Annotated in this window: 55 protein-coding genes and 1 pseudogene (1 of these 56 running past the window's edge); 11 read left to right on the forward strand and 45 right to left on the reverse strand. The window is 67.3% G+C overall.

Going from position 1 to position 57,221, the window contains the following annotated elements; genetic code table 11:
- Positions 1 to 40: 40 nt before the first annotated feature.
- The 5 genes from metK to mihF form a co-directional block, all read right to left on the reverse strand.
- Positions 41 to 1,240 (reverse strand): methionine adenosyltransferase, encoded by a 1,200-nt coding sequence (gene metK, locus ACRCUN_RS27570; protein ID WP_462144806.1) that lies wholly within the window; start codon positions 1,238 to 1,240, stop codon positions 41 to 43.
- A gap of 140 nt (positions 1,241 to 1,380) precedes the next feature.
- Positions 1,381 to 2,625 (reverse strand): bifunctional phosphopantothenoylcysteine decarboxylase/phosphopantothenate--cysteine ligase CoaBC, encoded by a 1,245-nt coding sequence (gene coaBC / locus ACRCUN_RS27575; protein ID WP_462144807.1) that lies wholly within the window; start codon positions 2,623 to 2,625, stop codon positions 1,381 to 1,383.
- Positions 2,626 to 2,643: 18 nt separating this feature from the next.
- On the reverse strand, positions 2,644 to 2,940 hold the full coding sequence (gene rpoZ, locus ACRCUN_RS27580; RefSeq protein WP_267312655.1) for a DNA-directed RNA polymerase subunit omega: 297 nt from the start codon (positions 2,938 to 2,940) through the stop codon (positions 2,644 to 2,646).
- Between the two features lie 118 nt (positions 2,941 to 3,058).
- On the reverse strand, positions 3,059 to 3,667 hold the full coding sequence (gene gmk, locus ACRCUN_RS27585) for a guanylate kinase (RefSeq protein ID WP_462144808.1): 609 nt from the start codon (positions 3,665 to 3,667) through the stop codon (positions 3,059 to 3,061).
- A gap of 10 nt (positions 3,668 to 3,677) precedes the next feature.
- Complete coding sequence (gene mihF, locus ACRCUN_RS27590) at positions 3,678 to 3,995, reverse strand: integration host factor, actinobacterial type (protein WP_003894434.1); 318 nt, start codon at positions 3,993 to 3,995, stop codon at positions 3,678 to 3,680.
- Positions 3,996 to 4,493: 498 nt separating this feature from the next.
- Between mihF and ACRCUN_RS27595 the strand changes: the two genes are divergently transcribed.
- Positions 4,494 to 4,940: a hypothetical protein gene (locus ACRCUN_RS27595; protein WP_462144809.1), complete on the forward strand. Its 447-nt coding sequence runs from the start codon at positions 4,494 to 4,496 to the stop codon at positions 4,938 to 4,940.
- A gap of 115 nt (positions 4,941 to 5,055) precedes the next feature.
- Positions 5,056 to 6,120: a DUF2330 domain-containing protein gene (locus ACRCUN_RS27600; RefSeq protein WP_462144810.1), complete on the forward strand. Its 1,065-nt coding sequence runs from the start codon at positions 5,056 to 5,058 to the stop codon at positions 6,118 to 6,120.
- Here the strand turns inward: ACRCUN_RS27600 and pyrF are convergent.
- From pyrF to pyrR, 7 genes are all read right to left on the reverse strand, one after another.
- Positions 6,108 to 6,920 carry an orotidine-5'-phosphate decarboxylase gene (pyrF, locus tag ACRCUN_RS27605; protein WP_462144811.1) on the reverse strand — a complete coding sequence of 271 codons (813 nt, stop codon included), beginning with the start codon at positions 6,918 to 6,920 and terminating at the stop codon, positions 6,108 to 6,110. The two genes, ACRCUN_RS27600 and pyrF, sit on opposite strands and share 13 nt — an antisense overlap.
- 2 nt (positions 6,921 to 6,922) lie before the next feature.
- Positions 6,923 to 10,264: a carbamoyl-phosphate synthase large subunit gene (gene carB / locus ACRCUN_RS27610; RefSeq protein ID WP_462144812.1), complete on the reverse strand. Its 3,342-nt coding sequence runs from the start codon at positions 10,262 to 10,264 to the stop codon at positions 6,923 to 6,925.
- 88 nt (positions 10,265 to 10,352) lie between these two features.
- Positions 10,353 to 11,480, reverse strand: coding sequence for a glutamine-hydrolyzing carbamoyl-phosphate synthase small subunit (gene carA, locus ACRCUN_RS27615; RefSeq protein ID WP_462144813.1), 1,128 nt, complete (start codon positions 11,478 to 11,480; stop codon positions 10,353 to 10,355).
- Positions 11,477 to 11,977 (reverse strand): PH-like domain-containing protein, encoded by a 501-nt coding sequence (locus ACRCUN_RS27620; protein WP_462144814.1) that lies wholly within the window; start codon positions 11,975 to 11,977, stop codon positions 11,477 to 11,479. The genes carA and ACRCUN_RS27620 overlap by 4 nt, the downstream gene beginning before the upstream one ends.
- Positions 11,974 to 13,290: a dihydroorotase gene (locus tag ACRCUN_RS27625; protein WP_462144815.1), complete on the reverse strand. Its 1,317-nt coding sequence runs from the start codon at positions 13,288 to 13,290 to the stop codon at positions 11,974 to 11,976. Before ACRCUN_RS27625 ends, ACRCUN_RS27620 begins: the two co-directional genes overlap by 4 nt.
- Complete coding sequence (locus ACRCUN_RS27630) at positions 13,287 to 14,243, reverse strand: aspartate carbamoyltransferase catalytic subunit (RefSeq protein ID WP_462144816.1); 957 nt, start codon at positions 14,241 to 14,243, stop codon at positions 13,287 to 13,289. The genes ACRCUN_RS27625 and ACRCUN_RS27630 overlap by 4 nt, the downstream gene beginning before the upstream one ends.
- Positions 14,240 to 14,797 (reverse strand): bifunctional pyr operon transcriptional regulator/uracil phosphoribosyltransferase PyrR, encoded by a 558-nt coding sequence (pyrR, locus tag ACRCUN_RS27635; RefSeq protein ID WP_462144817.1) that lies wholly within the window; start codon positions 14,795 to 14,797, stop codon positions 14,240 to 14,242. Before pyrR ends, ACRCUN_RS27630 begins: the two co-directional genes overlap by 4 nt.
- 97 nt (positions 14,798 to 14,894) lie before the next feature.
- Between pyrR and ACRCUN_RS27640 the strand changes: the two genes are divergently transcribed.
- Positions 14,895 to 15,533, forward strand: coding sequence for a class I SAM-dependent methyltransferase (locus tag ACRCUN_RS27640; protein ID WP_462144818.1), 639 nt, complete (start codon positions 14,895 to 14,897; stop codon positions 15,531 to 15,533).
- Here the strand turns inward: ACRCUN_RS27640 and ACRCUN_RS27645 are convergent, their stop codons facing one another.
- Genes ACRCUN_RS27645 through ACRCUN_RS27660 form a run of 4 tightly spaced genes read right to left on the reverse strand, consistent with a single transcriptional unit; the run spans position 15,534 to position 20,692 of the window.
- The gene (locus tag ACRCUN_RS27645) at positions 15,534 to 17,141 is read right to left on the reverse strand and encodes a flavin-containing monooxygenase (RefSeq protein ID WP_462144819.1); all 1,608 of its coding nucleotides are present in this window, start codon (positions 17,139 to 17,141) and stop codon (positions 15,534 to 15,536) included.
- Positions 17,142 to 17,144: 3 nt separating this feature from the next.
- Positions 17,145 to 18,110: an alpha/beta hydrolase gene (locus ACRCUN_RS27650; protein WP_462144820.1), complete on the reverse strand. Its 966-nt coding sequence runs from the start codon at positions 18,108 to 18,110 to the stop codon at positions 17,145 to 17,147.
- Between the two features lie 24 nt (positions 18,111 to 18,134).
- The gene (locus ACRCUN_RS27655; RefSeq protein ID WP_462144821.1) at positions 18,135 to 19,547 is read right to left on the reverse strand and encodes an aldehyde dehydrogenase family protein; all 1,413 of its coding nucleotides are present in this window, start codon (positions 19,545 to 19,547) and stop codon (positions 18,135 to 18,137) included.
- Between the two features lie 17 nt (positions 19,548 to 19,564).
- Positions 19,565 to 20,692 carry an NDMA-dependent alcohol dehydrogenase gene (locus ACRCUN_RS27660; RefSeq protein ID WP_462144822.1) on the reverse strand — a complete coding sequence of 376 codons (1,128 nt, stop codon included), beginning with the start codon at positions 20,690 to 20,692 and terminating at the stop codon, positions 19,565 to 19,567.
- A gap of 187 nt (positions 20,693 to 20,879) precedes the next feature.
- Between ACRCUN_RS27660 and ACRCUN_RS27665 the strand changes: the two genes are divergently transcribed.
- Complete coding sequence (locus ACRCUN_RS27665) at positions 20,880 to 21,986, forward strand: AraC family transcriptional regulator (RefSeq protein ID WP_462144823.1); 1,107 nt, start codon at positions 20,880 to 20,882, stop codon at positions 21,984 to 21,986.
- Between the two features lie 43 nt (positions 21,987 to 22,029).
- Complete coding sequence (locus ACRCUN_RS27670) at positions 22,030 to 23,235, forward strand: serine hydrolase domain-containing protein (protein WP_462144824.1); 1,206 nt, start codon at positions 22,030 to 22,032, stop codon at positions 23,233 to 23,235.
- Positions 23,236 to 23,323: 88 nt separating this feature from the next.
- Here ACRCUN_RS27670 and ACRCUN_RS27675 read toward each other — a convergent pair whose 3' ends face one another.
- The 9 genes from ACRCUN_RS27675 to ACRCUN_RS27715 all read right to left on the reverse strand — a co-directional run bounded on the left by ACRCUN_RS27675 (position 23,324) and on the right by ACRCUN_RS27715 (position 34,509).
- Entirely contained in the window at positions 23,324 to 23,536 is a 213-nt protein-coding gene (locus ACRCUN_RS27675) for a hypothetical protein (protein WP_462144825.1), read from the reverse strand.
- A gap of 54 nt (positions 23,537 to 23,590) precedes the next feature.
- A complete protein-coding gene (locus tag ACRCUN_RS27680; RefSeq protein ID WP_462144826.1) occupies positions 23,591 to 26,203 on the reverse strand; it encodes a LuxR C-terminal-related transcriptional regulator in 2,613 nt (870 codons plus the stop codon).
- A gap of 72 nt (positions 26,204 to 26,275) precedes the next feature.
- Complete coding sequence (locus ACRCUN_RS27685; protein WP_462144827.1) at positions 26,276 to 28,966, reverse strand: fumarate reductase/succinate dehydrogenase flavoprotein subunit; 2,691 nt, start codon at positions 28,964 to 28,966, stop codon at positions 26,276 to 26,278.
- Positions 28,959 to 29,720: an ABC transporter ATP-binding protein gene (locus ACRCUN_RS27690; RefSeq protein WP_462144828.1), complete on the reverse strand. Its 762-nt coding sequence runs from the start codon at positions 29,718 to 29,720 to the stop codon at positions 28,959 to 28,961. The genes ACRCUN_RS27685 and ACRCUN_RS27690 overlap by 8 nt, the downstream gene beginning before the upstream one ends.
- Positions 29,717 to 30,577, reverse strand: a complete 861-nt coding sequence (locus tag ACRCUN_RS27695) for an ABC transporter permease (protein WP_462144829.1) — start codon at positions 30,575 to 30,577, stop codon at positions 29,717 to 29,719. Before ACRCUN_RS27695 ends, ACRCUN_RS27690 begins: the two co-directional genes overlap by 4 nt.
- Entirely contained in the window at positions 30,574 to 31,992 is a 1,419-nt protein-coding gene (locus ACRCUN_RS27700; RefSeq protein ID WP_462144830.1) for an ABC transporter substrate-binding protein, read from the reverse strand. The genes ACRCUN_RS27695 and ACRCUN_RS27700 overlap by 4 nt, the downstream gene beginning before the upstream one ends.
- Before the next feature lie 7 nt (positions 31,993 to 31,999).
- The gene (locus ACRCUN_RS27705) at positions 32,000 to 32,227 is read right to left on the reverse strand and encodes a 4Fe-4S dicluster domain-containing protein (protein ID WP_067845118.1); all 228 of its coding nucleotides are present in this window, start codon (positions 32,225 to 32,227) and stop codon (positions 32,000 to 32,002) included.
- A complete protein-coding gene (locus ACRCUN_RS27710) occupies positions 32,224 to 32,979 on the reverse strand; it encodes a GntR family transcriptional regulator (protein ID WP_462144831.1) in 756 nt (251 codons plus the stop codon). Before ACRCUN_RS27710 ends, ACRCUN_RS27705 begins: the two co-directional genes overlap by 4 nt.
- A 210-nt stretch (positions 32,980 to 33,189) precedes the next feature.
- Positions 33,190 to 34,509, reverse strand: a complete 1,320-nt coding sequence (locus ACRCUN_RS27715; RefSeq protein ID WP_462144832.1) for a lactonase family protein — start codon at positions 34,507 to 34,509, stop codon at positions 33,190 to 33,192.
- Between the two features lie 77 nt (positions 34,510 to 34,586).
- Between ACRCUN_RS27715 and ACRCUN_RS27720 the strand changes: the two genes are divergently transcribed.
- The gene (locus ACRCUN_RS27720) at positions 34,587 to 35,474 is read left to right on the forward strand and encodes a LysR substrate-binding domain-containing protein (protein ID WP_462144833.1); all 888 of its coding nucleotides are present in this window, start codon (positions 34,587 to 34,589) and stop codon (positions 35,472 to 35,474) included.
- Here ACRCUN_RS27720 and ACRCUN_RS27725 read toward each other — a convergent pair.
- Genes ACRCUN_RS27725 through ACRCUN_RS27740 form a run of 4 tightly spaced genes read right to left on the reverse strand, consistent with a single transcriptional unit; the run spans position 35,468 to position 38,932 of the window.
- Positions 35,468 to 36,706 carry a M23 family metallopeptidase gene (locus tag ACRCUN_RS27725; RefSeq protein ID WP_462144834.1) on the reverse strand — a complete coding sequence of 413 codons (1,239 nt, stop codon included), beginning with the start codon at positions 36,704 to 36,706 and terminating at the stop codon, positions 35,468 to 35,470. The genes ACRCUN_RS27720 and ACRCUN_RS27725 overlap by 7 nt on opposite strands.
- A gap of 3 nt (positions 36,707 to 36,709) precedes the next feature.
- On the reverse strand, positions 36,710 to 37,192 hold the full coding sequence (gene nusB / locus ACRCUN_RS27730) for a transcription antitermination factor NusB (RefSeq protein ID WP_462144835.1): 483 nt from the start codon (positions 37,190 to 37,192) through the stop codon (positions 36,710 to 36,712).
- 20 nt (positions 37,193 to 37,212) lie between these two features.
- Positions 37,213 to 37,776: an elongation factor P gene (gene efp, locus ACRCUN_RS27735; protein ID WP_067845106.1), complete on the reverse strand. Its 564-nt coding sequence runs from the start codon at positions 37,774 to 37,776 to the stop codon at positions 37,213 to 37,215.
- A gap of 25 nt (positions 37,777 to 37,801) precedes the next feature.
- Positions 37,802 to 38,932 carry an aminopeptidase P family protein gene (locus tag ACRCUN_RS27740; RefSeq protein WP_462144836.1) on the reverse strand — a complete coding sequence of 377 codons (1,131 nt, stop codon included), beginning with the start codon at positions 38,930 to 38,932 and terminating at the stop codon, positions 37,802 to 37,804.
- 33 nt (positions 38,933 to 38,965) lie between these two features.
- Here ACRCUN_RS27740 and ACRCUN_RS27745 point away from each other — a divergent pair, with 33 nt between their 5' ends.
- On the forward strand, positions 38,966 to 39,529 hold the full coding sequence (locus tag ACRCUN_RS27745; protein WP_462144837.1) for a B-4DMT family transporter: 564 nt from the start codon (positions 38,966 to 38,968) through the stop codon (positions 39,527 to 39,529).
- A 30-nt stretch (positions 39,530 to 39,559) separates the two neighbouring features.
- On the opposite strand, the gene aroB is transcribed toward ACRCUN_RS27745, so the two are convergent.
- The 5 genes and pseudogenes from aroB to ACRCUN_RS27770 all read right to left on the reverse strand — a co-directional run bounded on the left by aroB (position 39,560) and on the right by ACRCUN_RS27770 (position 43,969).
- Complete coding sequence (aroB, locus tag ACRCUN_RS27750; RefSeq protein WP_462144838.1) at positions 39,560 to 40,648, reverse strand: 3-dehydroquinate synthase; 1,089 nt, start codon at positions 40,646 to 40,648, stop codon at positions 39,560 to 39,562.
- A gap of 148 nt (positions 40,649 to 40,796) precedes the next feature.
- A pseudogene (locus ACRCUN_RS27755) lies at positions 40,797 to 41,321 on the reverse strand (shikimate kinase); the annotation flags it as partial.
- Complete coding sequence (gene aroC / locus ACRCUN_RS27760) at positions 41,321 to 42,520, reverse strand: chorismate synthase (protein WP_462144920.1); 1,200 nt, start codon at positions 42,518 to 42,520, stop codon at positions 41,321 to 41,323. The gene aroC and the pseudogene ACRCUN_RS27755, both read right to left, overlap by 1 nt.
- Positions 42,521 to 42,633: 113 nt before the next feature.
- On the reverse strand, positions 42,634 to 43,053 hold the full coding sequence (locus ACRCUN_RS27765; RefSeq protein ID WP_462144839.1) for a prepilin peptidase: 420 nt from the start codon (positions 43,051 to 43,053) through the stop codon (positions 42,634 to 42,636).
- 19 nt (positions 43,054 to 43,072) lie between these two features.
- Positions 43,073 to 43,969 (reverse strand): LLM class flavin-dependent oxidoreductase, encoded by an 897-nt coding sequence (locus tag ACRCUN_RS27770; protein ID WP_462144840.1) that lies wholly within the window; start codon positions 43,967 to 43,969, stop codon positions 43,073 to 43,075.
- Between the two features lie 70 nt (positions 43,970 to 44,039).
- Here ACRCUN_RS27770 and ACRCUN_RS27775 point away from each other — a divergent pair, with 70 nt between their 5' ends.
- Complete coding sequence (locus ACRCUN_RS27775) at positions 44,040 to 45,035, forward strand: NAD-dependent epimerase/dehydratase family protein (RefSeq protein ID WP_462144841.1); 996 nt, start codon at positions 44,040 to 44,042, stop codon at positions 45,033 to 45,035.
- On the opposite strand, the gene ACRCUN_RS27780 is transcribed toward ACRCUN_RS27775, so the two are convergent.
- The 5 genes from ACRCUN_RS27780 to ACRCUN_RS27800 all read right to left on the reverse strand — a co-directional run bounded on the left by ACRCUN_RS27780 (position 45,024) and on the right by ACRCUN_RS27800 (position 50,864).
- The gene (locus ACRCUN_RS27780) at positions 45,024 to 45,854 is read right to left on the reverse strand and encodes a shikimate dehydrogenase (RefSeq protein WP_462144842.1); all 831 of its coding nucleotides are present in this window, start codon (positions 45,852 to 45,854) and stop codon (positions 45,024 to 45,026) included. The genes ACRCUN_RS27775 and ACRCUN_RS27780 overlap by 12 nt on opposite strands.
- A gap of 13 nt (positions 45,855 to 45,867) precedes the next feature.
- The gene (locus ACRCUN_RS27785) at positions 45,868 to 47,112 is read right to left on the reverse strand and encodes an endolytic transglycosylase MltG (protein WP_462144843.1); all 1,245 of its coding nucleotides are present in this window, start codon (positions 47,110 to 47,112) and stop codon (positions 45,868 to 45,870) included.
- Positions 47,105 to 47,620, reverse strand: a complete 516-nt coding sequence (gene ruvX, locus ACRCUN_RS27790) for a Holliday junction resolvase RuvX (RefSeq protein ID WP_462144844.1) — start codon at positions 47,618 to 47,620, stop codon at positions 47,105 to 47,107. The genes ACRCUN_RS27785 and ruvX overlap by 8 nt, the downstream gene beginning before the upstream one ends.
- A 3-nt stretch (positions 47,621 to 47,623) precedes the next feature.
- Positions 47,624 to 50,314: an alanine--tRNA ligase gene (gene alaS, locus ACRCUN_RS27795; RefSeq protein ID WP_462144845.1), complete on the reverse strand. Its 2,691-nt coding sequence runs from the start codon at positions 50,312 to 50,314 to the stop codon at positions 47,624 to 47,626.
- A 160-nt stretch (positions 50,315 to 50,474) separates the two neighbouring features.
- Entirely contained in the window at positions 50,475 to 50,864 is a 390-nt protein-coding gene (locus ACRCUN_RS27800) for a secondary thiamine-phosphate synthase enzyme YjbQ (RefSeq protein ID WP_462144921.1), read from the reverse strand.
- Positions 50,865 to 50,991: 127 nt separating this feature from the next.
- Here ACRCUN_RS27800 and ACRCUN_RS27805 point away from each other — a divergent pair, with 127 nt between their 5' ends.
- Together ACRCUN_RS27805 and ACRCUN_RS27810 are read left to right on the forward strand one after the other, a co-directional pair.
- Entirely contained in the window at positions 50,992 to 51,624 is a 633-nt protein-coding gene (locus ACRCUN_RS27805) for a hypothetical protein (RefSeq protein WP_462144846.1), read from the forward strand.
- Between the two features lie 88 nt (positions 51,625 to 51,712).
- Positions 51,713 to 52,021, forward strand: a complete 309-nt coding sequence (locus ACRCUN_RS27810; protein WP_462144847.1) for a GlsB/YeaQ/YmgE family stress response membrane protein — start codon at positions 51,713 to 51,715, stop codon at positions 52,019 to 52,021.
- A gap of 100 nt (positions 52,022 to 52,121) precedes the next feature.
- On the opposite strand, the gene ACRCUN_RS27815 is transcribed toward ACRCUN_RS27810, so the two are convergent.
- The 4 genes from ACRCUN_RS27815 to ACRCUN_RS27830 form a co-directional block, all read right to left on the reverse strand.
- Positions 52,122 to 52,595 carry an SRPBCC family protein gene (locus tag ACRCUN_RS27815; RefSeq protein WP_462144848.1) on the reverse strand — a complete coding sequence of 158 codons (474 nt, stop codon included), beginning with the start codon at positions 52,593 to 52,595 and terminating at the stop codon, positions 52,122 to 52,124.
- The gene (locus tag ACRCUN_RS27820; RefSeq protein ID WP_462144849.1) at positions 52,592 to 52,960 is read right to left on the reverse strand and encodes an ArsR/SmtB family transcription factor; all 369 of its coding nucleotides are present in this window, start codon (positions 52,958 to 52,960) and stop codon (positions 52,592 to 52,594) included. Before ACRCUN_RS27820 ends, ACRCUN_RS27815 begins: the two co-directional genes overlap by 4 nt.
- A gap of 112 nt (positions 52,961 to 53,072) precedes the next feature.
- The gene (locus tag ACRCUN_RS27825; protein WP_462144922.1) at positions 53,073 to 54,383 is read right to left on the reverse strand and encodes a replication-associated recombination protein A; all 1,311 of its coding nucleotides are present in this window, start codon (positions 54,381 to 54,383) and stop codon (positions 53,073 to 53,075) included.
- A 66-nt stretch (positions 54,384 to 54,449) separates the two neighbouring features.
- A complete protein-coding gene (locus ACRCUN_RS27830) occupies positions 54,450 to 55,286 on the reverse strand; it encodes a DUF3097 domain-containing protein (protein WP_462144850.1) in 837 nt (278 codons plus the stop codon).
- Between the two features lie 58 nt (positions 55,287 to 55,344).
- On the opposite strand from ACRCUN_RS27830, the gene ACRCUN_RS27835 reads away from it, so the two are divergent.
- Complete coding sequence (locus ACRCUN_RS27835) at positions 55,345 to 55,923, forward strand: hypothetical protein (RefSeq protein ID WP_462144851.1); 579 nt, start codon at positions 55,345 to 55,347, stop codon at positions 55,921 to 55,923.
- Between the two features lie 86 nt (positions 55,924 to 56,009).
- Here the strand turns inward: ACRCUN_RS27835 and ACRCUN_RS27840 are convergent, their stop codons facing one another.
- Entirely contained in the window at positions 56,010 to 57,032 is a 1,023-nt protein-coding gene (locus ACRCUN_RS27840) for a zinc-binding metallopeptidase family protein (RefSeq protein ID WP_462144852.1), read from the reverse strand.
- Positions 57,025 to 57,221: the end of a transglutaminase family protein gene (locus tag ACRCUN_RS27845; RefSeq protein ID WP_462144853.1), read on the reverse strand. The gene runs 724 nt beyond the window's last position; only the last 197 of its 921 coding nucleotides appear in the window; the start codon falls outside the window, past its right edge — the gene reads right to left on this strand; it ends in the stop codon at positions 57,025 to 57,027. Before ACRCUN_RS27845 ends, ACRCUN_RS27840 begins: the two co-directional genes overlap by 8 nt.

Raw genomic sequence — 57,221 nt, forward strand, 5'->3', positions numbered from 1 at the left:
CCGTGCGTGCGGGGACATTCGCGTCTGCTCGGCGGTCGGGCTAGACCGAAGCCTTGAGCTCGTCGACCTTGTTGGTCTGCTCCCACGGCAGCTCGACATCGGTACGGCCGAAGTGGCCGTAGGCCGCGGTCTGCGCGTAGATCGGGCGCAACAGGTCGAGGTCGCGGATGATCGCGCCGGGGCGCAGATCGAACACACTGCTGATGGCCTTCTCGATGCGGGCCGGGTCGACGGTCTCGCTGCCGAAGGTCTCGACGAACAGGCCGACCGGGGCCGCCTTGCCGATCGCATAGGCAACCTGGACCTCGACGCGCTCCGCCAGCCCGGCTGCGACCACGTTTTTTGCCACCCAGCGCATCGCGTACGCGGCCGAACGGTCCACCTTTGACGGATCCTTGCCGGAGAAGGCGCCGCCACCGTGGCGGGCCCAGCCGCCGTAGGTGTCGACGATGATCTTGCGACCGGTCAGGCCGGCGTCGCCCATCGGGCCGCCCAACACGAACTTGCCCGTCGGGTTGACCAGGAGGCGGTAGTCGGAGGTGTCGAGCGTCTCGTGGCCGAGGTCGGCGAGCACGGTGTTGACGACCTTCTCGCGGATGTCAGGTGTCAGCGTCGCCTCGAGGTCGATGCCGTCGGCGTGCTGAGTCGACAGCACCACGGTGTCCAACCGGACCGGTGTGCGGCCGTCGTACTGGATCGTGACCTGGGTCTTGCCGTCCGGGCGCAGGTAATCCAGCACGCCGTTCTTGCGCACCTCGGTGAGCCGGCGGGCCAGGCGGTGCGCCAGCGCGATCGGCAGCGGCATGAGCTCGGGGGTGTCGCTGATGGCGTAGCCGAACATCAGGCCCTGATCGCCGGCGCCCTGCAGGTCCAGCGGGTCGGCCTTGCCTTCGACCCGGGTCTCGTGTGCGGTGTCGACGCCCTGCGCGATGTCGGGCGACTGCGCGCCGATGGCGATGTTGACGCCGCAGGACGCGCCGTCGAAGCCCTTGGTGGACGAGTCGTAGCCGATCTCCAGGATGCGGTCTCGCACAATCTTGGGGATGTCGGCATAGGCGGAGGTCGTGACCTCGCCCGCGACGTGCACCTGACCGGTGGTGACCAGGGTCTCCACCGCGACCCGCGACTTGGGATCCTGCTCCAGCAGCGCGTCGAGCACAGAGTCGCTGATCGCGTCACAGATCTTGTCGGGGTGCCCTTCGGTTACCGACTCACTGGTAAACAGGCGACCTTTGCTCACGGTCCGCATCCTTCCGTCAAACCCGTACGAAGCCTACCAAACTATTTAGTCATGCGAAGTATATCCTCGCCCAGTTGCACCCAAGCGTGTGGGACGCAATCGCGCAAGCCTTACCCGCACCTTGATGTGATCACCGGATATCACCTGCCGTGGTTCTGCAGGAACGCCGCAATCGCATCCACGATACGGGTGGCCATGAGTGTCTTCGACCCGTGCTCGAGTGCTGCCTCGGACCCGTCGGCGCTCAGCAACCAACCGTCGTTGTGGTCCACTTCGAACGCGCGGTTCTCGCCCACCGCATTGACGACCAGTAGGTCGCAGCCCTTGCGCTTGAGCTTTGCGCGGGCGTGGAACAACACGTCGCCGTTGGCGTCGCCGGTCTCTGCCGCGAATCCGACGATCGCGCGCATGTTTGGCAATTCACCGTCGGCGCGGGCCCGGACCGCGGCGGCGAGCACGTCGTCGTTGCGAACGAGATCGATCGAGCTCGGCTCGGAGGCGCCCTTCTTGATCTTGGCGGTGGCGACGTGCGCAGGCCGGAAGTCGGCAACCGCGGCCGCCATCACCAGGATGTTGGCGTCGGGGGCATGCTTGGACACCGCGTCACGCAGTTGGGTCGCCGAGCCGATGTGCACGACGTCGACCCCGGCGGGATCGATCAGGCCCGCGGTGTTGCCGGCGATCAACGTCACATCGGCACCGCGCTGTGCGAGCACGCGAGCCATGGCATAGCCCTGCTTGCCGGAACTCCGATTGCCGATGAACCGCACAGGATCGATGGGTTCGCGCGTGCCGCCCGCGGTCACCAGCGCCTTCACCCCGGACAGGTCGTAGGGCAGCGCATCGCCGCGCTCGAGTAGCAAGCCGGCGAGCGTGGTGATCTCCTCGGCCTCCGGCAGCCGGCCCGCGCCACTGTCGGCACCGGTGAGCCGGCCAGAGGCAGGCTCGAGGACGACCGAGCCGCGACGGCGCAAGGTGGCGACGTTCTCACGGGTCGCCGGATGGAACCACATCTCGGTGTGCATGGCCGGGGCGAACAGCACCGGACATCGCGCCGTGAGCAGCGTGGCGGTCAGCAGATCGTCGGCCCGGCCCGCGACGGCGCGGGCCAACAGATCCGCGGTGGCGGGCGCCACCACGACGAGGTCGGCTTCCTGCCCGATCCGGACATGCGGAACCTCGTGCACATCGTCGAAGACCCCGGTGTGCACCGGGTGGCCCGAGAGAGCTTCGAACGTCGCGGCTCCGATGAAGCGCAACGCGGATTCGGTGGGGACGACGCGGACGGAGTGCCCGAGCTCGGTGAGTTGACGGACGACGGTGCACGCCTTGTAGGCGGCAATGCCGCCGGCCACGCCGACGACGATTCGCTTACGTGCGCTCACGAGCCGGCCCCGGCCTGGCTACTCGCCCTCGGTGTGCTCGAGCAGGTCCTCGTGGATCTCGCGCAGTGCGATCGACAGCGGCTTCTCCTGCAGGCCGGGTTCGACCAGCGGACCGACGTACTCGAGGATGCCGTCACCGAGCTGGTTGTAGTAATCGTTGATCTGGCGTGCTCGCTTGGCGGCGTAGATCACCAGCGCGTACTTGCTCGACGCGCGGTCCAGCAACTCGTCGATGGGCGGATTGGTGATGCCCAGCGGCGTGTCGTAGGCGCTGACACCGGACGAATCGATACCCAGGTCGTCCACAGCGGTCAGCTGCGTGTCGGCGTGCGGGGTGCTCACGAAAAAGTCTCCTGGCGGTTATGGCGAAAATGCGGGTGAACAGCGTGCTGGTGGCTCGCGGACCCGAAAATCTGGGACCCGGCGCAGTCAGTCATCTGCTGGCCACCAGCAAGGATACCAATTCGGCGCACGCCGAATCCAACTGACGGTTCACCACGACCTGGTCAAAGTCGGACTGGGCAGCCATCTCGGCCCTGGCGGTGTCCAGCCGCCTCGCCATCGCCTCGGGCGTCTCGGTGCCGCGCCCGGACAGTCGGCTGACCAGTTCATCCCAGCTCGGCGGCGCTAGGAAGACCGAAATCACCTCCGGCATCGCCTGCTTGACGGCCCTGGCGCCGGCGAGGTCGACCTCGATCAGCACCGGTCGGCCTGCGTTCGTCGCGTCCCGCACGGGCTGGGCGGGCGTTCCGGAGCGGTGCAGACCGCCGTGGATCTCCGCCCATTCGAGCAGTGCTCCGTCATCGATCAACTGTTGGAACCGTTCGGGCGAGACGAAGGTGTAATCAACACCGTCGATTTCTCCCGGCCGTGGGGCTCTCGTGGTGACCGAGACCGAGAAATACAGGTCGGGAAGCCGTTCCCGCAGGCAGCGGACCACGGTGGACTTCCCGACGGCAGAGGGACCGGACAACACCACGACAGGAGCCTTGGAGACAGGCTCGTTGGCCGCGCGATGTCCGGCCCCCCGGCCGGCGCTCAACCTCTGCGCCTTAGGACTGGTCGAACTTCTCCAGCAGGGCCTTGCGCTGACGGTCGCCGAGGCCACGCAGGCGGCGGGTCGGGGCGATTTCCAGCTCGGTCATGATCTCCTGAGCCTTGACCTTGCCGACCTTGGGCAGGGCCTCCAGCAGAGCGGAGACCTTCATCTTGCCCAAGACCTCGTCGGTCTCGGCGTCGGTGAGCACCTGCTTGAGGTTGGTGCCGCCGCGCTTGAGCCGATCCTTGAGCTCGGCTCGTGCTCGACGTGCGGCAGCAGCCTTCTCCAACGCTGCCGCGCGCTGTTCGTCGGTCAACTGGGGAAGGGCCACGGGTTCCTCCGTCTCCTGGCAGTTACTTCTTTGGCCATCACTTGTTTTGTTCGGCTGGAGTGCAAACCAGCCAGCGACGACGACCGTACCCACGCCAGCCGACGAAAGCTAACCCCACCCCCTGGTTACGGCGCTAAAAGCCCAGCGTGTAGTGCGCTCCGGCGCCCCGCCGAAATCGCGTCCGCCGAGCGAGCCGATGCGGCCGAATCAGCCCAAATTCTCGGATATCACTGCAGGTCAAGGGTTTTCGGGCGGGTCAGGTTCGGCCGCCGGCCGGACCGCCACCGCTTCGACCACCGGCAAGCCCCCGCCATCCGGCCGTCACGAGAAAATTTTCGCTGGTCACGGCGTGTCGGGCGTGTCGGAGGGTAACGAGCACGTCAAAAACAACCGGTCGTGGCGCCTAGCGGTCACCTAACCCACACAAAGGAAATACACAGGTGGGCTAAATAGCCTTCGCTCGGTCGGGTACCTCACCCGTTCGAAGGGAAGCTGGACATGAACATCAAGCGTCTGACCTGTGCGTCCGCCCTCATCGTCGCGCTCGGAACGGCCCCGTTGGCGCTCGGCGCCGGGGTGTCGTCAGCGCAACCCGGTCGGCCGTCGTGTGATTTCGGTAATTGTCAGGGACCGGGCGGTCCAGGTGGTCCTGGTGGCCCCGGCTGGCCGGGTGGACCTGGTGGCCCCGGCGGACCGGGTGGGCCAGGGCCTGGTGGGCCCGGTGGGCCGGGACCGGGTGGGCCGGGTGGTCCTGGTCCTGGTGGACCGGGTGGGCACTGGGACGCGCCCCCGCCTCCCCCGCCGAACCTGGCCTGGCGCGGCATCGACCAGGGCCGCTTCGATCACCAGCCGTTCAACTACAACGGCCACTGGGTCACCCCGATTTTCAACCCGGGGTTCAACAACTGGGGCTTCTGGCTCTTCGGGATCTGGATCCCGCTGTGACCGAAGGACTTTCACTCAACTGACGTCGCGCCGCACGTAGCGCCACGGCGATTCGCCGGCGGATTCACCGCCGTGGCGCTACGTACGGACATGGGTCGGGCCATACGATCTGAGCGTGGCCCGGACTCTGCGTGCCCTCGTCGTCATGGTGTTCGTCGGTCTGAGCGCGAACGTCGCGGCACCGGTGTGGGCATGTGGCTGCGGCGCCTACATCCCCGACAACGAGGGCGCGGCCGTCGTCGACGAGCGCGCGCTCATCACCTGGGACGGCACCACGCAGGACATCCTGATGTCGTTCAACGTGCGCGGTAGCTCGCAGAAGGCGGCGTGGGTGATGCCGGTGCCCACCGCGTCCCACGTCACCGCCGGGGATGGTGCGGTGTTCGAGGAGTTGTCCCGGCTGACGGCACCGCGCATCGAGTACCGCGACTCGTGGTGGCCGACGTTCGGCTGGCTGGGCGGTTTCGCTGCCGCCGAAGGCGCTGCCGAGCGAGCGCCCGCCGGGGCGGACGTCAGCGTGCTCGGCCAGCAGCGCATCGGCCCGTTCTCAATTACGCGGTTGGCCGCCGACGATCCCGCTGCGCTGGCGGACTGGCTGGCCGACAGCGGTTTTCCGCAACCGCCTGACCTCGCGCGGAATATCGCGCCGTACGTGGCCGACGGCTGGGAGGTCGTCGCGATCCAGCTGGTGCCCGACACCGCGGGAGCTCAGCTCACCGGAAACCTGCAGCCGCTTCGACTCTCGTTCGCGTCGGACAAGGTGGTGTACCCGATGCGGTTGTCGCGATCTGCGAAAGTACCGCAGGCCGTCGACCTCTACGTGATCGCCGCGCACCGCATGGATCCGGTGTCATACCCGGTGTCCGGTGCACAACCCACACTGGAGTTCGCCGGCCCCGTGGCCGCCGATTCGGTCGCGTACACGCTGAGGCCCTATCTGGAGTCGGGCACCTATCTGACCCGGTGGAGCAACGAGATCCGCCGGCCAGAATCCATCGACGGCGACTACGTGTTCGAACGCGCCGACTCCGACGTGGCTTACCAGAAGGTCATCCACGAATACCGCGACCACGGCGACATCACCGGGTTCTTCCTGCTGGCAGGCAGTGCGCTGGCTGCGATCGCGACGATCTTCGCCGTGCCGATCGTGTGGGTGCGGCGCGCCCGTCAGGCCAGATAGGCGACCGCGTCGCGCATGCGCTCGGCCGCGGCACGCAGGTCGGCGATCGAAGGACCTGCTCGCAGCACCTCACGCGACACCGCGGGCAGCAGCGTCTTCGCGCCACCGAGACCGCCAAGCGCGTCCGGCCTGCCGCCCTGGGCACCGACTCCCGGCACCAGGACCGGGCCGCCCAGCCTGCTGAGATCGGGTGGTTCGGTCACCGTCGCGCCGACGACGACTCCGACCGAGCCGACGGCCTGGCCCGCGGCTTGATTGGCCTCGGAAACCGCGTCGACGATCGACTGCGCGACCGTACGCGCCCCGGCGACCGCGCGCTGCACGCTCGCACCTTCGGGATTCGACGTGGCAGCCAGGACGAAAACTCCACGTCCGTGCTCGGCGGCGGTGTCCAGCAGCGGTTGCAGCGACCCGAATCCGAGGTATGGCGACGCGGTCACCGCGTCGGCCGCGAGCGGCGAATCACCGGCCCACGCCGCCGCATAGGCAGCCATCGTCGACCCGATGTCTCCCCGTTTGGCGTCGGCCAGCACCAGGACACCGGCCTCACGCAACGCCGCGATCGTGTGTTCGAGCACCGCGAAGCCGGCCGAACCGTAGGCCTCGAAGAACGCCACCTGCGGTTTGACGATCGCGAAGTCCGCGAACGCCGCCACGCAGATGTCGCAGAACGCGGCCAGGCCGGATGCGTCGGCCGTCAGGTCCCAGGCACGCAGTAGCTCCGGATGCGGGTCGATCCCCGGACACAACGGCCCGCGGACCGACACCGCGTCGGCCAACCGCTGCCCAAAACCGGCCATGGCTACCGGGATTCCAGCGCGCTGTGCAGTTCCTGCAGTGACATCACGCCGATGTCGCCGCGAATACCCGCCTCGATACCCTGCACCGCCGCGGAGGCACCCTGGACCGTGGTGACGCACGGGATGTTCATCGAGACTGCGGCCGAGCGGATTTCGTACCCGTCGACACGTGGCCCGGAGTTGCCGTACGGGGTGTTGATCACCATGTCGACCTCGCCGGCCCGGATCGCGTCCACTGCCGACGGACGCGCGTCGCCGTTACGGGGTTCTTCCGAGTGCTTGCGCACCTCGTCGCAGGGAATACCGTTGCGGCGCAGCATCTCGGCCGTCCCCTCGGTGGCCAGCACCCGGAATCCGAGGTCGGCCAGCCGCTTCACCGGGAACACCAGAGAACGTTTGTCGCGGTTGGCCACCGACACGAACACCGTCCCGTCGGCGGGCAACGATCCGTACGCCGCGGTCTGGCTCTTGGCGAAGGCCGTGCCGAAGTCGTGGTCGATACCCATCACCTCGCCGGTCGACTTCATCTCCGGCCCGAGCAGCGAATCGACCTGCGCGCCATCGGCTCTGCGGAACCGGTGGAACGGCAGCACCGCCTCCTTGACTGCCACCGGGGCATTGCGCGGAATGTGCGCGCCGTCGCCCGTCTCCGGCAGCAGACCTTCGTCGCGCAGCTGTGCGACGGTGGCGCCCAGCATCACCCGGGCGCAGGCCTTGGCCAACGGAACCGCAGTGGCCTTGGACACGAACGGCACCGTGCGGCTCGCCCGGGGATTGGCCTCCAGAACATAGAGCACGTCGTCCTTGAGCGCGTACTGGACGTTGAGCAACCCGACCACGCCGATGCCGTGCGCGATCGCCTCGGTGGCGCGGCGCACCGCTTCGATGTCGCTGCGGCCCAGCGTCACCGGCGGGAGCGCACACGCCGAATCACCCGAGTGGATACCCGCTTCCTCGATGTGCTCCATGATGCCGCCGATGTAGACCTCGGTTCCGTCGCACAGTGCGTCGACGTCGATCTCGATGGCGTCTTCCAGGAACCGGTCGACGAGCACGGGATGTTCCGGCGACAGTTGCGTGGCCCGGGTGATGTAGCCCTGCAGGGTCTGCTCGTCGTAGACGATCTCCATGCCGCGTCCGCCGAGCACGTACGACGGCCGCACGAGCACCGGGTAGCCGATGTCGGCGGCGATGCGGCGAGCCTGCTCGAAGCTCGTGGCGGTGCCGAACCGCGGCGCGGGCAGGCCGGCCGTGGTGAGCACCTCACCGAATGCGCCGCGGTCCTCGGCCAGGTCGATCGCCTTGGGGCTGGTGCCGACGATCGGAACACCGGCATCCTCAAGGCGTTTGGCCAGGCCGAGCGGAGTCTGTCCGCCGAGCTGCACGATGACGCCGACGACGCCAGGACCACCCTCGCCGGACACGGATTCGGCGTGATAGACCTCAAGCACGTCCTCGAACGTGAGTGGTTCGAAGTACAGCCGGTCCGCGGTGTCATAGTCGGTGGAGACCGTCTCGGGATTGCAGTTGACCATCACCGTCTCGAAACCGGCCTGACTCAACGTCGTCGCCGCATGCACGCAGCTGTAGTCGAATTCGATGCCCTGCCCGATGCGGTTCGGTCCCGAGCCGAGGATCAGCACCTTGGGTTTCTCGGCCTGCGGGGCCACCTCGGTCTCGGCCGCCGGGTCGAGTTCGTAGCTGCTGTAGTGGTACGGCGTCTTCGCGTCGAACTCCGCGGCGCACGTGTCGACGGTCTTGAACACCGGGTGGATACCGAGCCGTTGGCGCAGTGCGCGTACGCCGGACTCGCCGGCCAGTTCCGGTCGCAGGGCTGAGATCTGGCGGTCGGACAGGCCGCTGTGCTTGGCCCGGCGCAACAGCTCCTCGTCGAGCACCGGCGCGTCGATCAGCTCTGCGCGCAGCTCGACGAGTCCGGCGATCTGCTCGACGAACCAGGGGTCGACGCCGGAGGCTTCGGCGACCTGTTCGACGGATGCGCCGAGCCGCAGGGCGAGCTCGATGTCGTAGATCCGGCCGTCCATCGGCGTCCGCAGGTTGGTCAGCACCTCGTCGACCGAGAGGTCCGGGTCCGGGGCCGTCCAGAATCCGGCGCGGCTGGTCTCCAGCGACCGCATCACCTTGCCGAGCGCCTCGACGAAGTTGCGGCCCAGCGACATCGCCTCGCCGACCGACTTCATCGTCGTCGTCAGAGTGGCGTCGGCGCCGGGGAACTTCTCGAACGCGAACCGCGGCGCCTTGACCACGACGTAGTCGAGGGTCGGCTCGAAACAGGCAGGCGTTTCCTTGGTGATGTCGTTGAGGATCTCGTCGAGCGTGTAACCGATGGCCAGCTTCGCGGCGATCTTCGCGATCGGAAAGCCCGTTGCCTTGGAGGCCAGCGCCGAGGACCGCGACACACGCGGGTTCATCTCGATGACGATGAGCCGCCCGTCCTTCGGGTTGACCGCGAACTGAATGTTGCAGCCGCCGGTGTCGACGCCGACCTCGCGCAGGATCGCGATGCCGAGGTCGCGCATCTTCTGGTACTCGCGGTCGGTGAGCGTCATCGCCGGTGCCACGGTCACCGAATCGCCGGTGTGCACACCCATCGGGTCGAAGTTCTCGATCGAGCACACCACCACGACGTTGTCACGGCCGTCGCGCATGAGCTCGAGCTCGAATTCCTTCCAGCCGTAGATCGATTCCTCGATCAGCACGTTGGCGGACGGTGATGCGGCGAGCCCGTCGCCGGCCATCCGCTCGACGTCCTCAGCCGAGTACGCCATGCCCGAACCGAGCCCGCCCATCGTGAAGCTGGGCCGCACCACAACGGGCAGGCCGAGTTCCTCGACCGTGTCCCGAACCTCGTCCATCGTGAAACACACGCGGCTGCGGGCGGATTCACCGCCGACCTTCGCCACGATGTCCTTGAACTTCTGCCGGTCCTCGCCGCGCTGGATCGCCTCGAAGTCGGCGCCGATGAGTTCGACGTCGTAGCGCTCCAGCACACCGCCCTCATGCAGTGCAACTGCGGTGTTCAGCGCGGTCTGCCCGCCGAGTGTGGCGAGCACCGCGTCGATCTTGTTGCCACGCTCGGCCTGCTGGGCGATGACCTTCTCGACGAACGCGGCCGTGATGGGTTCGACATAGGTGTGATCGGCGAACTCGGGGTCGGTCATGATCGTCGCCGGGTTCGAGTTGACCAGGCTCACCTGAAGGCCCTCGGCACGCAGGACACGGCACGCCTGGGTGCCCGAGTAGTCGAACTCGCAGGCCTGGCCGATCACGATCGGGCCCGACCCGATGACCAGCACATGGTTGAGATCAGAGCGACGTGGCATTACTGGTTCCCCTCACCGCGAGCGAGCGTGTCTGCACACGACACGCCGCGAAAATCCGTACAAAAGTGGTCGCTCGCCGAGCAGATCATCACTTCTCCCCCGCCATGAGGTCGACGAACTGGTCGAACAGGTAGTTGGCATCGTGCGGGCCCGCCGCCGCCTCGGGGTGGTACTGCACCGAGAACGCCCGGCCGTTGGCCAGCCGGATACCTTCCACGACACCGTCGTTCGCGCAGGTGTGGCTCACCTCGGCAGCGCCGAACGGGGTGTCGAACGTCTCTCCGGCTTCGCCTTCCAGCGCGAAACCGTGGTTCTGCGCGGTGATCGCGACACGTCCGGTGATGTGGTCGATCACCGGGATGTTGATGCCGCGATGGCCGAACACCATCTTGTAGGTGGACCGGCCCAGCGCCCGGCCGAGGATCTGGTTGCCGAAACAGATGCCGAACAACGGGATCCCGGCGCCGAGCACCTCGCGCGTGACCTCGACGATGTGGTCGGCGGTCGCCGGATCGCCCGGCCCGTTCGACAGGAACACCCCGTCGGGCTTGAGGTCGGCGATCTGTTCGAAGGTCACCGACGAGGGCAGCACATGGCTGCGGATGCCACGGCGCGCGAAGTTGCGCGGGGTGTTGGTCTTGATGCCGAGGTCGACGGCCGCGACCGTGAAGCGTTGTGAGCCTTCAGGCTCCACCACGTAGGTGGCTTCGGTGCTGACCTCGCCTGCCAGATTCGCCCCGAGCATCGACGGTTGGCTGCGCACACGCTCCAGCAGTTCATCGGGTTCGGCCAGCGCGTCGCCGCTGAACACGCCCGCCTTCATCGACCCCCGGGTGCGCAGGTGGCGCACCACCGCCCTGGTGTCGATACCGGCGACACCCACGATGCCCTGCGCGACGAGCTCGTCGTCCAACGTGCCGTTGGCCCGCCAGTTCGACGCGCGTGGCGAAGGATCGCGGACCGCGTACCCCGCGACCCAGATCTTGTCGCCACGGCTTTCGCCGTCCTCGCGGTTCCAGCCGGTGTTACCGATCTGCGGCGCGGTCGCCACGACGATCTGGCCGTGGTAGCTCGGATCGGTCAGCGTTTCCTGGTAGCCCGACATACCGGTGGAGAACACCGCTTCGCCCAGCGTCTGGCCGATGGCGCCGAATGTGGTGCCGGAGAAGACGCGACCGTCCTCGAGCACCAAGACGGCCTGATTGCGCGTTGTCATGCTTTTTCCTCCAGCCAGCGGTCGATTTCGGCGCGGTTGTCCGCGCGGAAGCCGGTGTCGATTTCGGCGCCCGACGGCAATCGCCACCGGATCGCGAGAATGCCGTCATGGGTGAGCGCTTTGCCCGCGATGCCACGCTCGGTTCGGATCGCGGTGATGGACTCGGTCGGAATCCAGATCGGCCCGGCCCCACTGCGTTGCATCATGATGCCCTCGGGGTACCGCGTGAGCACCGCCTTGGCACGAAACCCCAGATCGCCCGCGGCGACCTTGTCGTTCCAGTGCGGCACCAGCGTGCTGCCCACGTAAAGGCCTTTGGTCGCCGCGACAGTCGCCTGCCCGACGGTGTCGGGCAGCGCGGGAAGGGTGCCGATGAGCTCGGCCTGCCGCTGGGCCCGGTGCAGCCAGCCGCGCATCATCTGCCGGATGAAAAACGCGATCAGCAGTGCGAGCACCGCAGCCATGACGAGTGAGGCGATCAGCGTGGGGGTGTTCACTGTTCACACTTCCCGTGACGCGCCGTGATCCGACCCCGCAACAACGTCGCGGTCACGGTGGCGGGCAACTCCATCGACTCGAACGGCGTGTTGTCGGAGCGGCTCGCCAATTCGGTGCCTGCCACGGTCCAGGTGGCGTCCGGATCGATCACCGTCAGGTTGGCCGGCTCCCCCACCTCCAGTGGCCTGCCCTGATCGGGCAGCCCGACGATGGCCGCAGGCGCCTCACTCATCACCTTGGCCACACCGCGCCAGTCGAGCAGGCCAGGACGGACCATCGTCTCCACCACGACCGACAACGCGGTCTGCAGGCCGAGCATGCCAGGGCGGGCCACGGAGAATTCACAGCACTTCTCGTGGTCGGCGTGCGGTGCGTGGTCGGTGGCCACGCAGTCGATGACGCCGCCGGCCAGTGCCTGGCGCAGCGCCTCGGCGTCGCTGGATTCCCGTAATGGCGGGTTGACGCGGTTGCGCCCGTCATAGCTCGCGAGCCGGGTGTCGTCCAGCAGCAGATGGTGCGGTGTCACCTCGGCGGTGATCGAAATTCCCTGCGCCTTGGCCCATTTCAGCAATTCGACGGTGCCTGCGGTGGATGCGTGGCAGATGTGCACGCGGGCCCCCGCGTCACGGGCCAGGATCGCGTCGCGGGCGACGATCGACTCCTCGGCAGAACGCGGCCAGCCCGCGAGGCCCAACTTGGCGGCGTTGGGGCCCTCGTGCGCTACCGCGCCGACAGTCAGCCGCGGCTCCTCGGCATGCTGGGCGATGAGCACTCCCAGCCCGGTGGCGTACTCCAGCGCCCGGCGCATCACCAGCGGATCGTCCACGCACACCCCGTCATCGGAGAACATCCGCACCTGGCCGACGCCTGCTGCCATCAGCCCCATCTCGGTGAGCTGCTTGCCCTCAAGCCCCACGGTCACCGCACCAACGGGGTGCACGTCGACGAGGCCGACCTGTTGGCCGCGATTCCACACATGGTCGGTGACGACGGCGGAGTCGGCGACCGGATCGGTGTTGGCCATCGCGAACACGGCGGTGTATCCACCCAATGCCGCTGCTGCAGAGCCGGTTTCGATATCCTCGGCGTATTCGCGGCCAGGCTCGCGCAGATGGGTGTGCAGGTCGACGAACCCGGGCAACAGCACGTGTCCGGTGGCGTCGATGACCTCGGCCGCGTCCGGGATCGCCAGTCCGGCACCGATTTCGGCGATCTGACCGTCGTCGACCAACACGTCGACGGGCTTGCCTTCGCCGTAGAGCCGCACCCCGCGGATGAGAACCGTGTTACGTCTGCTCTGCGCGGTCGTCATGCGCTGATCGCCTCCCGGTCTGCGCCGACCAGCAGATGGAACAGCACCGCCATCCGCACGTGGACGCCATTCGAAACCTGTTGCAGTACCGCTGATTGCGATGAGTCGGCCACCGGATAGGCGATCTCCATCCCGCGCAGCATCGGGCCGGGGTGCAGTACCACCGCACGGTCCGGCAGCATGGCCTGCCGCTTCTCGGACAGCCCGTAACGAACCGAGTACTCGCGCGCCGACGGGAAGAACGCGCCGTTCATCCGTTCGGCCTGTACGCGCAGCATCAACACCGCGTCGGCGGCGGGCAGTTCGGCATCGAGGTCGTAGGACACCGAGACCGGCCAGTCGGCGACGCCCGTCGGCAACAGTGTGGGCGGCGCGACCAGCACCACTTCGGCCCCCAGGGTGGCCAACAGCGACACATTCGACCGCGCCACGCGGCTGTGCAGGACATCGCCCACGATCACGACGCGCTTGCCCTCGACGGTGCCGAGCCGCTGGCGGATCGTCAACGCGTCGAGCAGAGCCTGGGTCGGGTGCTCATGTGTGCCGTCACCCGCGTTGATCACGCTGGGGCCGCCGCCGTCGTCCTCAACAGTCCACTCGGCGAGCTGCTGCGCGGCACCCGAGGCCGGGTGGCGGATGATGAGCGCGTCGGCACCGGCCGCCCGCAGTGTCAGCGCGGTGTCGCGCAGTGATTCGCCCTTGGCCACCGACGATCCCGAGGCGCTGACGTTGATCACGTCCGCGCTCATCCACTTGCCCGCGACCTCGAACGACACCCGGGTGCGCGTCGAGTTCTCGTAGAACATCGTGATGATCGTGCGGCCGCGCAGCGTGGGTAGCTTCTTGACCTCACGGCCAAGCAGCGCCTCGCGGAAACGGTCGGCGTCGTCGAGGATCGCGGTAGCGTCGTCGCGGGAGAGATCCGCGGCTGACAACAAATGCCGAGCACTCACTTGGATATCACCACCCCATCACGGTCGTCATGCTCGGACAGCAGCACGTGGACGCTCTCACTACGGGAGGTCGGCACGTTCTTGCCGACGTAGTCGGCGCGGATGGGCAGCTCGCGGTGGCCGCGATCGACGAGTACGGCCAGCTGAACGCTGCGCGGCCGGCCGATGTCGCGCAAGGCGTCGAGCGCCGAGCGCACCGACCGACCCGAGTAGAGGACATCGTCGACGAGGATGACCACGGCGTCGTCGATGCCGCCGGCCGGGATGGAGGTCGACGCGAGCGGACGCGGCGGTTTGAAGTTGAGGTCGTCGCGGTAGAGCGTGATGTCGAGCGCGCCGTGCGGCAGTTCGACACCGGCGAACTCGTTGATCTTGTCGGCCAGCCGCGTGGCGAGGATCACGCCGCGGGTCGGGATGCCCAGCAACACCACGCGCGCCCGCTCCGCGGGATCGTCCAGCGCGGTCTTCTCGATGATCTGATGGGCGATGCGGGAAATTGTCCGGCCGACGTCCGCCGCGGACAGCAATTCCCGGTCGGTACCTGAAGAGCCCATGGTGAGACCCTGACCTCCTTCTCCGCCTCTCTGGACGGATCGTTAAAGGACGTCGAACTGCCGGGCAGCTTAACAGAGCGCGACTATCCTGACGAAAATGACATCCCCCGGTTCCCCGTTCGACTTCGATGCGCTGTACCGCGGCGAAAGCCCCGCCGAAGGTGTGCCGCCGATCACCACGCCGCCCTGGGATACCAAGGCGCCGAAAGAAAATGTCGTCGCCTGGGCCGAGGCCGGCCTCGTGCACGGTCATGTGCTCGACATCGGCTGCGGTCTTGGTGACAATGCGATCTATCTCGCGCAGCAGGGTCACCGGGTGACCGCACTCGACATCTCCCCGACGGCGCTGATCACCGCCGAGCGCCGCGCGTCCGACGCGGGCGTGCAGATCACGTTCGCGGTGTCCGACGCCACGCGCCTCGACGGGTACGACGACGTGTTCGACACCGTGATCGACAGCGGGATGTATCACTGCCTCGACGACGACGGGAAGCGCAATTACGCGGCCGCCGTGCACCGGGCCACCCGGCCGGGTGCGACATTGCTGCTCGGCGCGTTCTCCGACGCCAACCTGCAGCAGCCGGACTGGGAGGCGCCGGCCGTGTCCGAGGAAACGCTGCGCACGACGCTCGGCGACGCCGGCTGGGACATCACCTCACTCTCGAGCGAGGTGACAACGCTGCCGCACATCGATGCGCAGGCCACATTCTGGCTCCTGCAGGCGCAGCGCCGCTGATCAGGCCATCTCGAACCCGTGGTAGCCGGCAACGGCAACGCCGTCGCCGATCTGCTTGTACACCCCGACGCCGCCGACGAACGGCAGGAACACCCGTCGTTTGCCCGGCACGTTGGCGCCCATGTACCAGGACGCCGCCTGCGGTAGCAGGGTGAGATCGGCGGTGTCGTTGGTGATGTTGACCCAGTTGTCCTCGGCGGCGGGGTCGGGTTCCATCCGGTTGAGTCCGTGGTCGCGCAGGTGCACCAAGGCTGCACTGATCCAGTCGACGTGGTACTCGATCGAGGTCAGCATGTTGGACAGCACCGACGGACTCTGCGGCCCGGTGACGGTGAACAGATTCGGGAAACCTGCCGACATCAACCCCAGATAGGTCCGGGGTCCGTCGGCCCACTTGTCGCGCAGCGTGCGGGTGGTGCCGTCACCGTCGACCGCGCGGATGTCGATCGCGTTCAGCGCGCCGGTCATGGCGTCGAAGCCGGTGGCGAGAACGATCACGTCGAACTCGTGCTCGGTGTTGCCCGCGAGAATGCCCCGCTCGGTGATCCGGCGTAGGGGTTCCTCGTTGAGGTCGACCAGCGTCACGTTGTCCTGGTTGTAGACCTCGTAATAGCCGGTGTCGACGCACAGCCGCTTCGCCGCGATCGGGTAGTCACGCGGCGTGAGCTTCTCGGCGAGCTCGGGATCGGCGACCTTCTGCCGGATCCGGCCGCGCACGTATTCGGCGGCCGTCTCGTTGGCCGCGGGGTCCAGCAGCAGGTCGTAGAACGACTGCTGGAAACACAGTCCTCCGTCGTCCCAACGGCGGTGAAGCTCGCCATGCGCGGCGTCGCTGTCGAGGTCACCGAAGAACGGGGGCAGCCCGGCACCGTCACCACACTGCGCGCCGCCCCGCGAAAGCCGGCTGACTTCCCGGAACTCGGGATAGCGCTGTTTGACGTCGGCGAGCTCGTCGGCGATCGGGCGGTTCTGCGCCGGGACGGCGTACGGCGGTGTCCGCTGGAATACGGTCAGCGCTCCGACCACCGGGGCGATAGCGGTGATCGTCTGCACCCCAGAGGATCCCGTGCCCACGACGCCGACACGCTTGCCTGCGAGATCGACTCCGTCCTCGGGCCAGTCCCAGGTCCAATAGATGTTGCCGGCGAAATCGCCCTGTCCGTCGAAGGACGGCACCAGCGGTTTCGACAGACATCCGGTCGCCGCGACAACGAATGTCGCGGTGATGTGCGCGCCGCTGTCCGTCGTCACCGTCCACTCGTTATTCGTGTCGTTGAATTCCATTGCGACGACACGGGTGTCGAAGGTGATGTCGCGGCGCAGGCCGTAGCGGTCGGCAACGTGTTTGGCGTAGGACAGCAACTCGGGCTGGGCCGCGTAGCGTTCGGTCCAGTTCCACGACTGCTGCAGTTCGGGGTCGAACGAGTATGAGTACTCGATCGATTCGATGTCACAACGCGCTCCCGGATAACGGTTCCAGTACCAGGTACCGCCCACCTCCGGCCCGGCCTCGACGATGTGCGCATCGAAGCCGAGGTCGCGCAACTTGTAGAGCTGATACAGGCCGGCGAATCCGGCGCCGATGATGATCACGTCCCGGTCGGCCACCGCTCACACCGCCTTTCCGCTGGTAACCGGGCGGCGCGCGGTGATGAACGTCGCGATGTGATCGGCGACGAGCGCGATTCCGGTCTGGTAGCCCGGCAGGATGTTGGCCATCTGGAAGTACCCGTGCATCTGGCCGGCGGCCTCTTCGAGGGTCACCGCGACCCCGGCTTGCGCGAGTGCCGTCGCGTAGGCGACGCCGTCGTCGTGTAGTGGGTCGTACTCGGCGACATAGATGAGTGCCGGTGGCAGGCCGGCGAGGCTGGCCGCCCGCAAGGGCGACGCGTCCGGGCTCGTACGTGCCGTCTCGTCGGGAAGGTAGTGCCCCCAGAACCAGACCATCGTGTCGCGGCTGAGGAGCAGCTGATTCTCCGGCGCGTGATACGACGGCCGGTTCAGGTCACAGTCGGTGACTGGATACACCAGTGCCTGGTAGTCGATGCGCGGCCCGTGCCGGTCACGCGCCCACAACGTCATCACCGCGGCGATATTTCCGCCTGCGCTGTCCCCGGCCACGATCAGCGGCGCACCTGCGGGCGCGAACTCCGCCGAATGCTCTGCGGCCCAAGACAACCCGATCCAACTGTCCTTGATCGCGGTCGGGAACCGGTGCTCGGGCGCCTTGCGGTAGTTCACCAGCACCACTGTCGAGCGGGTGCGGTTCGCGAGGTCGCGGGCAAGGTGGTCGTACTGCAGGTCGATGTCGCCGATGACCCAGCCGCCACCGTGGAAATACACGATCACCGAGCGGGACTCGCCCTCGGGGACGAGAACCCGGACCCGGAACTTCCCGCCGTCCTCACCTTCGAGTTTCAGGTTTCGCACCGCCGCCACCTCGGGTCCGCGTCCGCTCATGCCAGCGAAGATCGGTCCCGCCATCCGGGCCATCGCGGGCGTGCCCTCGTGCATCGGGGGGTCTCGTGTCTCGGCCAGTTGGGTCAGCAGTGCCTGCGTCACAGGTTCAAGGGGCATCCGTGTTCTCCTTCCTGTGGCAGGTCAGCGCTGGATCGACTTGACCTCGAGGAACTCCTCGAGCCCGAATACCCCGGCCTCACGCCCATTTCCGGACTGCTTGTATCCGCCGAACGGTGCGTTGGCATTGAACGCGCCTGCGTTGATCTGCACCTGGCCGGCGCGGATCCGGCGCGCGATCTTCTCGGCGCGCTCGGGCGAACCGGACCAGACCGCGCCTGCCAGGCCGTAATCCGTGGCGTTGGCGATGCGCACCGCATCGTCTTCGGAGTCGTAGGCCTCGATCGCCAGGACTGGTCCGAAGACCTCCTCCTTGTGGATCGTCATGTCCTCGGTGACGTCGGAGAACACGGTCGGCCGAACGAAGGCGCCGGGGCTGTCGGTATCGGTGTCACCGCCGGTGACCAGGCGGGCCCCCTCGTCAATCGCCGTGCGGATGTAGCCGAGCACGCGTTTCTGTTGCGCTCGAGACGACAACGGGCCCAGCGCGGTTCCGTCCTCGGCCGGATCACCGACCGGCAATGCCTCGGCGGTCGCCTTCGCGAGCGCCTCCACCTCTTCGAGCTTGTCGCGCGGGACGATCATCCGCGTCAGGGCCGAGCAGGTCTGACCGGAGTTGAGCATCATCGACTTCACCGATGCGGGCACGGCCGACTGCAGGTCGGCGTCATCGAGGATGATGTTGGGGCTCTTGCCGCCGAGTTCCAGCGAGACCCGCTTGACCGTACGGGAGGCCACCTCCTGCACTCGCCTGCCCGCCCTTGTCGATCCGGTGAAGCTGACGATGTCGATGTCGTCATGCCCGGCGATCGCCTCGCCGACCTCGGCTCCGGTTCCGAACACGACATTGAAAACACCTGGCGGCAGGCCGATTTCGTCGACGATCTCAGTCAGGGCGATAGCGCACAGCGGGGTGACCTCGCTCGGCTTGACGACGACGGTGTTGCCCGCTGCCAGGCCGTACCCCACTTTCAGCGCGATCTGGTGAAGTGGGTAGTTCCACGGTGTGATCGCACCGAGGACGCCGAACGGCTCACGCACGATGGTCGACCCGCGATACTCACTCTCGAACTCGTAGTCGCGCACGATGTTCGCCGCCTCGGCGAAACTGTTGATGGGCAGCGGCAACTGCACTGCCCGGGAAATGGAGATCGGGCAACCCATTTCGGAGGAGACGATGCGGGCCAGGCCCTCGGCACGCTCGGCCAGTTTGCCCGCGATCGCGGTGAGGTAATCGGCACGCTCGCCAACGGGCGCGGCCGACCAGGCCGGAAATGCCGCCCGTGCGGCGGCGACCGCGGCGTCGACGTCGGCCGCCGTGCCGCCCACGACCTCGGCGATAACCTCATCGGTGGCCGGGTTGGTGACGGGAATGCGGGTCGTTCCGCCCGATACGGTCCACTTGCCGTCGATGTAGTTAGTGTCGTGATTTTTCATCGGTGCCCTCTTCGGTTTCAGTGGTCGGAGTCGGAGTAGACGACGAGACCACGCAGGTTCTTGCCGTCGAACATGTCTTGGTAGCCCTGATTGATGTCTTCGAGGCGGTAGCGGGTGGTGACGAGCTCGTCGAGCTTGAGGTTGCCCGACCTATAGAGGTCGAGGAGTTTGGGAATCTGCGTGCGGGGGCCGACGCCGCCGAACACCGCTCCCTGGACTCGCTTCTGGAGCAGAGTGAGCTCGAACAGGTTGAGGTCCACGGTCGACTGCGTGAAATCGCCCATGCCCGTGACGATCACCTGCCCGCCCTTGCCGGTCAGACTCAGCGCCTGCTGAATGTGTTCGCCCTTGATCTCGCCCACCGTGATGATCGACACCTGGGCCATCTTGCCCCACGTGAGATCGGGCAGTTCGGCGGCGGCTTCCTCGACCGACGCATACGTGTGGGTGGCGCCGAACTCGATCGCCTTCTTGCGTTTGAGGTCGACCGGATCGATCGCGACGACGAACCGGGCGCCCGCGAACCGGGCGCCCTGCACGGCGTTGATCCCGACGCCGCCGATGCCCATCACCACGACCGTGTCGCCCGGCCGGGTGTCGCCAATCTCGGTGGCCGAGCCCCAGCCCGTCGAGACACCGCAGCCGAGCAACGCCGCGACGTCGAGGGGGACGTCCTTCTCGATCTTGACGACCGAAGCCTCGCTCACCGTCACGTACGGGGCGAACGTGCCGAGCAGGCACATCTGAATGACCGGCTGCCCGTCACGGGTGACCCGGTAGGTCTTGTCCGCGACGGACAGCCCGGTCAACAGACCGGCACCTTCGTCGCACAGGTTCTGCAGCCCGGTGGCGCACGACGGACACGTACCGCACGCCGGGATGAACGCCAGCACGACGTGATCGCCCTCTTCCAGGCCGGTCACGCCGGGGCCCACTTTGGTGACCACGCCTGCGCCCTCGTGCCCTCCGAGAACCGGCATGAACGGCACGGGACTACTGCCGGCGACGACGTGCGCATCGGAATGGCACAGACCCGAGGCGGCCAAGCGCACCTGGACCTCCCCGGCCACCGGATCGCCGAGCTCGACCTCGCAGATCGTCCAGGGTGCGCCGACCTCCTCGACGACCGCAGCCTTCACCTTCATTCGATCTTCTCCCCTCGTGCGGTCCGACACATTCCCATGCCAGGTGAGATGTAAATCACTATTCGCACCGTAGAGCGACCGTCGGGATCCCGACAGAACAGACCCGGCCACAACACAACTTTTCCGGCCATTCCGGCCCGTCATGCCGTCGTTGACGCGACGTGGAAGGTCGGCAAAACTGACCGGCATGACCGCGGGCACCGGCGCTCTCGCAGATCAGGCACCCCTGCCCGCCTCGCCCGTCCTGCAGTCGACCAACCGGGTAATTGCGGCCATCACCGATCCGTGGGACCACCCGCGCACCGCGGTCTCGGTCGAGATCATGTGCGAATGGGCCGCCGAGCACGGCATCGCCGCCGAGGCACTGTTGGCGGGTTCGCACCTCAATGTGGCTTCGCTGCCAGATGTGGACACGGTCGTCGAGGCGAGCCAGGAGCTCGCGGTCATCCGCAACCTCGTCGACAGCGCGGGTGACCGGCCCGGCCTCGGAGTCGAACTCGGCCGGCGCTATCACCTGACCGCGTACGGCTACCTCGGCTATCTGCTCGCCGCGTCCGCCAGCGTCCGGGACACGGTTCACCGGGGTCTCTACTACGCGATGCTGACGTTCGCGTTCTCGACCATGACGGCGCGCATCGATGCGCGCGGGCAGTACGTCCTGGCTTTCGAGGCGGATGACATGCCGAAGGGAATCCGGCGGTTCGTCGTCGAACGGGATCTCACCGCTGTGATGCAGATACAACGGGACACCTTCCCCGACTTCACCACGGTGCCGCTGCGCGAGATCCGGTTCGCCTTCGAGCCGGCTCCGACAGCAGATCCGCCGGCGGTCTACCGGGACTACTTCGGAGTGCCCGTGCATTTCGGGTGTGGCCGCAACGAGATCGTCTACGACGCCGGCTATCTCGACCTCATACCGCCGATGGCCAACGAACACACCACCCGCCTGATGGTCGCGCAGTGCGAACGCATCCGCGCAGAGCGGCTGCACCACACCGGTGTCGCCGCGCAGGTGCGCGCCCACCTCCTCGACCAGTCGTCGCTCGACCTCACGTTGGAGGATGTGGCGCTGCACCTGCATCACGCACCGCGGACGCTGCGCAGGCACCTCGAACACGAAGGCACCACGTTCCGCGCCATCCTGGACGAAGTCCGCCGCAGCGTCGCCGACAATCTCCTGCACGATCGCACCATTCCCCAGTACGAGATCGCCCACCGGCTGGGTTATCAGGACTGGTCGAGTGTCATGCGGGCACGCCGGCGCTGGCGCGAGATCGGCCACGGCCACGACTGAGCCCGTACCCCTGACCGCCGAGCGGCTGACTACCCTGGCCCGGGTGAACCTCGACGGCAATCAAGCGTCCATCCGAGAGGCGATCGACGCCGGCCTGCTGGCCGGTGCGGTCACCATGGTGTGGCAGGCGGGCAGGGTGTTACAGGTCAACACGCTGGGAAACCGCGACGTCGAGGCCCGCCTGCCCATGCAGCGTGACACCGTCTTCCGGATCGCGTCGATGACCAAACCGGTCACCGTCGCGGCGGCGATGGCCCTCGTCGAGGACGGCAAGCTCCATCTCGCCGACCCCGTGACCAAATGGCTGCCCGAACTGTCGAACATGCGTGTCCTGCGGGAGCCCCGCGGCCCGTTGGATCAGACCGAACCGGCTCGACGGCCGATCACGTTCGACGACCTGATGACCCATCGCAGCGGACTGGCGTACGTGTTCTCGGTGCTCGGGCCGCTGGCCTCTGCCTACGGCAAGCTGTCCCTGCGCCAAGACCAGGATCGCTGGCTGGCCGATGTCGCCAAGCTGCCACTGGCACATCAGCCCGGTGACCGCCTGACCTACAGCCACTCCACCGACGTGCTCGGCATCGCGCTGTCGCGGATCGAGGGAAAGCCGCTGGCGCAGGTACTGTCCGAGCGCATCTTCGAACCGCTCGGGATGACCGACACCGGCTTCTCGGTCGATGCGGCAGGCCGGCGTCGTGCCGCGACGATGTACAAGCTCACCGCCGACAACGCGTTGACCCACGATGTCATGGGGCCGCCGCCGATCACCGATCCACCGTTCTGCACCGGCGGTGCCGGATTGTTCTCCACTGCAGACGATTACCTGAGGTTCGCCCGGATGCTGCTGGCCGGCGGAACCGTCGACGGGGTGCGTGTGTTGTCGGAGGAGTCAGTGCGGTTGATGCGCAGCGACCGGCTCACCGCCGAGCAGAAGCAGTATCCCTTTCTGGGAGCACCATTCTGGGTGGGGCGCGGCTTCGGGCTCAACCTGTCGGTCGTCACCGATCCGGCCAAGTCTCGACAGCTGTTCGGTCCTGGCGGTCTCGGTACGTTCAGTTGGCCGGGCGCTTACGGCACGTGGTGGCAGGCCGACCCGTCAGCCGACCTCATCCTGATCTACCTGATCCAGAACCACCCGGACCTCTCGGTGGATGCCGCAGCGATCGCGGGCAACACGTCGATGGCGAAACTACAGTCGGCACAACCGAAATTCGTCCGTCGCACGTATCAAGCGCTCGACGTCGGCTAGACCTGCCGCCGAACGTCGGCTTGCGTACGAAATCCGGATCATTTCTCGCACATGAGCCAACACTCGACGAGGCTTGCGGCGGCGCCCGTCAACCGGAGTCCGCTTTCGCTGACGACGGTAAGGCAGCGGCCAATTTGGCCTCGGCTATCCGGTAGAACCCATCGAGCGCCGACTCGTCGACACTGAGGTACTCACTCACCACGTCGGGTGCGACGCCGGCATCGCGTAACCGCAGCGCCAGGGAGTACGGCAAAGGCAGGACACGTAATGCCTGCTCCCGGGCGTCGCGGCTGTCGGTCATGTGATCAGCATGCGGTCAACCGGCCATGACCGAGCAAGTAGCCGGATACTCGAATCAGCGGTGCCTGCGCCGCACAAGAGCCGCGAGTTCAGCCCGGGTCGTCACGCCCGTCTTGGCCATGGCCCGGTAGATGTGACCCTCGACGGTGCGTACGGAGAGGTTCAGCCGCGTGGCGACGGCACGACTGGACAGCTCCGCGCCGATGAGCATCGCGATCTCACGTTCGCGGTCGGTGAGCGGAAGCCGTTCCATCGCGGCGAGCAGTGTCGGGCTCACCGCGCCCCCGCACCGGTCGGCCAGCTCACCGGCGCGCGTGGCCAGACCGAGTGCCGACCCGCGCATGTCCTTCCTGCGGTACGTCACCGCCGCGTGAGCGGCCGCGTCGGCCGCGGCGACGATATCTCCGATTTCTTCGAACGCATCCACCACCGCGGCGAGGCCGTCGGCGTCATCGCTCTTGAGGGCCTGGCAGAAGGCCGCTGCCGCAGCGACCCGCGGCCCCTCGACGAGCCCCGTCAGCTGTTTCAGCCGGCCTGCCCCGGAATGGTCGCCGAACTGGGTCGCGGTCTGCAGACACAACACCTCAGCGGCGTATTGCCCATTGCCCCTTGCCTTCTCGGCGGCGGTGCGCGCCGCGACTGCCGCCTCGGACACCGCGCCCTGGGTGGCCGACACCCAGGCCCGGACGAGCGCATGCTCGTAGCCGAGATATTGCCAGCTGGGGTGCCTGCGCCTATCCAACTCGTCGAGCGTTGCATCGTCGGCCTGGCCGCGCATGGCCAGAGCGATGGACCGCGGCAGCCGGAAGCGATAGCCGAAACCGTTGGTTTCCCCGGCAGCCGCCATCAATTCGACGACGGGATCCAGCAGCGCCGAGGCGACATCGAGCCGGCCGGCGCCCAGAGCCGCGCGGCCCGCCAGCGCGGCGCCGAATAGCTGTGCGATGCCGGGCAACTCGGCTGCCTGCTGTCGCTGCCGGTCGGCTTCCCGCTCGGCCTCGGCGACGTACCCGGCCAGTATCAGTGCGCCGATGTGACCGTCCGCGATCACGAAGCGCATGTGCGCTGCGTCGTACGAGCCGTCGGCGATGTTATAGCCGCACGTCGCTGCCGCCACCGCCGCCTGCGTGCGTCCGGCGTCGCCGGCGGAGACGGCGACCGCCCAGCCGGCCACCGCACCGACGATGCCCGGCAGCTCTTCCAACCGAAGTCCCTCCGCGGCGGCCGCGGCCGCCTCGGGCCTGCCCACAGCCGCACCGTAGACCGCGTAGAACGCGTCGACGCACGCGCGAGCATCGTCGGGTATCGAGGCCGATGCCGTATCGATACGCTGTTTCGCCCCCGCGGGGTCGGCCAAGGACCACAGTTGGTTGGAAGCTCGGAGGAACGCCAGTCGCGCGCGGCCGGCCGCGGTGAGATCCGCGCTGCGGATCGCGTCCAGCGCCGCGTCCGACTCCGCACCTCTACTCAGCCATGAAAGAGCGTGGGCCTGAACGAAATTGGCTTCTACTCCCCCACCCGCACGGACCGCTGCGGATGCCAGCCGGTCGGCGAGCGGCAAGTCCGACAACCACACCGCGCCCTGCGCGGCGCGTGTGAGCAGTTCCGGATCAGGTTTCAGGTCGGAGTCCAACGACAGCGTCGCCCGATGCACCACGACACGCATGGCGTCCCGGTCGTCGCAGCGCGCGAGTTCGGTGGCCACCAAACCGCGCAGCCTGCGCAGCCGGGTGCCGGGTACACGTTTGCGGCGTACCTCGGCGTACAACGGATGCGCGACGCGCACGTCGACGCCGCCTTCCACCGCATCGAGAGCGATGAGGCCACGGGCCTCGGCTTCTTCCACCGCGGAGTCCGCGACGATTGACGTCAACAAGCTCAACTGAATCGGCTCGGCGACGGCAAGGATGTCGATCACCTCGCCGACCGACGGCGGCAGCGCGCCGATGCGCGATTCGATCAGCTCGACCAGACCCGGTGGTATCACCGGATCTCCGGTCCACCGCCAGTATCCGTGCCTGCTCACGAGCCGGCCCTGCGCGACCTCTTGCTCGACGATGTTGCGAAGGTAGAGCGCGTTGCCTCGCGTCAGCCGCCACAATTCGCCTGCCGCATCGGGGTCGAGCGGCCCACCGAGGGCGGCACTCACCAAACGGGTCGACTCGTCGCGCGACAACGGCTGCAGATCGAGGCGCTCGAATCGCTCACCGCTCCACACCTCATGGACGGAGGCCGGAATCGGGGTGCCGTCCCGAACGGTCAACACAAGTTTGGCAGCCTCACGCTGAACGATCTGATGCAGCACGAATGCGGACAGGTCGTCGAGCAGATGGGCATCGTCGACGCAGACCACCACGGGCTGACCGTTCGACGTTGCGGTCATCGCCTCGATCACCCGGCCCACCAGGGCGACGTTATCGGCGTCGGCCGTGCCGACCCATCGGGAAAAGGTTCCCAACGGGAGGCCTTGAGCCGCCGACGTCCCGACCGCCCAACGGGTTTCGTGGCCGTTTGACGCGACGGCGGACAACGCCTCACGAGCGATTCGGCTCTTGCCGACTCCGGCGGCTCCGTGGATCACGATTCCCGACAGATCGGCGGAGGACAGCGCGGCGTCGATGAGCCGTGCCTCCTCCAGCCGCCCGGTCAGCGGCCAGACGAGACGCACCCATCGAGACTAAGGCGCACGCGTGTCGTTAGCAAAAGTAATGACAACTTCGCTGACGCATGTCGGGCGGCGTCAGCCCGCGCGGGCCAGCGCCTGACGTGCGTAGGCGCGCACGTCGGCGTCACCGTCGTCGAGGGCACCGGCGAGTGCGTCTCTGGCCGCGGTCTGCGAGTCGGCCCACCGGCTCAGGCTCAGTACGGCCGCCTTGCGGACATCGAGATGCTGGTCGGACAGGGCCCGCGCCAACGTCGGCACCGCAATTGCCGGATCGGCGCCGGCAAGGGCGCGGACCGCGCCCTGCCGGATCTGCCAGGCCGACTCGGTCAGCGCCTTTTCGACGCTTTCCACGTCGTCGGCCGAACACCCGACCGCACCCAGCGACGCGAGCGCTGCCGCGCGCACCAACGGATCCGGGTCGGCCAGCAGGTGCCGTACCGCCTGGGCGCCGCTGCGCAGCGTCGCGAGCCCGCCGACCGCGGCGATACGCACCTCCCGGTTCTCGTCGCGCGTCGCCTCGGCCACACCGGCGTCATCGTCGACCGATACCAGTGCGCGCACCGCCTCGATCCGCACGCGGTGGTCGGGATCGGTCACGGCCGACCGGTACGCGACCCGGGTGCCTGCTCGCCGTGAACTCAGCAGGTACACCGACGCGGCTCGGACCACGGGATCCGTCGAGGCCAACCGGACGGCGAAAGCCTGCGGTTCGGGCAGTACCTCCACGAGTTCCCGCACCGCCTCCGCGGTCTCCTGGCGCACCGCAGGATCGTCGTCGGCGAGCGCGTCGACCAGTAACTCCTGATAGCCCTCGGGCAGGTGTTCCACGAGAGTCGCGACCGCAGTTCGCCTTACGCCGGGGTCCGCGTCGGACAGGAAGCCCGCCAGGTCGGCCAGCGACGGTTCCTCCAGCGCGAGCACGGCCGCGATGCGCGGGGAGGGCGGCTGCGCACCGACCTCGGCGCGAACGCGGGAGTGCCCAGCCGCGGGCGCCCGGCCACCGTGCAGGTCGGGCTGGGTGACCGCCGCGACCGGATGATCCGACGGCAGGTGTTCCAGACCGGGCACCGGAACGAAATAGGGTGCTACGGGCCGCTTGACGAACTGCATGGCGCCATCGGCACCCTTGTAGAGATTGAGGTGATAACGCCACCGCTCGTCATCGCGCTCGGGAAGATCGGCACGTTCGTGATACAGCCCCCACCGAGATTCGGTGCGGGTCAGCGAGGAACGTGCCGCCATCTCCGCGCAGTCACGGATGAACGACACCTCCGCTGCCCGCATCAATTCGTGTGGCGTGCGCGCCCCGATCTCTTCGATCTCACCGGCCATGCGCTCGAAGGTCTGCACCGCGATCGAGAGCTTGGTCGCGGTCTTCGGCGGCGCCACGTAATCGTTGACGAACCGGCGCAGCTTGAACTCGACCTGTGGTTGCGGCGGACCGTCGGGATGACGCAGCGGCCGATAGATCAACTCGTGTGCCTCGGCGATCTGGTCGGCCGGAAGGTCCGTCGGCGCAACCACATCGGACAACGTCGACGCGGCGTGCTCACCGGCGAGATCGCCATAGACGAACGCGCCGATCATGTAGTTGTGCGGCACGCACGCCAGGTCGCCTGCCGCATACAGCCCCGGCACCGTAGTGCGGGCGTGCTCGTCGACCCACACCCCGGATGCGGAATGCCCTGAGCACAAGCCGATCTCGGATATGTGCATCTCGATGTCGTGGGTCCGGTAGTCGTGCCCGCGGTTGGCGTGGAACGTGCCGCGGGTGGGCCGTTCGGTGGTGTGGAGGATGTTCTCCAGTGCGGTGAGCGTCTCGTCGGGAAGGTGACTCACCTTGAGATAGATGGGCCCGCGCGCGGATTCGATCTCCTGCTTGACCTCGGCCATCATCTGACCCGACCAGTAGTCGGAATCGACGAACCGCTCCCCCAACGCATTGACCTGGTACCCGCCGAACGGATTGGCCACATAGGCGCATGCCGGTCCGTTGTAGTCCTTGATGAGCGGATTGACTTGGAAGCACTCGATACCCGAGAGCTCCGCGCCGGCGTGATAGGCCATCGCGTAGCCGTCGCCTGCGTTGGTCGGGTTCTCGTACGTGCCGTACAGATACCCCGACGCGGGAAGGCCGAGCCGTCCGCATGCACCGGTCGACAGGATCACGGCCTTGGCCGCCACCGTAACGAATTCGCCGGTACGGGTGTTGAATGCGGCGGCCCCGACGGCGCGGCCGTTCTGCGTGAGCACGCGCACCGGCATGAACCGGTTCTCGATGCGGATCTTCTCGCGCATCGAACGCTGCCGAAGCACCCGATAGAGCGCCTTCTTCACGTCCTTGCCCTCCGGCATCGGCAGCACGTAGGAGCCGGACCGGTGCACTCGTCGCACAGCGTACTCACCGTGCTCGTCCTTCTCGAACTTGACGCCGTAGCGCTCCAGGCGTTGCACCATCGCGAAACCGCGGGTCGCGGTCTGGTAAACGGTGCGCTGGTTGACGATTCCGTCGTTGGCGCGGGTGATCTCGGCGACGTAGTCTTCTGGCTCGGCCTTACCGGGAATGACGGCGTTGTTCACTCCGTCCATGCCCATCGCGAGGGCCCCGGAGTGCCGCACATGTGCCTTCTCCAGCAGGAGTACCTGTGCGCCGTTCTCGGCGGCCGTCAGCGCCGCCATGGTGCCCGCGGTTCCACCCCCGATCACCAGCACATCGCAGTCAAGCCGGACGGCGTCGGACACCTCGGGTGCGGTCAGCTCAGTCATGATTCTCCAGTGCGGCAATGATTTCGGCGCGTAGGGCCGAACGCGTGGACGGGTCGGCGCTACGCGGTTGCGGCACCTCGATCAGGGCCCTCATCGGTTGCCCGGCACGGCCGAGCACCGCGACCCGGTCACCGAGGATCAACGCCTCGTCGACGTCGTGCGTGACGAACACTATCGTCGTCGGGTGCGCGCGCCAGGTGTCGATCAACAGCCGCTGCATGGCGGCACGGGTCTGGGTGTCGAGCGCCGCGAACGGCTCGTCCATCATCACCGCCCGCGGCGCACCGGCCAGTCCCCGCGCGAGCTGCACGCGCTGCCGCATGCCACCGGACAGGCTCTTCGGCAGGTAATCGGCGAACCCCGTCAGCCCGACCTCGGCGATCCACCGCTCGGCGCGCCCGCGCCTGCCCTGCCTGGGCAGGCCGCGAAGCTGAAGGGCGAGTTCGATATTGGATCGCACGGTCCGCCACGGCAGCAGTGCGCTGTCCTGGAACACCATGCCGCGGTCCCGCGACGTCGTCGTCACGGTTTCACCGTCGGCGAGCACGCGGCCCGCGTCCGGGCGCAACAATCCGGCGAACGCGCGCAGCAGCGTCGACTTGCCACATCCGGACGGGCCGGTCAGCACCAGGATCTCACCCGGTTCCACGGCCAGGCTTAGCCGGTCGATCACCGGAGTGTCGGTGTAGGACAACCGGATTCCGTCGAGCTCCAACCGCATACCCGTAGGCACCGCGGTCGCGGGTACGCTCATCGCACATCATCCTCAGCACGTGGAAGCCAGCGCGTGGCACGACGCCCGGTGAGTTCGACCGCTGCGGCGGTTCCGAACCCGAGGATGCCGATCGTGATGATCCCGACGAACACGTCGGGATAGTTCAGCACTGTGTAGGCCTGCCAGGTCCGGTATCCGACGCCGAGCCGGCCGGAGATCATCTCGGCCGAGATCACGCAGATCCAGGCAACCCCCATACCGACCGACAGGCCACCGAAGAGCCCGGGAAGGATGCCGGGCAACACCACTTGGCGCAGAACGTCGAAGCGCCCGCCGCCGAGCGTGCGCACCGAATCCTCCCAGATCGTGGGCAGTGCGCGCACCGCATGCCGGACGCTGACCATGATCGGGAAGTAGGCGGCGAGGAACGTGATGAACACGATCCCGGCCTCATCGGTCGGGAACAGCAGAATCGCCACCGGCACCATCGCGATCGCCGGGATCGGCCGGGCCAGTTCCGTGAGCGGACCGAAGATGTCGGCGAACACGGTGGACCGGCCGAGCAGGATCCCGGTCACCACTCCGACGACCGCGGCGAGCCCGAAGCCGGTCAGGATGCGGATCAAGGATTGGGCAAGGTCCAGCCAGTACTCCGGCGTGCCGAGCCGGTTCACCAGCGCCGCAGTGATATCGGTGACGGTCGGCAAGGTGTCGAAGCGCAGCCCCAGCCGGATGTCGTTGGCGGTCAACACCTGCCACAGCACGATCGCGGTGATCACCGAGGCGAACCGCACAAGCCGGCGTGGCCACACCGACGCGGCGCGGCGCCGTGGTGCGGCCGGCTCGGTGGCAGGCAGGTCGGCGACCCCGGTGAGGACGGTGTCAGCGGTCGTCATACCGCACCGGCCAATGCCTGCGAATAGTCGACGACGACGCTGCCGGGATGGGCGGCGGTGTATCGCTGCGCACCGGCCGGAGTACCGAACGGCAGGTACTCGGCGCCGGCACGAACCCATACCGCCTTGTCGGCAAACCAACGGGTGCCGAACTCGGCATCTGGAACGTATGCCGCCCGCACCTTGCTTCCGCCACCCTCAGCCTCGCGAATCGCCTTGAGCAGGCAGGCCGGGGTCGCCGCCGGTGTAGTCGTGTCGGATCCGTCCAGCCATAGCTCGCTCGCGGTGGCGGGATTGTCGACGACGGTCTTGCACACCGCGTCGGTCCCGCTCAGCACGGAAGGATTGGCGCTGGAGTTCAGCGTTTTGTCGTAGTCCTGTCCGCGCGCGGCGAACGCGGCGCGCAGCGGACCGTCCTGTACGAAGCCCGCGACATCGAGGTCGGCGAAGTTGTCGATCGACTTCAGGTACGGCACGTCACCCTTGAGCGCCTCGACCAGTGACGGCTTGAGCGTGGTGTCGAACGACGTGCCGCCTGGCCCGTTGTAAAGGTAGACGACCTCCTGCGGCAAGCCGCTGGCCTCGGCGACGATCCGGGCGGCCTCCAGCGGTTCGGTGTTGAGGTAGTCGGTGGCATCGAGTTGCGCCTGCAGGAATGCGTCGAGCACTTCGGGGTGCTCGGCCGCGTACGCCCGGCGAACCACAACACCGTGCAACGTGGGGTAATTCAGCTCGGCGCCGTCGTAGAGCAGTTTCGCCTTGCCTTGGTGCACCAGCAGGCCTGGCCAGGCGACGAACTGCGAAAGCGCTTGCACCTGGGCTGATTCCAGCGACGACGCGCCCACCTGCGGCTGCTGGTTGAGCACTTCGAGACCGGTCTTGGGATCGATACCGGACTTCTTCAGTGCTTGGACGAGCATGCCGTGCCCGGCCGAACCCACACTCGCCGAGACTTTCTTCCCGGCCAGGTCTCGTAGCGTTTGAGCCGGCGAATCCGGTGCCACCACAACCATGTTCAGCGCACCCTTGGGGTTGTACCCGGTGACCGACACGATCTCGGTGCGAGCGCGCTCGTTGGCTTGCGTTTTCGACCCGTTGATCAACATGGGGTAATCGCCCATCGATCCGATGTCGATCTTCTCGGCCACCATCTGCGCGGTGATCGGCGCCCCGGTGTCGTAGTCCTGCCACGTCACGTTGTACTTCGTGCCGGTGCTCGCGGTGATGTCGCCGAGGCGACGCTCCAGGTATCCCTGGGCGCGCAGCAGCGTTCCCGCGGTGACGGTGTTGATGGTCTTGGATTGGTATCCGATGACCACGTCGACGGTGTCGGCCGACTGCGTCGCCGAATCGAGCGAACATCCGGCCGTCGCGAATGTGAGGCCGGCGGTGAGGGCGATCAGGGCTGTTTTCACGGGTCCCCTAGCGGATCAAGTAGGGCATGTTGACGGTGACGGCTCCGGTTGGGCAGCGGGCCGCACACGGCCCGCAGTACCAACACTCGTCGACATGCATGTAGGCCTTGCCGTTTTCCGGTTTGATCGCCAGGGAATCCAGCGGGCACACGTCGACGCACAGCGTGCAACCCTCGATACACAGTGACTCGTCGATCGTCACCGGTACGTCGGCGCGTTGGTTGACCAGGGTCATGTGTCGCTCCTAGTGAGGTTGCCGCGCATGGTGATCCGGTCACCACGCATCCGGATGTACTCGAGGTCGACGGGCCTGCCGTCGTCCAGGCTCGTGAGGCGCTCGGCCATCAACAGCGCCGAGCCGTTCGGCACCTGCAACGTGGCCGCGGAGTGCGGGTCGGCCGAAACCGCCTCCAGCGCAAAGGTTGCCCCACCGAGGCGCTGCCCGCTGACCCGCTCGATCAGCGCGAACACGTCATTGGTCTCGAGCGGGAACCCGATCACCGCTTCACCGATGTCAGGTGCCAGATAGGTCAGGTCCAGCGACAGCGGCAGGTCGCCGAGGTAGCGCAACCGCTCGATGAATACGACTTGTGTGCCGGGCTCCAGCGCGAGCTTGCGCGCCACCGCGGGCGGGGCGGCCAGCCGCTGCACGGCGCGGACCTCGTTGCGGACCTCTCCGTAATCCTTGAACGTCTCCTTGAGGCCGACGAGCGCGTCGAGGCCGTGGTCGAACTTGCGGACGGCCACATGGGTGCCCACTTTCGTCCCGCGCTCGATCAGCCCCTCGTTCTTGAGTACGGCCAGCGCCTCGCGAATGGTGTTGCGGGAGACGAAGAACTCCGCGGCCAGGTCGGCTTCCGCGGGCAGGCTGCGATCGTAGGCGCCGTCGTAGATCTGGTGCCGTAGAACGTCGGCAACCTGGCGCGCCCGGTCGGCGCGGGGGCGGCGGACCGGAAGCGAAATCGGTTGTGCATCGGGCTGCGACACGCATCACACGGTAAGGGCGTAACCCCGGGTGGCGCAGCGCGGCGAATCCGGTGTCGGCGCAGGTTAACTGATTGCGCCGCCTGCGACTGACGCTCACCAGCCCAAACCTCGGCACCGCACAAGTATTGCGCCACCTGGGACTCGCGAAGAATTTACAATCCGGCTGAGCATAAATCTGCACCGCCTGCCGAGCCGCCCCGGCGGGCGGTTTCAGCCGGCCACGACGTGATGCACTCCGTGCGGCAGCGGGATGCGTTGCACTGCAGTCAGTCCTGGGTCGTCGGCCGACCCGACCCGGTACACCTGCACCCCGGAACCGCCGCCGCCGGGCCGGCCCTCGTACACGGTCGCCAGGAAGTACCGTCCGGTGGAATCGAATGCGCCGCCCTCCGGCAGCACGCCGTCGAGGTGATAGTCGCCGACCTTGCTCAGTTCGCCGGTGTCGCCGTCGAGCCGCAGCAGACTGACGGTCGCGTGGTCGTCGTGCAGCGGCGATCCGGCGGGTACGGCGGTGCCACGCATGTTCACCGTGGCGACCCAGCGGCCATCCGGGCTGATCGCCAACCCCTCCGCCGACTTGTCAGACTCCGCCGTGCCGACCTTGCGCGGCTGATCCGTCCCGGGGTCGCCCATCCGGATCACGCTGAGCGTGGAGCGATCGCTGGGCAACCGCTTGTCCAGGTCCGTCGTGGTGAGGTCGCGGCCCCAGTCCGAAGTCAGATAGTGGCGTCCGTCGGGAGTGAACCGGCCCACGAACGGATCCACCCCGGTGGTGACTGGTTCGCCCCATGGGCGAACGCCCGGCCGGCCGGGAACGGACGTGTCGACCGCGAAGAAGGCGACCCGATTCTGGCTGTCGATGTTCACCGCAAGCGCACGGCCGGTCGGATGCCAGTGCACGTTGGTCGCAGTCAGGCCGCCGCGCGGCGTTCCGGCTTCACCATGGACGCCGAGGGCGGCCAGGTCGAACTGTTCCACCGCTCCGAACCCGTCCGGCGTCCACTCAACGAGCTGCAGCAGCGCCGCGTCCGCCGTATTCGACACCACGGCAATGTGGCTGCCGTCCGGATGCACCGCGAGCGCCTCGGGCGATGGCGCGATCGTGACGACGTCACCGATCACCGGGGCCTGCCAATTCGAAAGGTCGACCGCGAAGAGCCGGTCACCCGGCGCCAGTTGCTGGGCCCTGGTATCGCCGGCGGTGCGCGGTTTGAGTCGCTCGGCCACGAATGCCGTTGTGCCGTCCGGTGTTAACGCGAGGACTTCCGGCGCTGCCGTCACCGAATTCGAAACCTCGACATGCGTGGTGTCCACGACGCCGTCCCGCACGCTGACGGTGCTCAGCAGATCTCGATGGCCTGCCGAGACGGGTGCCAGGATTCCGTCGGCATAGGTGCTCGCCAGATGATCGCCGTCGGACAGGGCGACGAGACGCTGGATCGTGACCGCAGACTCCTCTTCGGGCGGCGTGGCACAGGCAGCGGCGACGACGGCGGTGAGCAGAACGGCAAAGGTGCGCAGTGCGGGCATGCCACCAGCCTCGGCGACGGCTGATTCAGTATCAATCGGTAGTTCAAGGGCTGTGATAGGCACATACGATCACCGGTATGGACCTGCGGTCGGTCGAGTGCTTCATCCGTGTCGCCGAAACGCTGCATTTCGGCCGGGCGGCCACTGACCTTCATCTCAGCCAGCCCGCACTGAGCCAACGCATCCGGACACTCGAACGCGACGTCGGCGCGACCCTGCTGGACCGTGACCGTCGCGGCGTCCGATTGACCGCGGCCGGGCACGCCTTCCTGGCGCCTGCGCGCGCCATGCTAGCCCACGGCGGGCACGCGATCGACGTCGCGAGGCGGGCCGAGCGGGGACTGCACGGCCGGTTGCGCCTCGGCTTCACCGTGATCGCGTCCTACACCCGATTGCCGCGGGCTGTGCAGCGGTTCCGCAGTGCCTTCCCGGACATCACGATCGACTTGGTCGAGATCAATTCGCCCGCGGTCGAAGAGGCGCTCGACCGAGGCGAGATCGACGTCGGTGTGCTGCATCCACCGTTGACGCGAACGCACCTGCGCTGTCAGGAACTTCCCGATGAACCGCTCGTCTTGGCGATCCCGGCAGGGCATGCCCTGTGCGGGCGTGCCACGATCGGATTCGGGGACCTGGACGGTGAATCATTGTTGGCCGCACCGCGAAATGTGGGTCCGGTGCTGTTCGACAAACTCATCGGCTGCTTCCGCGGCGCCGGCGTCGAACCCACCATCGTGCAGGAAGCCACCCCGGTGACGACACTCGCCGGCCTCGTCGCTGCAGGCGCCGGCATCGGTTTCGTCACTCGCGGGGTGGCAGCGGCCACTCGGCCGGGTGTCGTGTTCCGCGAAGTCGTTGGGGCGCCGGGAGTTCCGATGGCGGTCGCCTGGTGCGGGCACGATCCACTACCGACGGGCCGGCAGTTCCTCGATGTTCTCGACGACGTGTGGCGAGACCGTCAGTAACCCAGATTGGTCACGGTGTACGCCAACGGATATGTGCCGAGCTCCTGGCGGCCCGGCCCAGTGACCTTCAGCGGCGCCGGCGCACCGTGGTCGCCGAATGCCGTGGCGAGCTGGCCTGGATCGACGGTGCCGGCCAGCCAATAGGAACCCACTGCGAACGGCACGCTGTTCGACGTGGTCATCTCGGGGCCATCGGACAGCTGAAAGTGCAGATGCGGATTCCTGGCATTCCCGGAGCTGCCGAGCTTGCCGATGACCTGGCCCTTCTTGACCTGGTCGCCGGTCCGCACCGTGATACTGCCGGGTTGGAGGTGGCCGTAGATCGCCCACACTCCGGGCGCAATCTGTTGCGAGACATGATTTCCGGTGTAATCGCGGGGGCCGCGCAGCCCCGTCGCCGGGGTGTTCGGCGCTTGGTCGGGCAGCCCGTCGAAGGTCGCCGCGACCGTTCCATCGACGACCGCGAGGACGTCGGCCCCGAACCCGTACCACTGTTCTTTACGGCTGCCGTCCCCGTCGAACAATCTGCCGTTCCTGCCCTGCACCCAGTCAACCGCGAATTCTTCGACCTTCTTGATCGTGTTGCCGCCCACGGCGAGTCGCGACGCGCGGTGTGGGGCGCCGGACGCACAACAGGCGTTCATGTTGAGCCACTGAGTTCCCTTGAGCGGCGCCGCGATGACCGTGGGTTCGCGCGGGTCCACGGTGAGCTCCGGACCGCTGATCTCGCGGGTACCCACGATCGCCGCGGCTGGCGATGGCCCCGGCTCATACCGGATCCGATGGGTGATCCGCCCCGGCACCTCCTCGGGCGCGGCGGCGAGATCGATCACGGCGGCCAGCGCGCCGCCGGCGGGAACGACGGCGGTCGGCGGTCCGGGAAACAGCGTGCTGGTGACGGCGGCGACATCAGGTCCGTCCAGGGCGAGCAACACCGAACCGTCAGGACCGAGCACCTCGATCGACGTCACGGTCACCGGTGCGCTGAACACGTTCTGCAGGACGAGGTCGTACTCGACATGAGTGCGCCGGTCACTGCCGCCAACACGCACCGGCGGCTTGACCGCCGACACGCTCAGCGCGGTTGTGGTCAACTCGGCCTGCGGAGTGACCGGAACGGCCTCAGGTGGCGCGGCGGACGGCGATGCCGAACAACCGGCCAGGCACAGCAGCCCCAGCGACGCGACTGCGCGACGCAGCACCGACGACGCACGCTCACGACGCCGCCGCATCAGCTAGTTTTCCGGTGTTCCCGCGCCTCGCACCGCCTGCGACGCTGCCCTGATCTGAGGCGTAACGAGCATGACCTGACCGAGCACGCCGTTGACGAATCCGGGTGACTCGTCGGTGGACAGCTCTTTGGCCAACTCGACGGCTTCGTCGACCGCAACGGGTTCAGGGACGTCGTCGGCGTGCAGCAGCTCCCAGACCGCGACGCGCAGGATCGCCCGATCCACGGCGGGCAGGCGCTCCAGCGTCCAGCCCTGCAGGTGCGCAGAGATGAGGTCGTCGATGTGGGCGGCATGTTCGGTGACGCCGCGCGCGACCGTGACCGTATACGGGTTGAGTGGCGCGACGTCGGGCTCGTCCTCGGCCAGCGCGGCGCGGGCGTCCGCGACCGCCTCCGCGGTCAAGCCACGTGCCTCGGCTTCGAACAGCAAGTCGACGGCACGCTTGCGGGCCTGATGGCGGCCCCGGTCGCCACGACGGTCAGGCATGGGGCCGGCCACCAATGCCGTCAGGCATTAACTCGGCCTAGGTAGCTGCCGTCGCGGGTGTCCACCTTGAGCTTGTCGCCCGTGTTGATGAACAGCGGAACCTGGATCTCGGCACCGGTCTCCATCGTGGCGGGCTTGGTGCCCGCGCTGGAGCGGTCGCCCTGCAGGCCGGGCTCGGTGTGGGTGACTTCGAGTTCGACCGACACCGGCAGTTCGAGGTACAGCGGTACACCGTCATGGAATGCGATCTGCACCGGCAGGCTCTCCAACAGGAAACCGGCGGCACGGCCCACGAGCGACTCGGGCAGCGGGTGCTGGTTGAAGTCCTCGGAGTCCATGAAGACGAAATCGCTGCCGTCGCGGTACAGGTAGGTGGCGTCGCGCCGGTCGACCGTGGCGGTCTCCACCTTCACCCCGGCGTTGTACGTCTTGTCGACGACCTTCCCGGAGACGACGTTCTTCAACTTCGTCCGCACGAAGGCCGGGCCCTTGCCGGGCTTGACATGCTGGAATTCGACGATCTGCCACAGTTGGCCGTCGATCTGCAGGACGAGCCCATTCTTGAAGTCGGCAGTCGATGCCATGGTCGGTGTAGCTCCTAGCTTTCTGTCACAGGATGGCCAGTTCCTTGGGGAACCGGGTAAGCAGTTCTGGCGCGGCTGTGTCACCGCCGGTGCCACTGCCGAAGCCCTCGGCGCTTTCGCCGCCGGGCACGACAAGCGTGTCCTCGATCCGGACACCGCCGCGGTCTGGCAGGTAGACACCTGGCTCGACGGTCACCGCAGAGCCAGCAAGCAGTGTACCGGCGGCGGCGGAGTTGATTCCCGGCGCTTCGTGGATCTGCAGCCCGACGCCGTGTCCGAGTCCGTGGCCGAAGTTCTCCGCGTAGCCCGCGTCGGCGATGACCTCACGTGACGCCGCATCGACCGAGCTGAGGACCACCCCGGCCGCCAATGCCTCGCGGCCGGCCCGCTGCGCGGTCGCCACCAGGTCGTAGATGTCACGCTGCCACTGTGCGGCCTGGCCGAGTATGAACGTGCGGGTCATGTCGGAGTGATAGCCCTCGACCGTCGCGCCGAAATCGATCTTCACGAAGTCCCCGACCGCCAGCACGGCGTCAGTCGGACGATGGTGCGGGATCGCGGAGTTGGCACCCGTGGCGACGATCGTCTCGAACGACGGGCCGTCGGCGCCGTGATCGAGCATGAGCGATTCCAGATCGCGACGCACCTCCTTCTCGGTGCGTCCGGGCCGCAGCCCGCCCCGTTCGACCAGATCGGCGAGCGCGGCGTCGGCCGCCTCGCACGCCAGCCGCAGCATTGCGATCTCGCCCGCGTCCTTCACCTCACGCAGTGCCTCGACCGCGCCCGCCGCTCGTACCAATTCGACGCCGTCACCGGCCGCCTTACTCAGGGCCGCGTAGACGTCGACCGTCACGACGTGGCTCTCGAAACCCAGCCGGCGGACACCGTCGGCGGCGGCGCGCGCGGCCAGATGCGGCCCACACGCCCGCTCGATGACGAGTTCGGCGTCCGGCGACTGATGAGCCGCCTGCGTCCGGTAGCGCCCATCGGTCGCGAGAACCGGCATCGCGTCGGACACACGGATCAGCAGCGCGGCGTTCGAACCCGTGAACCCGGACAGATAACGCACGTTGACCAGGTCGGTTACGAGCATGGCGTCCAGGTCGGCAGCCGCAAGACGCTGCCGCAATCGCTCCCTGCGCTGGGAAATAGTCACGGTCTGTGACGCTACTCGCTACGCTGTGCCCCCATGAGCAAGTGGTTACTGCGCGGAGTGGTGTTCGCAACAGCGATGGTCATCGTGCGCTTACTCCAGGGAGCACTGATCAACGCCTCGCCAGGCAACGCCATCTGGTTCAGCGTGGCGCTGCTCGTCGTGTTCGGTATCGCGGTCGCCATCTGGGGACTGCTGGACGGACGCGCCGACGCCCGAAGCAATCCCGACCCGGACCGGCGCGCCGACCTCGCGATGACCTGGCTGCTGGCCGGTCTGTGCGCGGGCATCCTCAGCGGCCTGGTGTCCTGGTTCGTCGGGCTGTTCTACAAGAGCATCTACACCGAGGCGCTGCTCAACGAACTCACGACGTTCGCCGCGTTCACCGCGCTGCTGGTGTTCCTGGTCGCGGTCGCGGGGGTGACGATCGGGCGCTGGATGGTGGACCGCCACACACCCCAGGTCGTGCGCCATCACGGCAGCCATGCCAACGACGACCGTGCTGACACCGACGTATTTGCCGCGGTGAGTGCCAACGGCGCCGACGACACCACCAAGACCACACCGGTGGACTACCCGGAGCAGCCGCGCCAGAGCTGAGCTGCACTCGACGCCGGTGGCGCGGGACCGTTACGAACCGGGTTCCCGCGCCACTTCCGCGTAGGCGGCCGCCAGCAGGGACGGATCCGGACCTTCGAGCCGACCCGGCTTGGCCAGCCCGTCGAGCACGACGAACCTCAACACGCCCGACCGGTTCTTCTTGTCCCCCGCCATGTACTCCATGAGCTGCGGCAGCGCGTCGCCGTCGTAACTCACGGGCAAGCCGAGAGCGGTGAGCACCGACCGATGCCGCTCGGCCGTCTCGTCGTCGAGCCGGCCGGCCAGCCGGCCCAATTCGGCGGCGAACACCAGACCCACCGACACCGCGGCACCGTGGCGCCACTTGTAGCGCTCACGCCGCTCGATGGCATGCGCCAGGGTGTGGCCGTAGTTGAGGATTTCACGCAGCGCCGACTCTTTCTCGTCGGCGGCGACCACTTCGGCCTTGACGGCGACCGCCCGGCGGATCAGCTCCGGTAGCACCGTCCCGGTCGGGTCGAGAGCGGCCTCCGGGTCGGCTTCGATGAGGTCGAGGATGACCGGATCCGCGATGAACCCGGCCTTCACGATCTCGGCCATCCCGGCCACGATCTCGTTGCGCGGCAAGGTTTCCAGTGTGGCGAGGTCGACCATCACCGCGGCGGGCTGATGGAACGCACCCACGAGATTCTTGCCGGCATCGGTGTTGATGCCCGTCTTCCCGCCGACCGCGGCGTCGACCATGCCGAGCAGCGTGGTGGGCACGTGGACGATGTCGACGCCACGCAGCCACGTGGCCGCCGCGAAACCGGCGACATCGGTCGCCGCTCCCCCGCCAAGGCTGACGAGGGCATCCTTGCGTCCGATCCCGATGCGGCCCAACACTTCCCAGATGAAGCCGACGACCGGTAGCTCCTTACCCGATTCGGCATCGGGGATTTCGATGCGATGCGCGTCAATTCCCTTGTCCGCGAGATGGCTTCGAATGGCTTCGGCGGTCTGTGCGAGTACCGGCTGATGCAGGATGGCGACCTTGTGCCGACCCTCCAGGGTCCGGCCCAACTCGCCGAGCAACCCGGTACCGATGACGACCGGGTAGGGCCGGTCAACCAGAACCTCGACGATGACGGGCTCAGTCAATGTGTCGCTCCGCGTTGCGAGCGGCCAGGGCCGCGGGGGTGGGTATGGCTTTCGATTTGGCATTGCCGTTCGACCCGGCCTTGCCGTCGCCGTCGGACGCCGGGCCGCGCCGCCACGGCGGACGGCGCCTGCGCCGGGGCTTGCTCGCCGCGGTTTTCGGCGGCTGCGGGTTCTCCAGTCGGGAGACGATCGTGCGCACCACCGCCCCCGGATTACGCCGGTTGGTGTTGATCCGCATGGTGGCCACGCGTCGGTAGATCGGAACGCGCTGCGACATCAGCGCACGGAACTTCTCGGCGCGGTCACCGCCGGCGAGCAGTGGCCGCACGGTGGTACCACCGGTGCGACGCACACCCTCGGCTGCGCTGATCTCCAGATAGATGACCGTGTGGCCGGCGAGCGCGTCCCGCACGCCCGGTGTGGTGACTGCGCCACCGCCCAGCGACAGCACGCCGTCGTGCGTTTCGAGCGCGGACCGCACGACTTCTTCTTCGATGCGACGGAACTCGCGCTCGCCGTCGTTGGCGAAGATGTCGGCAATGGTGCGGCCGGTGGTTTCCTCGATCGCGGCATCGGTGTCGAGCATCGTCAGGTCCAGCGCCTTGGCCAGGCGGCGGCCGATGGTCGACTTGCCCGAACCGGGCAAGCCGATCAGGACCGCCTTGGGCGCCATCAGCCCAACGCCTGCGCCGCCGGCTCGCGCTGGGCGACCGCGCGTAGGTAGGCGTCGACATTGGCGCGGGTCTCCGCCAAGGAATCCCCACCGAACTTCTCGAGGGCTGCGCGGGCCAGCACCAGCGCCACCATGGTTTCCACCACCACGCCGGCGGCGGGCACCGCGCACACGTCGGAGCGCTGATGGATCGCGACGGCTTCGTCACCGGTCGCCATGTCGACGGTGGCGAGCGCCCGCGGAACCGTCGAGATGGGCTTCATCGCGGCACGGACCCGCAGCGGCTGGCCGTTCGTCATGCCGCCTTCCAGGCCGCCGGCCCGGTTGGTCGAGCGCAGCACACCGTCCGGCCCCGGGTACATCTCGTCGTGGGCGACGCTGCCGCGGCGGCGGGCGGTCTCGAAGCCGTCGCCGATCTCGACGCCCTTGATCGCCTGGATGCCCATGACGGCCCCGGCGAGCTGGCTGTCGAGACGGTTGTCACCGCTCGTGAACGAACCCAGGCCGACCGGCAGGCCGTCGACGACGACCTCGACCACGCCGCCGAGGGTGTCGCCGTCCTTCTTGGCGGCCTCGATCTCGGCGATCATCGAGGTTTCGGCGTCCTTGTCGAACGCGCGCACCGGGCTGTCGTCGATCGCGGCGAGATCGGAGTACTGCGGCGGCGGGCCGTCGTAGGGAGCCGACGCACCGATCGAGATGACGTGGGAGACGACCTCGACCCCGAGGGCTTCACGCAGGAACGCCCTTGCGACCGTGCCTGCGGCGACGCGGGCCGCGGTCTCGCGGGCGCTGGCACGCTCCAGCACCGGGCGGGCATCGTCGAAACCGTATTTGAGCATGCCCGCGTAATCGGCATGGCCAGGCCGCGGACGGGTCAGCGGGGCATTGCGCGCGACATCGAGTTCGGCGTCATCGACCGGGTCGGGGGCCATCACGGTCTCCCACTTCGGCCATTCGGTGTTGCCGATCTCGATCGCGATCGGCCCGCCGAGCGTGCGTCCGTGGCGGACCCCGGCCAGCATCGTGACCTGGTCCTGTTCGAACTTCATGCGGGCGCCCCGGCCATACCCGAGACGACGACGCTTCAGCTGTGCCCCGATCTCATCGGAGGTGATGGGCACGCCGGCGACCATCCCTTCGAGCATGGCCACCAGGGCGCGGCCGTGGGATTCACCAGCAGTCGTCCAACGCAACACGGCTGTCATTCTCCCACGTCGGGTTTTGTCACCTGAAACCCGTGGTCACCGGCGCCGAACGTGAGCATGTTTGCGAGATGTGTGCCGATTCTCGACAACAAGCTCACGCTCGACTACACGAGCACCAATCCGACTGCCGCCGCGCTGGCCAGACACATCGACGGGCCGTGCGGCACGGTCGCGTTGCCGCGTAGCACCGCGACAAGCGCCAGAACCGACGTCAGGATCGGCGCGCCCAAGGCCGCCAACACCCACACGTCGAGCCCGAATGCCCCCGTCATCGCACCAACGCCGAGTGCGAGTTTGACGTCCCCGCCGCCCATCGCTCGCGGGGAGATGATGTGCACGACGCCGTACAGGGCGGCGAGTGCGGCAGCCCCGGCCAGCGCGGCACCGCCGCGGCCACTCCACATCGCGGCACACAGGATCACCACTGCGCCCGGCAGCGTCAGCCAGTTCGGCAGCCGCCGGTGCCGAATGTCGTATGCGCTCAACGCCACGAGCCAGCCGGCCCCGGCGATCACCACCCCCACCAACCGAGGCTAACGGCGCTCAGCGACCGTCCACGGCGCGAATGTGCGCGACGACTTCACCCACGGTCGCGACGAACGCGTCCATGTCCACCTCTGGTCCAACGGGCTGCAACACCACGGTGTGCTCCGGTTGCCCGAGATAGGCGGCGACCGCCGCAGCGATCTCGTCCACTGTTCCGCCGACGCCGTAGCTGTCGTTCGGCAGGCCTTTCTTCTCGGCTTCTTCGGCGAGGAGGCGCCGCCCGTCGGGTCCGGGCGCACATGCCAGGTACTGGACAGTGGCGAATGGGCGTGCGTCGCCCCGTCTCGCCCGCCCGGCGGCGACCTGGTCGAGTGCTGCCCGGGCCGACTCGACGGTGTTTGCGCTGTCGACGATGACGCCGTCGCCGATCTCGCCGGCCACTTGCAGTGTCTTGGGTCCCGTCCCGCCGATCAGCACCGGGACCGGCACATGTGGTGCCCACTCCAGTTGCACGCCGTCCAGACGGACGTAGCGCCCTTCGACGGTGACCGATCGACCGGCCAGCAGATCCCGCAGGGCGCTGACGTATTCACGCAGCAGCGTGAGCGGCGATGACACGGCAGCCCCGGCATGATGCATCCAGCTCTGGACACCGTGGCCGACTCCGACCCGGATGCGGCCCGGGAACATGGTTGCCAGGGTCGCGATCTCCATGGCGGTGGACACCACGTTGCGCAGCGGGGTTGGCAGGACGCCAAGGCCGACGGTGAGGGTGTCGGTGGCCGCGAGAGCAACGGCAGCCTGGGCGATGCCGCCTTGCAGGAAACAGTCCTCCCACAGCCAGAGCTCGTCTGCGCCGTGCTGCACGCATTTTGCGCTGTGCATCAACGTGTCTGGACGGAAGTCGGGTCGAAACACCACCCCGATCCGGGGTTGGCGCGCAAGTTGGGTCACGCCCGTCACCCTACGACCCGGCACCGACCACGACTGAAATTCGGTTGCGCGCTGTGGCACCGTCGAATTCATGCGCACACTCGTCACCGGAAGCTCGGGCCATCTCGGCGAAGCGATCGTCCGCACCCTGCGCGCACGGAATGCTGACGTGGTGGGCCTGGACATCCGCCCCGCCGACTGGACCGATGTGGTCGGGTCGGTGACAGACCGCGACGTGGTTACCGACGCGATGGCCGGGGTCGACGTCGTGCTGCACACCGCGACGCTGCACAAACCTCAGCTGGCATTCGTACCGGGCCAGGCGTTCATCGAAACGAACGTCAGCGGCACGCTCGTGTTGCTGGATGCGGCCGTTGCCGCGGGCGTGCGTGCCTTCGTGATGTCCTCGTCGACAACGGTTTTCGGCGATGCGCTGATCCCCGGGCCCTTGCAGCCGGCAGCGTGGATCGACGAATCGGTCGTGCCCGTGCCCAAGAACATGTACGGCGTCACCAAGGCGGCCGCCGAGGACCTGTGCCAGCTGGCCCACCGAAATCATGGCCTTCCCAGTGTGGTGCTGCGCGTGGCCCGGTTCTTCCCGGAATCCGATGACATGCCCGGTGCGCACGAGGGCCGCAGCGATGACAATGTGAAAGCCGACGAGTTCGCGTCGCGCCGCGTCGCACTCGAGGATTGCGTCAGTGCGCATCTACTGGCCGCCGAAGCTGCCGCGCGTGTCGGATTCGGGCGCTACATCATTTCGGCCAGCACACCGTTCACACGAGAAGACTTGTCGCAGTTGCGAACCGACGCGGCCACGGTGTTCGCCCGGCGGGCACCGCAGGCCGCACAGGTGTGGACGCAACGCGGCTGGCGCTTTCCCACCCGAGTGGATCGGGTGTACGACAACGCCCGTGCCCGCGCGGAGCTGGGCTGGCAACCGGTCTTCGACCTGGCGACGATCGCGGAGATGGTGGCAACCGAGGATACGGTCCGCACTCCCCTGGCGCGGCTCGTCGGCTCCAAGGAGTACGTGCACAGCACGTATCACCGCGGCACGTTCGAACCGTCGCGGTCAGCCGAGTAGCGCGGCCCGCATCGCGTCCTTGGGCGCAGGCATACCGGTGAACTGCTCGACCTGAGTGAATGCCTGGTTCAGCAGCATGTGCAGACCACTGATGACCTCGCCGCCCGCTGCCTCGACGGCCGACGCCAACGGCGTCGGCCACGGATCGTAGATCGAGTCGAGCAGTTTCGGCACGGTGGCCAGTGTGCGCGCATACCGGGCGGCGGCGTCCGCAGGGATGGTGCTGACCGCCACCGACGCGGCAGCCACCACGTCGGTCAACTCGGGGCTCCCGATGTCGCACCAGCTTCCCCTGGCGCCACACCGCTCGGCGAGTTCCACGAGTCGCTCGGCCTTGCCGCCGTCGCGCGCCACCACGCTGATCTGTTGTACGCCAAGCTCGACCAGCCCGACGACGGCCGCAGGCGCGGTGCCGCCCGAGCCGACCACAAGGGCCGATTCACCAGCGGTCCCGAGCGCACCGATCACGCCGTCGACATCGGTGTTGTCCGCGCGCCAACCGCCGGCCGGATTTCGCACCAGGGTGTTCGCCGAACCCACCAGCCGGGCGCGATCGGTGTGTTGATCGGCGAACTGCAGTGCGGCGAACTTGCCGGGCATGGTGACCGACAGGCCGATCCACTCCGGCCCAAGATCACTGACCAACCCGGGCAGCTGCTCGGCGGTGCACTCGATGCGCTCGTAGGTCCAGTCGGTCAGGCCGAGTGCCCGGTAGGCGGCCAGGTGCAGCTGCGGTGACCGCGAGTGGGCGATGGGCGAGCCGAGCACCGCGGCCTTGCGGGCGCTATCGGGCACGGCGGCGGGCCGCCTATCGGGCACGGCGGCGGGCCGCCTATCGGGCACTGTCGAGGACACCGTTGTGCTGTGCCAGTTCGATATTCGCCAAGTGCTCGTTGTAGTCCCGGGTGAACAGGGTGGTGCCCTGCAGGTCGATGGTCACGAAGTACAACCAGTCGCCGGGTGCGGGATGTTCGGCGGCGACCAGCGCATCGGTTCCTGGCGAACATATCGGCGTCTGCGGAAGTCCTTCGCTCGCATAGGTGTTCCACGGCGTCACCTGTGCCCGGTCGGCGTCGGTTGTCGCGACTTCCTGCCGGTCGAGCGAATAGTTCACGGTCGAGTCGAACTCGAGTTTGCGGTGATCGGCCAGCCGGTTGTAGATCACTCTGGCCACCTTCGCGAAGTCCTGCGGCTTGGACTCCCGCTGAACCAGCGAAGCGACGGTCAGGATCTGATACGGCGACATGTTCATCGCCGCAGCGGTGTCGAGCAGTCCGCCCTGCGTGTACATGGTGCTGCTCGAGGCGATCAGCGTCGACAGAATGTCCTGCGCGGAGGCGGCAGGGTCGACGTTCCATGTCCCCGGTGCGATGAGGCCTTCCAGCCGACGATGATCGCTGCCCATCGCCGCGACCGGACCGGTCGCCCATTCCGGCACCGCGAGCGCGGCAGGCGGCGCTGTCCCGGCGGCGGCCCGCAGATCGTCGACGGACACGCAGCGCTGCTCGCCGTCGAGGTCCACACACGAAGCCTGCGATATCAGGCTGAAGATGCCTGCCGTGACGGCGTTGGTCTTGACGTCGGTGATGTCGTCGAGCTGACGTCCTTCAGGGATCGTGAGCTTGCCCACCCGGCTCTCCGGATCAGCCAGTCGCTCAACGGCATTCGCGGCGGGAATTTCGGTCCGCACCTTGTAGAAGCCCGGCTGGATCGCCGAGATCGCCTCGTTTCCCTGCGCGGCGTCGACGAAGGCCTTCACCGTGGCGACCACCTTGTGGTCCTGCAGCGTCTCGCCGATCGCGGTCGTGGAATCACCGTCGTGCACCTGGATCACGACATCGGCCACACCTTCACCCGCGTAATCGCTGCCGCCGCCGGACATGCCGTGCCACAGCTTGGAGCCGAGGAACACCGCACCGACGGCCACCATGATCAGCAGTGCCAGCGACAGGCCCCTGGCCAGCCGCCGTTTCCGGTTGTTGCGCGCCTGGCGGACCCGCTCGGCGCGGCTCATCCCGCGTCTCGGTGGCCCCACCGAAACCGGTTGCGCTCGCTCGGCACCCCACTTTTCAGCCATCCGTGCCCTCTCCGCGCGCGGCCAGGGTCGCGCGCCGCTGGTCCAACCAGCTCTGCAGAATGCCGACCGCTGCAGCCTGGTCGATCACCGCTTTCTGTCCTTTTGCCCGAACGCCTGCCTCGCGCAGCGAGCGCTGCGCGGAGACGGTGGTGAGCCGTTCGTCGGCCAGCCGCACAGGTATCGGAGCAATGCGGCCGGCCAGCAGCTCGGCGACGTCCATCGCGTCGTGGGCCGAGGTTCCGGCCCGGTCGGCAAGCGTGCGCGGCAAACCCACCACGACCTCGACCGCCTCGTATTCGCGTACCAATGCCGCCAACCGGCGCACATGCTTGCCCGACTTGTCGCGTTTGTCGCGCGCGACGGTCTCGACCGGTGTGGCCAGGATGCCGTCCGGGTCGCTCGTGGCCACACCGATGCGCACCGTTCCGACGTCGATGCCGATCCGCCGGCCGCGTCCGGGGTCGTCTTCCCCTGGACGGTCCGGCAGCCGGTCGTCGGTACTGGCCACGAACTAACCCCGGCCGATCTCAGCGCGTAGCGCGGCCAATGCCGCGTCGATACCCGCTGCCCCCTTACCCGAACCCTGCGCCAGATCGGCCTTGCCGCCGCCACGACCGTTGACCGCCGCGCCGAACTGCTTGACCAGATCGTTGGCGCGCAACCCCAGATCCTGCGCCGCTGGGTTGACTGCCACCACGAATGGCACTGTGTCGTTGTCGCCTTCTGCGATCAACGCGACCACTGCGGGTTCAGCGCCCAGCTTGCCGCGGATGTCACCGACCAGGCTACGCAGATCGCCTGCCGACATTCCGCCGGCCATCCGCTGCGCCACCAGACGCACCTTACCGACGACCTCCGCGCCGGCAGCCGCGTTGGCCGCCGCGGCCCGCGCATTGGCGAGGCGCAGCTTCTCGAGTTCCTTCTCGGCCGCCTTCAGTCGCTCGACCAGGTTGGCGACGCGAGCCGGGACCTCTTCGGACGGCACCTTCAACGACGAGGCAAGGCCTGCCATGAGCGCGCGTTCCTTGGCCAGGTGCCGGAACGACTCCAAACCGACATAGGCCTCCACGCGGCGCACGCCCGAACCCACCGACGACTCGCCGAGAATCGTGACCGGGCCGATCTGCGCCGAATTGTGCACGTGGGTCCCGCCGCACAGTTCCAAGGAGAACGGGCCGCCGATCTCGACCACCCGCACCTCGTCGGGGTAGTTCTCGCCGAACAGCGCCATCGCGCCCATCGCCTTGGCATTCTCCAACGCGGTGTTAAAGGTGTGCACCTCGTAATCCGCCTCGACGGCTTCGTTGGTGACTTCCTCTATCTGGGTCCGCTGATCTTCGGTCAGCGCGCCCTGCCAGTTGAAGTCGAACCGCAGATAACCGGGGCGGTTCAGCGATCCGGCCTGGACGGCGTTGGGGCCAAGCACCTGCCGGAGCGCCGCGTGAACCATGTGCGTGCCGGAGTGTCCCTGGGTCGCGCCGTGGCGCCACTTCGGGTCGACGGACGCGGTGACGGTGTCGCCCTCGACGAACTCGCCCGATTCGACGTTGACGCGGTGTGCCCATAGCGTTTTCGCGATCTTCTGCACATCCGTGACGGCCGCCTTGGCGGTGCCGGAGGCGCCCGTGCCGCTGATCGAGCCCTCGTCGGCGATCTGGCCACCGGATTCGGCGTAGAAGGGGGTGCGATCCAGGATGAGTTCCACACGATCGGCCGCCAGCCCGTCATGCGACACCACCGGCACGCGCCTGCCGTCCACGAAGATTCCGAGAATCCTTGCCTCGGAGGACAATTCGTTGAATCCGGTGAACTCGGTTGGCCCGGCGTCGACCAGTTCGCGGTATGCCGACAGGTCGGTGTGCGCCTGCTTGCGCGCGGCCGCGTCGGCCTTGGCGCGCTGGCGCTGCTGGGCCATCAGGCCGCGGAAACCTTCTTCGTCCACCGACAGGCCGGCCTCGGCGGCCATCTCCAGGGTGAGGTCGATCGGGAATCCGTAGGTGTCGTGCAGGGTGAACGCGTCGTTGCCGGACAACACCTTCGAACCCGATTTCTTGGTCGCCGCGGCGGCTTCGTCGAACAGGCGCGAACCCGATACGAGGGTGCGGTTGAACGCGGTCTCTTCGGCGACTGCGATGCGGTTGATGCGCTCGAAGTCGGTGACCAGTTCCGGGTACGACGGGCCCATCTCATCGCGCACCGTGGTCATCAGGTCGCTCATGATCGGCTGCTCGACCCCGAGCAGTTTGGCGGCGCGAATGATGCGGCGCAGCAGACGGCGCAGCACATAGCCGCGGCCCTCGTTGCCCGGGCTGACGCCGTCACCGATGATGATCGCCGCGGTGCGGCTGTGGTCGCCGATGATGCGGTAGCGGACATCGTCTTCGTGGTTGCCCGCGCCGTATCCGCGGGGCGCGATCCCGGCGACGAGATCGATCACCGGACGCACCAGATCGGTCTCGTAGACGTTGTCGACGCCCTGCAGCAGGCACGCGATGCGCTCGACGCCCATCCCGGTGTCGATGTTCTTGCGCGGCAGCGGGCCGAGGATCTCGAAGTCGTCCTTCGAGGTGCCCTCACCGCGCTCGTTCTGCATGAACACGAGATTCCAGATCTCGATATAGCGGTCCTCGTTGGCCTCGGGCCCGCCCTCGATCCCGTACTCGGGTCCGCGGTCGTAGTAGATCTCCGAACACGGACCGCATGGACCGGGGATGCCCATCGACCAATAGTTGTCGGCCATGCCGCGACGCTGGATGCGCTCAAGCGGCAGCCCGGCCACTTCCTGCCACAGGCCGATGGCCTCGTCGTCGTCGAGATAGACGGTGGCCCAGAGCCTTTCCGGATCGAATCCGTAGCCGCCCTCGGAGACCGGGTTGGTCAGGAGGGTCCAGGCCAGCTCGATCGCGCCCTTCTTGAAGTAGTCGCCGAACGAGAAGTTGCCGGCCATCTGGAAGAACGTGTTGTGCCGGGTGGTGATGCCGACCTCATCGATGTCGGGTGTGCGGATGCACTTCTGCACGCTCGTGGCACGGTCCCACGGTGGCGTGCGCTGACCGAGGAAGTAGGGCACGAACTGCACCATGCCGGCATTGACGAACAGCAAGTTGGGGTCGTCGAGGATCACCGAGGCACTGGGCACCTCGGTGTGGCCCGCCTTCACGAAATGATCGAGGAAGCGCTTCCTGATCTCGTGTGTCTGCACGTCGTTTATGTCCTCGTGTCGTAGATGGTCGCGTTGGTCTCAATGGTCCGCAATGAGGTCGGAATAGTCACCGTGCTGTCTGACCCGACTATTTCGACCGCCTTACATTACCGGTCAGCACCTTCGCCCTGAACACGGCAATGATCCCGTACCGGTCGCATCATGCCGCCAGAAAACTCAGCCGCACCGAACGCTGCGGGTTGTCGCGGTTGAGGTCGACCAGCACGACGCTCTGCCAGGTTCCCAGCAGCGGCCGGCCCGCCTGTACCGGCAACGTCACCGACGGCGACACCAGGGCCGGCAGCACGTGGTCGGCGCCGTGACCGAACGAGCCGTGCGCGTGCCGGTAGCGGTCGTCGCGCGGCAACAGCCGCTCCAGGGTGTCGATGAGGTCATCGTCGGAACCGGCTCCGGTTTCGATGATCGCCACACCCGCGGTGGCATGCGGGACGAATACGTTGCACAGACCGTCCCGGTACGTCCCGCAGAACGTGCGCACGTCGCCGGTGAGATCGACGATGCGGCGCCGCGAGGTGTCGACGTCGATCAGGTTGGTGTCCATCTATTCAGCCTACGAGGCGGCGCCGCACCCATTGCCACCTGCGAAGCAGCGGAGGAAGGTAGTGGATGGACCGGTGGCGCCACCGGGGCGCTGCCCTGGCAGGAAGGGGTGGATCGTGTTCGCACGCTCTACCACGATCACGGCGCACAACGGCCCGGATCAGCGGGCCATAAACGCAGGTATCGCGCACGTCCGCGACGAGGTCATGCCTGCGCTCGACGCAGTGGCCGGCTGTGTCGGCCTGTCATTGATGGTCGACCGGGAATCCGGTCGCTGCATCGCCACGTCGGCGTGGCGGTCCGAGGAAGCCATGCACGCGAGCGAACCGATCCTTGCGCCGATTCGTCATCGCGCGGTCGAGGTGTTCGCCGGCAGCGCCGAGGTCGACGAGTGGGAGATCGCGGTGGTCCATCGCGAGCAGTACACCGGACCCGGCGCCTGCGTCCGGGCGACCTGGTTGCGGGCCCGTCCCGAACAGTTCGACCGGGCGATCGAGTTCTACCGGAGCTCAGTGCTTCCGTCGCTGGAAGAACTCGAGGGGTTCTGCAGTGCCAGCCTGATGCTGGACCGCAGCTCGGGCAGGGCGGTGTCCTCGGTCACGTTCGACAGCGCGGCGGCGATGGAACGAAACCGCGATCAGGCCCGCTCGTTGCGCACGGCGCGACTGCGCGACCTCGGCGCAGACCAGCTCGACGTCGGCGAGTTCGAGCTCGTGCTGGCTCATCTGCGCGTTCCGGAGATGGCCTGACCGAGAACAGGTTCACAATTGACGGTTCCGTTTGGGCGGTGATCACCCGGGGTATCTCCCCTCCAGCCCAACCAGCTCTGGAGGAGAAATGACCATCACCGGCATCATCAGCGCGATCCTGATCGGCATTGTCGTCGGCGTGATCGGCCGCTTAGTTGTTCCTGGCAGACAACCCATCGGGTTCCTCGTGACGATCCTGGTCGGAATCGTCTCGGCTTTCGTCGGCAGCGCGATCGCACGTGCGCTGGGCATACCGACCGTGACCAACGGCATCGACTGGCTCGAGTTGCTCGTCCAGGTCATCGTCGCAGCCCTCGGCGTCGCCCTCGTGTCGGCACTGATGGGTCGTCGACGTACCGGACTCATGGGCGGTCGACGTTCAGGTCTGCTTCGCTGACCCACAAACCACTCGACGCGCACGGTCCCGGCTTGCATTGCGGCCGGGACCGTCGCATGCGCGGGCCATTCCGACGAAACAGATTGCGCCGAAACAACTGTCAGAGCTTGGGGAGCAACGCGTCGAGCTTGTCGTAGCCCTCGACCATGCCACCTTCCATACCCGAGGAGAGCAGCGCGTCACGCGCCTCGGTGTTCGGGCAGATCGATCGGCCGCGCAACGCGCTACGCCCGCCGCCGAGGTCTTCGAACCACATGAACTCGATGTTCACCATGTCCGGCGCGCCCTCGAACTCGAAGGTCTGGATCACGAGTTCATCGGGCCGCACAGTGTGAAACACCCCGTTGAAGCGGTACTCGCCGGACTGATCGACGTGCACGTAGCGGTAACCACCTCCGGTTTCGAAGTCCCACCGCTCGATCCGCATTTCCAGCCCGTGCGGCCCCAGCCACTGCTTGACCAGGTCTGCCTCGGCATGAGCCCGGAACAGGGCCGCGACCGGCGCATTGAACTCCCTGGTGAAGTCCATGGCCAAGGTGTCGACCGGAGCGTTGAGGTTGAGTGCGTTGGTCATTTCTTCTCCTCCTGAGCGGTGTCGGTTTTCGGTGAGATCTGCGCCAGCAGGTCGTCCAGCCGGCGATAACTGCGTTCGGCGTTGAGCCGATAACGGTCGATCCATGCGGTCAGCCCTTCCAGCGCTGCCGCGTCGAGGTGGACCGGTCTGCGCTGAGCGTCACGGCTGCGGGTGACGAGCCCCGCGTGTTCGAGCACCTGAATGTGTTTGGACACAGCCTGTTTGGTGATGTCGAACGGTGCCGCCAACTCGTTGACGGTGGCCGGGCCGCGCGACAATCGCGCCACGATGGCCCGCCGCACCGGGTCCGCGAGCGCCATGAAGGCGCGGTCCAGCTGCGAATCGGCATCGCCATCACTCTCCATATCAACCTTTGAGTTGATCAATCAATTGGTTGACTACAAACGTAGGAGCCGTTTCCGCGGGTGTCAAGAGATGTTCTGGGCCGGCCGGGCTACCGGCTCGCCGGCGAGACGCTCAGCGCTTGCGCCGGATGATGGCGCGCAGCTTTTCCAACCGGGTGGAGATCTCGCGTTCCACGCCGCGCCCGGTGGGCTTGTAGTAGTCGACGCCGACCAGATCGTCCGGTGGATACTGTTGGGACACAACACCATCGGGATGGTCGTGGGAGTACCGGTAGCCCACTGCGTTGCCGAGTTTCTGCGCACCCGAATAATGGCCGTCACGCAGATGCGGCGGAACCAGCCCGGCCTTGCCCGCCCGGATGTCGTTCATCGCCGCGCCAAGCGCAGTCGTCACCGCGTTGGATTTGGGCGCGGTCGCCAGATGCACGGTCGCGTGCGCGAGCGTCAACTGCGCTTCCGGCATTCCGATCAACTGCACGGTCTGCGCTGCGGCGACCGCCGTCTGCAGTGCGGTCGGATCGGCCATGCCGATGTCCTCACTCGCCAGGATCATGAGCCGGCGCGCCACGAACCTGGGGTCCTCCCCCGCCACCAACATCCGGGCCAGGTAGTGCAACGCCGCATCGACGTCGGAGCCGCGCACCGATTTGATGAACGCGCTGACCACGTCGTAGTGCTGGTCACCATCGCGGTCGTAGCGCACCGCAGCCCGATCGAGCGACTGCTCGATCGTCTCGACGGATATGAGTCGCGCGGACTCCGCGGCCACCTCCAGTGCGGTGAGTGCGCGCCGTGCGTCACCGGCCGACAGCTGGACCAGGAGGTCGACCGCGTCGTCGGTCACCTCTACGGCGTCGGCAAGGCCGCGCGGATCGGCGATAGCCCGACGCACCACGGTGCCGACCTCTTCAGGCGTCAGCGGCTGCAGTTGCAGGATCAACGACCGCGACAACAGGGGGGCCACGACGGAGAACGACGGATTTTCCGTCGTCGCGGCGACCAGCAGCACCACCCGGTTTTCCACGGCCGCGAGCAACGCATCCTGCTGAGTCTTGGAGAAACGGTGCACCTCATCGATGAACAACACGGTCTGGCCGCCGTGCATGGCGGCACGCCGTGCCGAGTCGATCACCGCACGGACCTCTTTGACACCGGCCGAAAGCGCTGACAGCGCCTCGAATCGACGACCCGTCGCCTGCGAGATGAGCGAAGCGAGTGTGGTCTTGCCGGTGCCGGGCGGACCGTACAGGATCACCGACGCCGCGCCGGAGCCCTCCACGAGACGGCGCAGCGGCGAGCCGGCCTGCAGCAAGTGCGACTGCCCCACGACTTCGTCGAGGCTCGCCGGACGCATCCGCACAGCGAGCGGCGACGCAGCGGGTACCGCTCCGCCTGGTCCCGTCAGGTCGGCGTCACCGGGCATATCGAACAAACTGTCGGACACGTCTCAGGCATACCACGCCTGCCGCGAGCGGAGCCGAGTGCGGCGCTAGCTCGTCGGCTGGGTCACGAAGTCGATCAGTTCCTCGACCCGGCCGATCAGTGCCGGCTCGAGATCGTTCCAGTCGCGGACCTGGCCACGAATCCGTTGCCAGGCGCGCGCGATGTCGGCCTGGTCGCGGTGCGGCCAGCCCAGCGCGCCGCAGATGCCGTGCTTCCACTCGACGTTGCGCGGAATGACCGGCCACGCCCTCATGCCGAGCCGGGCCGGCTTGACGGCCTGCCAGATGTCGACGAACGGATGACCCACGACGAGCGTGTGCTCACCGCCCTGGCCTCGGCGCACTGTCTCGGCGATGCGGGCTTCCTTCGAACCGGCGACCAGATGGTCGACCAGCACGCCCAACCGGCGTCCCGGCCCCGGTTGAAATTCGGCAACGATCCCGGCCAGGTCGTCGACGCCGCCGAGATACTCGACGACCACCCCCTCGATCCGCAGATCGGCGCCCCACACCTGCTCGACGAGTTCGGCGTCGTGGCGTCCCTCGACGTAAATCCGGCTGGCCAGCGCGACCCGGGCCTTGGCGCCCGGGACCGCCACCGAACCCGATGCCGTACGTGCGGGCGCGGTCGACCGCTTCGGGGCGGTCAGTACGACGGGCTTGCCGTCGAGCAGGAACCCCGGTCCCATCGGGAACACCCTGACCTTCCCGCGACGGTCCTCCAGCTCCACCCGCCCCTGCTCCACCCGCACGACCGCACCGACGTATCCGCTCTGGGCATCCTCGACCACCATGCCCATCTCGACCGGTTGCTCGGTGGAACAGATCCGCTTCGGGGTGTGCGGGTTTCGGGCCAGGACGTCAGAACCGTAGCGATCAGTCACCCGGCCGATCCTAGGAACGCACCCGGCGTCATCGGTGTTGCGACATACGATCGTGACCGTGCTGTTAACCCGCACGACGGCCGAAGGCATCGCCGGCGGCACGATCACCGTGGTGTTGCGCCGGTGGGATGCGCCACGCGCCAGAGCAGGCGGTACTCAGCGCACCGTCGCGGGAACGATCCGCATCGATGACGTCGCCGAGTTCCCCGGCGATTACCGCGTGAGCGCCTCGCAGGCTCGCTCGGCCGGATACCCCGATGCCGAGACCGCGCAAGCCGAACTGGACCGCAGGCCCGCGGCGCACACCTACGTGATCACGGTCTCCTACCTCGGCCCCGACGAACGACCCGACCTCGCGGCCGACGACACGCTCGGCGCCGCCGACATCGAGACGATCAGCGCACGGCTCGACCGCTGGGATGCGGCCAGCTCCGACGGACCGTGGACGCGCCAGTACCTCACGATGATCGCGGCCAACGAGGCCGTGCGCGCGCCCGATCTGGCCGCGCGGGTAGGCCTCGACGTGCCGCGGTTCAAACGACGCGTGCGCCAGTTGAAGGGACTTGGCCTGACGATAAGCCTTGATGTCGGCTACCGGGTGTCCCCACGCGGACGGGCGTATCTGCGGGCCAGCTAGCCGCCGCGAGTGTGTGGATGCATACGCTTTGCGCGGCGAGTCGCGTACGGATCCACACACTCGCCGTCTTCTCGAAACCGCTCGCGCTAGGAGGTGATCTCGTCGATGACGGTGTGGACGAACCGCATCTTCTCCAGCACCGCAGGCGGCAGCACGAACGGGTAGAGGTCATCGCGCCCCATCGACCGGTTCACCATGTTCAGCGACCACGACAACGGCAGCCACATCTCGATGATCGTGTCGAAACCGCTGGGGCCCAGCACCTTCCGTTCGAAGGTCGCGCCCGCCGGCGCGAAACCGAACGCCGCGGCGGTGTCGAGCGTGTCGCGGATGTGCAGATAGTGCGCGAACGTCTCGGCCCAGTCCTCGGCGGGGTGCATCGTCGCGTACGACGACACATAATCGTCTTCCCAGCCGTCGGGCGGTCCCTCGTTGTAGTGACGGTCCAAGGCTTCCTGATAGTCGGCGTCCGCGTCGCCGAACAGCTCGCCGAAACGCGCGGTGTACTCGGCCGACGGTGACACCAGACGATAGAAGTAGTAGTGACCGATCTCGTGGCGGAAGTGGCCCAACAGCGTGCGGTACGGCTCGTCCATCGAAACCCGTAACTGCTCGCGATGGACGTCGTCGCCCTCGGCGAGATCGAGCGTGATGACACCGTTCTGGTGGCCGGTGAACACCTTCTCGAACTCGCTGGAGAGCAGATCGAACGCCAGTCCGAACTCGGGGTCCTCGTCGCGCCCGACGATCGGCAGCTTGAGCTCGTGTAGTTCGGCGATCAATCGCCGCTTGGCCCGCTCCGCGACGGCGAACGATGCCAAGGCAACGGTGTCGGTGTCGGCCGGCCGGGTCCGGGTGAGCGAACACGAGGCACAGAGTTCGTTACCGTCGATTCTGACCAGCCAATTGCATTCCGCCACATAGAGATTGGCGCACAGCCGGTACTTGCGCTCGTCCACGGCGCCGGCGTGGTCGCTTTCGTCGGTTTCGGCGATGACCAGAAGTGCCATGTCGTCGAGCGAGAAACCCAGGTCGCTGCCACATGACAGACACAGCGAGTTCTCGAACGCCAGGCGTTGCCCACAGTTCGGGCAGTTGAAATCACGCATGCAGCAATCCCCCCTCGTACGGCGCAACGTCGACAGACACCTCGATGACGCTGCTGTCCGAGTCTGTGTAGATGATGCCCCGCAACGGCGGCACATCGGCGTAATCCCGGCCGAAACCAGCCACGATGTACCTCTCGTCGACCATCTGGTCGTTCGTGGGGTCCAGTGCCAGCCACTGGTTCTGCGGCG

The sequence above is a fragment of the Mycobacterium venezuelense genome, from assembly GCF_054919535.1.

Bases quoted from the DNA above. Each gene is read 5' to 3' on its own strand.
- efp (WP_067845106.1), bottom strand. From the start codon at position 37,776: ATGGCATCGACTGCCGACTTCAAGAATGGGCTCGTCCTGCAGATCGAC.
- ACRCUN_RS27665 (WP_462144823.1), top strand. From the start codon at position 20,880: ATGACCGCGGGCACCGGCGCTCTCGCAGATCAGGCACCCCTGCCCGCC.
- ACRCUN_RS27725 (WP_462144834.1), bottom strand. From the start codon at position 36,706: ATGCGGCGGCGTCGTGAGCGTGCGTCGTCGGTGCTGCGTCGCGCAGTC.
- ACRCUN_RS27675 (WP_462144825.1), bottom strand. From the start codon at position 23,536: ATGACCGACAGCCGCGACGCCCGGGAGCAGGCATTACGTGTCCTGCCT.
- ACRCUN_RS27715 (WP_462144832.1), bottom strand. From the start codon at position 34,509: ATGCCCGCACTGCGCACCTTTGCCGTTCTGCTCACCGCCGTCGTCGCC.
- ACRCUN_RS27720 (WP_462144833.1), top strand. From the start codon at position 34,587: ATGGACCTGCGGTCGGTCGAGTGCTTCATCCGTGTCGCCGAAACGCTG.
- ACRCUN_RS27810 (WP_462144847.1), top strand. From the start codon at position 51,713: ATGACCATCACCGGCATCATCAGCGCGATCCTGATCGGCATTGTCGTC.
- carA (WP_462144813.1), bottom strand. From the start codon at position 11,480: ATGACAACGCGCAATCAGGCCGTCTTGGTGCTCGAGGACGGTCGCGTC.
- ACRCUN_RS27640 (WP_462144818.1), top strand. From the start codon at position 14,895: ATGACATCCCCCGGTTCCCCGTTCGACTTCGATGCGCTGTACCGCGGC.
- ACRCUN_RS27685 (WP_462144827.1), bottom strand. From the start codon at position 28,966: ATGACTGAGCTGACCGCACCCGAGGTGTCCGACGCCGTCCGGCTTGAC.
- ACRCUN_RS27690 (WP_462144828.1), bottom strand. From the start codon at position 29,720: ATGAGCGTACCCGCGACCGCGGTGCCTACGGGTATGCGGTTGGAGCTC.
- ACRCUN_RS27595 (WP_462144809.1), top strand. From the start codon at position 4,494: ATGAACATCAAGCGTCTGACCTGTGCGTCCGCCCTCATCGTCGCGCTC.
- ACRCUN_RS27695 (WP_462144829.1), bottom strand. From the start codon at position 30,577: ATGACGACCGCTGACACCGTCCTCACCGGGGTCGCCGACCTGCCTGCC.
- ACRCUN_RS27660 (WP_462144822.1), bottom strand. From the start codon at position 20,692: ATGAAGGTGAAGGCTGCGGTCGTCGAGGAGGTCGGCGCACCCTGGACG.
- nusB (WP_462144835.1), bottom strand. From the start codon at position 37,192: ATGCCTGACCGTCGTGGCGACCGGGGCCGCCATCAGGCCCGCAAGCGT.
- ACRCUN_RS27775 (WP_462144841.1), top strand. From the start codon at position 44,040: ATGCGCACACTCGTCACCGGAAGCTCGGGCCATCTCGGCGAAGCGATC.
- ACRCUN_RS27705 (WP_067845118.1), bottom strand. From the start codon at position 32,227: ATGACCCTGGTCAACCAACGCGCCGACGTACCGGTGACGATCGACGAG.
- ACRCUN_RS27820 (WP_462144849.1), bottom strand. From the start codon at position 52,960: ATGGAGAGTGATGGCGATGCCGATTCGCAGCTGGACCGCGCCTTCATG.
- ACRCUN_RS27815 (WP_462144848.1), bottom strand. From the start codon at position 52,595: ATGACCAACGCACTCAACCTCAACGCTCCGGTCGACACCTTGGCCATG.
- pyrR (WP_462144817.1), bottom strand. From the start codon at position 14,797: ATGGGCTCTTCAGGTACCGACCGGGAATTGCTGTCCGCGGCGGACGTC.
- ACRCUN_RS27625 (WP_462144815.1), bottom strand. From the start codon at position 13,290: ATGACGACCGCGCAGAGCAGACGTAACACGGTTCTCATCCGCGGGGTG.
- ACRCUN_RS27655 (WP_462144821.1), bottom strand. From the start codon at position 19,547: ATGAAAAATCACGACACTAACTACATCGACGGCAAGTGGACCGTATCG.
- carB (WP_462144812.1), bottom strand. From the start codon at position 10,264: ATGCCACGTCGCTCTGATCTCAACCATGTGCTGGTCATCGGGTCGGGC.
- ACRCUN_RS27745 (WP_462144837.1), top strand. From the start codon at position 38,966: ATGAGCAAGTGGTTACTGCGCGGAGTGGTGTTCGCAACAGCGATGGTC.
- ACRCUN_RS27650 (WP_462144820.1), bottom strand. From the start codon at position 18,110: ATGCCCCTTGAACCTGTGACGCAGGCACTGCTGACCCAACTGGCCGAG.
- ACRCUN_RS27840 (WP_462144852.1), bottom strand. From the start codon at position 57,032: ATGCGTGATTTCAACTGCCCGAACTGTGGGCAACGCCTGGCGTTCGAG.
- ACRCUN_RS27825 (WP_462144922.1), bottom strand. From the start codon at position 54,383: ATGCCCGGTGACGCCGACCTGACGGGACCAGGCGGAGCGGTACCCGCT.
- ACRCUN_RS27785 (WP_462144843.1), bottom strand. From the start codon at position 47,112: ATGGCTGAAAAGTGGGGTGCCGAGCGAGCGCAACCGGTTTCGGTGGGG.
- pyrF (WP_462144811.1), bottom strand. From the start codon at position 6,920: ATGGCCGGTTTTGGGCAGCGGTTGGCCGACGCGGTGTCGGTCCGCGGG.